46 protein-coding genes and 1 other annotated feature (1 of these 47 running past the window's edge) are annotated in these 57,671 nt (G+C 44.5%); of the genes, 22 read left to right on the forward strand and 24 right to left on the reverse strand.

The window, feature by feature from the left end:
• From AC1DPK_RS14735 to AC1DPK_RS14755, 5 genes are all read right to left on the reverse strand, one after another.
• On the reverse strand, positions 1-968 hold a 968-nt coding region (locus AC1DPK_RS14735; RefSeq protein WP_477510791.1), incomplete at its 3' end, for a class II fumarate hydratase.
• A 139-nt stretch (positions 969-1,107) separates the two neighbouring features.
• Positions 1,108-2,340: a GAF domain-containing sensor histidine kinase gene (locus tag AC1DPK_RS14740; RefSeq protein WP_477510792.1), complete on the reverse strand. Its 1,233-nt coding sequence runs from the start codon at positions 2,338-2,340 to the stop codon at positions 1,108-1,110.
• A gap of 165 nt (positions 2,341-2,505) precedes the next feature.
• Complete coding sequence (locus AC1DPK_RS14745; RefSeq protein ID WP_477510793.1) at positions 2,506-3,381, reverse strand: glycoside hydrolase family 43 protein; 876 nt, start codon at positions 3,379-3,381, stop codon at positions 2,506-2,508.
• A gap of 109 nt (positions 3,382-3,490) precedes the next feature.
• Complete coding sequence (locus AC1DPK_RS14750) at positions 3,491-4,159, reverse strand: bifunctional 2-keto-4-hydroxyglutarate aldolase/2-keto-3-deoxy-6-phosphogluconate aldolase (protein WP_477510794.1); 669 nt, start codon at positions 4,157-4,159, stop codon at positions 3,491-3,493.
• 99 nt (positions 4,160-4,258) lie between these two features.
• Complete coding sequence (locus tag AC1DPK_RS14755; RefSeq protein WP_477510795.1) at positions 4,259-4,570, reverse strand: Dabb family protein; 312 nt, start codon at positions 4,568-4,570, stop codon at positions 4,259-4,261.
• 241 nt (positions 4,571-4,811) lie between these two features.
• Here AC1DPK_RS14755 and AC1DPK_RS14760 point away from each other — a divergent pair, with 241 nt between their 5' ends.
• A complete protein-coding gene (locus AC1DPK_RS14760; protein WP_477510796.1) occupies positions 4,812-8,885 on the forward strand; it encodes a bifunctional 2',3'-cyclic-nucleotide 2'-phosphodiesterase/3'-nucleotidase in 4,074 nt (1,357 codons plus the stop codon).
• Positions 8,886-9,008: 123 nt separating this feature from the next.
• On the forward strand, positions 9,009-10,142 hold the full coding sequence (locus tag AC1DPK_RS14765) for a winged helix DNA-binding domain-containing protein (RefSeq protein ID WP_477510797.1): 1,134 nt from the start codon (positions 9,009-9,011) through the stop codon (positions 10,140-10,142).
• Here the strand turns inward: AC1DPK_RS14765 and AC1DPK_RS14770 are convergent.
• Complete coding sequence (locus AC1DPK_RS14770; protein WP_477510798.1) at positions 10,121-11,350, reverse strand: DUF418 domain-containing protein; 1,230 nt, start codon at positions 11,348-11,350, stop codon at positions 10,121-10,123. The genes AC1DPK_RS14765 and AC1DPK_RS14770 overlap by 22 nt on opposite strands.
• Positions 11,351-11,481: 131 nt before the next feature.
• Here AC1DPK_RS14770 and AC1DPK_RS14775 point away from each other — a divergent pair, with 131 nt between their 5' ends.
• Together AC1DPK_RS14775 and AC1DPK_RS14780 are read left to right on the forward strand one after the other, a co-directional pair.
• Complete coding sequence (locus AC1DPK_RS14775) at positions 11,482-12,231, forward strand: response regulator transcription factor (protein WP_477510799.1); 750 nt, start codon at positions 11,482-11,484, stop codon at positions 12,229-12,231.
• A complete protein-coding gene (locus AC1DPK_RS14780) occupies positions 12,228-13,964 on the forward strand; it encodes a sensor histidine kinase (RefSeq protein WP_477510800.1) in 1,737 nt (578 codons plus the stop codon). Before AC1DPK_RS14775 ends, AC1DPK_RS14780 begins: the two co-directional genes overlap by 4 nt.
• A 44-nt stretch (positions 13,965-14,008) precedes the next feature.
• Here AC1DPK_RS14780 and AC1DPK_RS14785 read toward each other — a convergent pair whose 3' ends face one another.
• The gene (locus AC1DPK_RS14785; protein ID WP_477510801.1) at positions 14,009-15,196 is read right to left on the reverse strand and encodes an aminotransferase class I/II-fold pyridoxal phosphate-dependent enzyme; all 1,188 of its coding nucleotides are present in this window, start codon (positions 15,194-15,196) and stop codon (positions 14,009-14,011) included.
• A 52-nt stretch (positions 15,197-15,248) separates the two neighbouring features.
• Positions 15,249-15,486, reverse strand: a binding site (T-box leader).
• A 244-nt stretch (positions 15,487-15,730) separates the two neighbouring features.
• Here AC1DPK_RS14785 and AC1DPK_RS14790 point away from each other — a divergent pair.
• Both AC1DPK_RS14790 and AC1DPK_RS14795 read left to right on the forward strand, forming a co-directional pair.
• Positions 15,731-16,444: a class I SAM-dependent methyltransferase gene (locus AC1DPK_RS14790; RefSeq protein WP_477510802.1), complete on the forward strand. Its 714-nt coding sequence runs from the start codon at positions 15,731-15,733 to the stop codon at positions 16,442-16,444.
• Positions 16,445-16,523: 79 nt separating this feature from the next.
• Positions 16,524-16,862: a hypothetical protein gene (locus tag AC1DPK_RS14795; protein WP_076268806.1), complete on the forward strand. Its 339-nt coding sequence runs from the start codon at positions 16,524-16,526 to the stop codon at positions 16,860-16,862.
• Between the two features lie 164 nt (positions 16,863-17,026).
• Here AC1DPK_RS14795 and AC1DPK_RS14800 read toward each other — a convergent pair whose 3' ends face one another.
• The 5 genes from AC1DPK_RS14800 to AC1DPK_RS14820 form a co-directional block, all read right to left on the reverse strand.
• Positions 17,027-17,242, reverse strand: coding sequence for a hypothetical protein (locus AC1DPK_RS14800; RefSeq protein WP_076268805.1), 216 nt, complete (start codon positions 17,240-17,242; stop codon positions 17,027-17,029).
• A gap of 243 nt (positions 17,243-17,485) precedes the next feature.
• Positions 17,486-18,166, reverse strand: coding sequence for an S-layer homology domain-containing protein (locus tag AC1DPK_RS14805; RefSeq protein WP_477510803.1), 681 nt, complete (start codon positions 18,164-18,166; stop codon positions 17,486-17,488).
• A 72-nt stretch (positions 18,167-18,238) separates the two neighbouring features.
• Positions 18,239-19,438 carry an MFS transporter gene (locus tag AC1DPK_RS14810; RefSeq protein WP_477510804.1) on the reverse strand — a complete coding sequence of 400 codons (1,200 nt, stop codon included), beginning with the start codon at positions 19,436-19,438 and terminating at the stop codon, positions 18,239-18,241.
• A 39-nt stretch (positions 19,439-19,477) separates the two neighbouring features.
• Positions 19,478-20,605 carry a Gfo/Idh/MocA family protein gene (locus tag AC1DPK_RS14815; RefSeq protein ID WP_477510805.1) on the reverse strand — a complete coding sequence of 376 codons (1,128 nt, stop codon included), beginning with the start codon at positions 20,603-20,605 and terminating at the stop codon, positions 19,478-19,480.
• Entirely contained in the window at positions 20,598-21,431 is an 834-nt protein-coding gene (locus tag AC1DPK_RS14820) for a sugar phosphate isomerase/epimerase family protein (protein ID WP_477510806.1), read from the reverse strand. Before AC1DPK_RS14820 ends, AC1DPK_RS14815 begins: the two co-directional genes overlap by 8 nt.
• A 362-nt stretch (positions 21,432-21,793) precedes the next feature.
• Here AC1DPK_RS14820 and AC1DPK_RS14825 point away from each other — a divergent pair, with 362 nt between their 5' ends.
• From AC1DPK_RS14825 to AC1DPK_RS14855, 7 genes are all read left to right on the forward strand, one after another.
• Positions 21,794-23,194 carry a stalk domain-containing protein gene (locus AC1DPK_RS14825; RefSeq protein WP_477510807.1) on the forward strand — a complete coding sequence of 467 codons (1,401 nt, stop codon included), beginning with the start codon at positions 21,794-21,796 and terminating at the stop codon, positions 23,192-23,194.
• A gap of 19 nt (positions 23,195-23,213) precedes the next feature.
• Positions 23,214-24,077, forward strand: coding sequence for a phosphate ABC transporter substrate-binding protein (locus AC1DPK_RS14830; protein ID WP_076268799.1), 864 nt, complete (start codon positions 23,214-23,216; stop codon positions 24,075-24,077).
• Between the two features lie 164 nt (positions 24,078-24,241).
• The gene (pstC, locus tag AC1DPK_RS14835) at positions 24,242-25,204 is read left to right on the forward strand and encodes a phosphate ABC transporter permease subunit PstC (RefSeq protein ID WP_477510808.1); all 963 of its coding nucleotides are present in this window, start codon (positions 24,242-24,244) and stop codon (positions 25,202-25,204) included.
• Positions 25,205-25,218: 14 nt separating this feature from the next.
• The gene (gene pstA, locus AC1DPK_RS14840; protein ID WP_441878872.1) at positions 25,219-26,109 is read left to right on the forward strand and encodes a phosphate ABC transporter permease PstA; all 891 of its coding nucleotides are present in this window, start codon (positions 25,219-25,221) and stop codon (positions 26,107-26,109) included.
• Positions 26,110-26,380: 271 nt separating this feature from the next.
• On the forward strand, positions 26,381-26,872 hold the full coding sequence (locus tag AC1DPK_RS14845; RefSeq protein WP_477510809.1) for a DUF1648 domain-containing protein: 492 nt from the start codon (positions 26,381-26,383) through the stop codon (positions 26,870-26,872).
• 94 nt (positions 26,873-26,966) lie between these two features.
• On the forward strand, positions 26,967-27,743 hold the full coding sequence (locus AC1DPK_RS14850) for a 3'-5' exonuclease (protein ID WP_076268796.1): 777 nt from the start codon (positions 26,967-26,969) through the stop codon (positions 27,741-27,743).
• Between the two features lie 111 nt (positions 27,744-27,854).
• The gene (locus tag AC1DPK_RS14855) at positions 27,855-28,733 is read left to right on the forward strand and encodes a DMT family transporter (RefSeq protein ID WP_339209500.1); all 879 of its coding nucleotides are present in this window, start codon (positions 27,855-27,857) and stop codon (positions 28,731-28,733) included.
• Positions 28,734-28,946: 213 nt separating this feature from the next.
• Here the strand turns inward: AC1DPK_RS14855 and AC1DPK_RS14860 are convergent, their stop codons facing one another.
• Positions 28,947-29,531, reverse strand: a complete 585-nt coding sequence (locus tag AC1DPK_RS14860; RefSeq protein ID WP_477510810.1) for a LysE family transporter — start codon at positions 29,529-29,531, stop codon at positions 28,947-28,949.
• A 63-nt stretch (positions 29,532-29,594) separates the two neighbouring features.
• Between AC1DPK_RS14860 and AC1DPK_RS14865 the strand changes: the two genes are divergently transcribed.
• Entirely contained in the window at positions 29,595-30,200 is a 606-nt protein-coding gene (locus AC1DPK_RS14865) for a helix-turn-helix domain-containing protein (protein WP_441878874.1), read from the forward strand.
• A gap of 62 nt (positions 30,201-30,262) precedes the next feature.
• Here AC1DPK_RS14865 and AC1DPK_RS14870 read toward each other — a convergent pair whose 3' ends face one another.
• Positions 30,263-31,912: a sigma-70 family RNA polymerase sigma factor gene (locus tag AC1DPK_RS14870; RefSeq protein ID WP_477510811.1), complete on the reverse strand. Its 1,650-nt coding sequence runs from the start codon at positions 31,910-31,912 to the stop codon at positions 30,263-30,265.
• A gap of 192 nt (positions 31,913-32,104) precedes the next feature.
• On the opposite strand from AC1DPK_RS14870, the gene AC1DPK_RS14875 reads away from it, so the two are divergent.
• Entirely contained in the window at positions 32,105-33,673 is a 1,569-nt protein-coding gene (locus tag AC1DPK_RS14875) for a class I adenylate-forming enzyme family protein (RefSeq protein ID WP_477510812.1), read from the forward strand.
• 28 nt (positions 33,674-33,701) lie between these two features.
• Here the strand turns inward: AC1DPK_RS14875 and AC1DPK_RS14880 are convergent, their stop codons facing one another.
• From AC1DPK_RS14880 to AC1DPK_RS14890, 3 genes are all read right to left on the reverse strand, one after another.
• Positions 33,702-34,238, reverse strand: a complete 537-nt coding sequence (locus tag AC1DPK_RS14880; RefSeq protein WP_477510813.1) for a hypothetical protein — start codon at positions 34,236-34,238, stop codon at positions 33,702-33,704.
• Entirely contained in the window at positions 34,238-34,654 is a 417-nt protein-coding gene (locus tag AC1DPK_RS14885; protein ID WP_477510814.1) for a MerR family transcriptional regulator, read from the reverse strand. The genes AC1DPK_RS14880 and AC1DPK_RS14885 overlap by 1 nt, the downstream gene beginning before the upstream one ends.
• Positions 34,655-34,893: 239 nt before the next feature.
• On the reverse strand, positions 34,894-42,459 hold the full coding sequence (locus tag AC1DPK_RS14890; protein WP_477510815.1) for a pullulanase: 7,566 nt from the start codon (positions 42,457-42,459) through the stop codon (positions 34,894-34,896).
• 461 nt (positions 42,460-42,920) lie between these two features.
• Here AC1DPK_RS14890 and AC1DPK_RS14895 point away from each other — a divergent pair, with 461 nt between their 5' ends.
• The 6 genes from AC1DPK_RS14895 to AC1DPK_RS14920 all read left to right on the forward strand — a co-directional run bounded on the left by AC1DPK_RS14895 (position 42,921) and on the right by AC1DPK_RS14920 (position 50,511).
• Entirely contained in the window at positions 42,921-43,616 is a 696-nt protein-coding gene (locus AC1DPK_RS14895) for a response regulator (RefSeq protein WP_477510816.1), read from the forward strand.
• Positions 43,609-44,613, forward strand: coding sequence for an ATP-binding protein (locus AC1DPK_RS14900; RefSeq protein WP_441878619.1), 1,005 nt, complete (start codon positions 43,609-43,611; stop codon positions 44,611-44,613). Before AC1DPK_RS14895 ends, AC1DPK_RS14900 begins: the two co-directional genes overlap by 8 nt.
• 103 nt (positions 44,614-44,716) lie before the next feature.
• Complete coding sequence (locus AC1DPK_RS14905) at positions 44,717-45,478, forward strand: ABC transporter ATP-binding protein (protein ID WP_441908051.1); 762 nt, start codon at positions 44,717-44,719, stop codon at positions 45,476-45,478.
• Positions 45,468-47,420 carry an FtsX-like permease family protein gene (locus AC1DPK_RS14910; RefSeq protein ID WP_441878623.1) on the forward strand — a complete coding sequence of 651 codons (1,953 nt, stop codon included), beginning with the start codon at positions 45,468-45,470 and terminating at the stop codon, positions 47,418-47,420. Before AC1DPK_RS14905 ends, AC1DPK_RS14910 begins: the two co-directional genes overlap by 11 nt.
• A gap of 134 nt (positions 47,421-47,554) precedes the next feature.
• Positions 47,555-48,973 (forward strand): aldehyde dehydrogenase, encoded by a 1,419-nt coding sequence (locus tag AC1DPK_RS14915; protein ID WP_441878625.1) that lies wholly within the window; start codon positions 47,555-47,557, stop codon positions 48,971-48,973.
• A 128-nt stretch (positions 48,974-49,101) separates the two neighbouring features.
• Complete coding sequence (locus AC1DPK_RS14920; RefSeq protein WP_441878627.1) at positions 49,102-50,511, forward strand: HEAT repeat domain-containing protein; 1,410 nt, start codon at positions 49,102-49,104, stop codon at positions 50,509-50,511.
• 379 nt (positions 50,512-50,890) lie between these two features.
• Here the strand turns inward: AC1DPK_RS14920 and AC1DPK_RS14925 are convergent, their stop codons facing one another.
• From AC1DPK_RS14925 to AC1DPK_RS14945, 5 genes are all read right to left on the reverse strand, one after another.
• Positions 50,891-51,988, reverse strand: a complete 1,098-nt coding sequence (locus AC1DPK_RS14925; protein ID WP_477510817.1) for a hypothetical protein — start codon at positions 51,986-51,988, stop codon at positions 50,891-50,893.
• 86 nt (positions 51,989-52,074) lie between these two features.
• Entirely contained in the window at positions 52,075-52,902 is an 828-nt protein-coding gene (locus tag AC1DPK_RS14930; RefSeq protein ID WP_083682118.1) for an AraC family transcriptional regulator, read from the reverse strand.
• A gap of 119 nt (positions 52,903-53,021) precedes the next feature.
• The gene (gene wrbA, locus AC1DPK_RS14935; protein ID WP_076268782.1) at positions 53,022-53,636 is read right to left on the reverse strand and encodes an NAD(P)H:quinone oxidoreductase; all 615 of its coding nucleotides are present in this window, start codon (positions 53,634-53,636) and stop codon (positions 53,022-53,024) included.
• A gap of 26 nt (positions 53,637-53,662) precedes the next feature.
• Positions 53,663-54,115, reverse strand: coding sequence for a MarR family winged helix-turn-helix transcriptional regulator (locus AC1DPK_RS14940; protein ID WP_477510818.1), 453 nt, complete (start codon positions 54,113-54,115; stop codon positions 53,663-53,665).
• A gap of 191 nt (positions 54,116-54,306) precedes the next feature.
• Positions 54,307-55,188: an alpha/beta fold hydrolase gene (locus tag AC1DPK_RS14945; protein WP_477510819.1), complete on the reverse strand. Its 882-nt coding sequence runs from the start codon at positions 55,186-55,188 to the stop codon at positions 54,307-54,309.
• A 296-nt stretch (positions 55,189-55,484) separates the two neighbouring features.
• Here AC1DPK_RS14945 and AC1DPK_RS14950 point away from each other — a divergent pair, with 296 nt between their 5' ends.
• Positions 55,485-56,255 (forward strand): exodeoxyribonuclease III, encoded by a 771-nt coding sequence (locus AC1DPK_RS14950; RefSeq protein ID WP_477510856.1) that lies wholly within the window; start codon positions 55,485-55,487, stop codon positions 56,253-56,255.
• A 59-nt stretch (positions 56,256-56,314) separates the two neighbouring features.
• Here the strand turns inward: AC1DPK_RS14950 and murI are convergent, their stop codons facing one another.
• Together murI and AC1DPK_RS14960 are read right to left on the reverse strand one after the other, a co-directional pair.
• Positions 56,315-57,112, reverse strand: coding sequence for a glutamate racemase (murI, locus tag AC1DPK_RS14955; RefSeq protein WP_076268780.1), 798 nt, complete (start codon positions 57,110-57,112; stop codon positions 56,315-56,317).
• Between the two features lie 152 nt (positions 57,113-57,264).
• Positions 57,265-57,671, reverse strand: the final stretch of a protein-coding gene (locus tag AC1DPK_RS14960) for an LTA synthase family protein (protein WP_477510820.1). 1,480 nt of this gene lie beyond the right edge of the window; 407 of the gene's 1,887 nt are visible here — the last part of the coding sequence; its start codon lies beyond the right edge, outside the window; it ends in the stop codon at positions 57,265-57,267.

Below are 57,671 nucleotides of genomic sequence, written 5' to 3' on the forward strand. Positions count from 1 at the left end.
ACTTTACCTGGCATAATCGAGCTGCCCGGCTCGTTCTCTGGAATCGAAATTTCACCGATGCCGCAGCGTGGACCGCTTGCCAGCCATCTTACATCGTTTGCAATTTTCATCAAATCAGCCGCCAGCGCTTTTACGGCACCATGCGTGTATACGATTTGGTCGTGGCTTGTAAGGGAGTGGAATTTGTTCTCTGCCGTTACAAATGTTTTGCCCGTAAGTGCCGTTACTTCTTGCGCCACTGCGACTGCAAAGTCAGGGTGAGCGTTAAGGCCCGTACCAACTGCCGTACCGCCAAGCGCTAGATCGCGCATCGTTTCTACGCTTTGAACTAACATAGCGCGCGTTCTGTCCAGCATAGAGTACCAGCCGCTGATTTCTTGACCAAGCGTAATTGGTGTAGCATCTTGAAGATGAGTACGCCCGATTTTTACAATATCGTTAAACTTCTCCGCTTTCGCGCGAAGCGTGCCATTCAGTAGATCAAGAGATGGAAGCAAGCGATCCTCGAGCGCAATTACGCCAGCAATATGCATCGCTGCAGGGAATGTATCATTCGAGCTTTGTGAGCGGTTTACGTCATCATTCGGGTGGATGCGCACTTCGCTTCCGCGTTCTGCAAGCAAGTTATTCGCACGGTTAGCAATAACCTCATTCACGTTCATGTTCGTTTGCGTGCCGCTGCCTGTTTGCCATACGACTAATGGAAAATGCTCATCCCATTTGCCTGAAACGATTTCGTCTACCGCTTCACCAATAATCGCTGACTTTGCTGCATCCAAAACGCCAAGCTTCTCGTTGGCTTGCGCGGCTGCTTTTTTAATATAAGCCATCGCATACACCACTTCGATCGGCATGCGCTCACCGCTAATTTTGAAGTTTTGCAAGCTGCGTTGCGTTTGTGCGCCCCATAGCTTATCCGCAGGAACCTGAATCTCGCCCATTGTGTCCTTCTCAATACGATAATCCATTAATTGAACGACTCCTTTAATCAATTGTGTTTTCTCTTTTTTGACCCTGTTTCTGTTATAACGCTATTCCCGATCAGAATCAAGCAAAGCTCCCAAATTGGTTATAAGGACTGCGCTTTTGCTGAGCATACTGCTCACGCTAAACATACGCTTCTTCAGTCATAAGAGGGAGTTCTAAGGCAAAGCATGAGCCGTGCTCATTGGATTCCATCAGCCATATCCGGCCTGCCATTTGCTCAGCAAGTTTCTTACAGATAGATAGCCCGAGCCCTGTACCGCTGTATTCGAAGCTGCGCTCAGGTGTATGCAATTGAGAGAATGGTTTAAAAAGCATGTCCAGCTTCTCCGCACAAATACCGATTCCTGTATCTCTAACCTTTACAAGCATTAAAGGATAACTTGATTCTGAAGACAGCTGCTCCACAGAAAGCGTTACACCGCCAGTATTTGTGAATTTGATTGCATTGCTGATTAGATTAATCATGATTTGCTGAATTTTCGTAGCATCGGTCCTAACCATATCCGGTATAGTAGGACAGACCTCCACATGAAGCTTAATCCCTTTTTTGGCAGCATCCGGACCAAGCAGCTCTTGAACTTGTTTGACGCATGATCGCAGGTCAAGCGGGAGATGAACGAGCTCTGATTGATCGGATTCGATTTTGGCATACGATAAAATATCATTTAGCACAGCGAGCAATGAATCACCGCTGGACTGTGTAATTTTAATATATTTACGCTGCTCCTCGGTCAGCTCAGTGGACTGAAGCAGATCGATCATCCCGATGATACCGTTTAGAGGGGTGCGGATTTCATGACTCATCACGGCCAGCAGGTTGGATTTCTCCTCAGCCAAATCACAAATCTTATGATGGGCTTCCTGCAGTGCCATGGCTGCGTCTTCCAATTCTAGAACATTGGCAAAAAAAGCAGCTAACGATGACATGAAAGCTACTTCCTTCTCGTCGTAAGCATAAAAGTTATGGTCAAAGGCACAAAGGGAGCCGTATACTTCTCCACTTTTTTTGACGATCTGAACTCCCATGAAAGAACAGCCGCCGACCAGCTTCGTTGCATCCATATCCCGCGTGAGCGGATGTGTCAGATTATTATTAATAATTAATGGCCCTTCTGACTTTTCAATGACCAAATGACAATAGGACTCTTCGTTGTCAACGACTAAGCCTTCATCCAAAATCATGTAGTCGCGATTATACGACCTCAAGACGGTTGTTGTCATTCTGTCATTTATAGCGATGCAAAACGTGTTTGCAGGTATCATCGTATAGGCCGTGCTCATTACTTGTGTAGCCGAATTATAAATATTTGCTGAGACTATCGTTAGCATGTCCTCAATAATAGTAGATCTCATACTACCCATCCCATCATGATTATGAATATGACCGTTACACTAAAATTCCATATGTATTGATCATATACTTCTATAGGAAAGAAGTCTAAGCCTTTCGACCTAGCAATGCCTGTGATTAAAGCAAACGTTGCCTCTGAATAGTCACGAGCTGCCTATTTTTCTTCGTTATTCTTTTCGCTGCAGCGTACCGTTTTTCTCTTCGATTTCAATAAATACTGCTCTTTCATCCGGCTCATTGTTGGGTGAGTGCATGGCAAGCATAAGCTGTCCTTCCAATGAGCGGAACAACATGCCATGTCCACCATCCTGCGGGAAAAGCGTCTCCGCATCCTGCGTCCATGGCCCTTCAATCGTTCCGCTGGCTGAACGGGCGATCCCAATAGCGTAGCCATTTTTCGAACCGCTTGACCAAAGCATAAGCAGCTCGCCTACTTGATTACGATATAGATAAGGGCCGTCTGTTATATAGTTGTTATGATCATCGCCAAATGGAATGGCCCAAGCTGCTTCCGATGCGGAGAAAAGCATGATCGGCTCTCCAGCCGCTTCCTTTAAATCTGCGGTCAATGGAATGGCGCACATTTTACCATCATTCACCTGCACCCATTCTTGGCAAAATACCATCCATGGCGTTCCATCTGCTTCGATATGCAGCGTACCGTCAAGACATTCCCACTCCGATGGAGTGACGGGCTTATCTGTAAGTGGGACAAAAGGCCCAAGAGGGCTTTCCGATATTAAAACCTGTGTTGCGCGCCGCTTATCCTCTGACTTAAATGAAGCAAACATATAGTAGCTGTTATCGTAAACATACACTTCTGGCGCCCAAAAATGATGATCCGACCAAAAACCAGGCGCTGGCCTGAAGGCTGGATAAGGCCCATCCCAATTCTCAAGATCAGTGCTTTTGTACGTATCGAACCCCGTCCCTGGAGCTGACCATACATTCTCATCCGTTGTCCCGTATAGGTAATAACATTTCTCTTGCTCATTTACGAGTATGTAAGGATCACGAATTCGAATTTGCTCTCGTTTCAGCATTGGCTGGATTTCCCCCTCTAAACTAGTCACGTAACTATGAGAAAATGATATCCTTTTTTACATTTCAAAAAAAAGAACCTGACAGAGGCAGCCTCCGTCAGGTATTTGATTAAAGTCCTTTTGCTTCGCGGTAAGCTGCGATATAAGCAGCGGCTTTCTTCTCAATGAGCGAGAAGTCGCCCGTTTTTACAGCGTCCTTCGTTAGATCGGATCCGATACCGACCGCTACCGCGCCCGCTTTGATCCAGTCCTTTAGGTTGTCGAGTGATACGCCGCCGGTTGGCATAACGTTAGCCTGCGGCAACGGTCCTTTTATAGAAGGAATCACACTTGGTGAATATAGGTTGCCTGGGAACAGCTTCACGATATCAACGCCCAGCTCCAATGCCGTTTGAATTTCATGAATGGTCATTGTACCCGGCAAAATAGGAACCGCATAGCGATTGCAAAGCTTGATCGTATCCGGATTAAGTGCTGGAGAAACGACATATTCCGCCCCTGCCAATATAGCAGCGCGTGCCGTTTCTGGATCTAGTACTGTGCCGACGCCGATAATAGCAAAGTTGTCAGCATCAGGTGATACGGAGCTTGAATACTCTTTGGATAATTGCTCGATGGCACGCAGTGCAAATGGCACTGTCATCGTAATTTCAATCGCTTTGATACCGCCCTTAATTGCACGGCGTGACATTTCCACAACTTCCTCAGGCGATTCCGCACGCAATACCGCCACGACGCCGGCATCCGTCAACTGCTGAAGCACTCTAAGCTTTTTCATCCCTTAGTCCCTCTTCCCATTATGTTCGTATTTGTTCGAAAATGTGTAGTCTATACCGCTCATTATATGTCGTATCAGCTAAATCTTCAATGGAATGTCCTACTTCGCGTAATCGATTTCAAGAAACTTTTCTACTTCTGTCACCCAACGTTCATTTACAAACTGCACATGCAGCGGATGCTCGTTATAAGCATCGTAATCAGCCTGATTTGCAAATTCCATGGCGAAGCCATGGCGGTAGTCATTTTTCCCGCTTACTTGCTTATATACTTGAAAGTTCTTTACAGACGGAATCGAAGTAAGAATCCGCTCTCCATCCTCCAAAAACTGCTGTTCCTCCGCAGAGCCTTGTTCATGCTTCAAGCTAAAAATGACGGAGTGCAAAATCCAGTCTTTTGTTTGCGTTGTCATACGTTTCACTCCTTCTTCTCTATGAAATGGTTTTGTTCCTATAAAAATAACATAAACAAGCTGCTAAGTGGAACGCTTTTCGTTACAAAGCTTTCCATTTTTTGTTCTTGTTCTTTTTTCAAAATATACATTATTATTACCTTGGTTCTATTAAATTTCGAAAATATAGTATTGGAATTTAGTAGCTTCTGCTCTATTATGTTTATGTTAACATTTATGACATGAGAGGAAGATTGGTAGAATGCAAGAAGGTCAGCTTAAGGGGAAAAAGGGTTTACGAAAGCTCGCTGTCTCGTCATTGACTTTATTCGTACTGTCGATGCCGTTTAACGGTATGTTCGCAGCAGCAGCGGATGCAGGGTCCAGCGTGAAACTCAGAATTATGGAAACAACAGACATTCACACCAATCTTGTGCCGTACGATTATTACAAAGATGCCGTTTCCAATACGGTCGGATTTGCTAGAACTTCAAATCTGATTAAAGCGGCTAGAGCAGAATCAAAGAACACATTCCTTGTTGACAACGGTGACCTTATCCAAGGCACGCCGCTTGGCACTTACAAGGCTGTCGTAGCTCCAATTAAAGACAAAGAGATTCATCCCGTTTATAAGGCCATGAATCAACTTGACTACGACGTTGCTACCCTTGGCAACCATGAATTCAACTATGGATTAGATTATTTGGACAACGCTCTTAAAGGCGCCAATTTCCCTTATGTGAGCGCAAACGTATATATCGATGATAAGGACTCGAATCCGGATAACGATGTGAACCGCTTTGAGCCTTACAAAATTATTACGAAAAAAGTCGTTGATGAATCCGGTCAGGAGCAGACGCTGAAAATCGGTGTTATCGGCTTTGTACCTCCGCAAATTACACAGTGGGACAAAACTTGGCTTGAAGGCAAAGTCATTACGAAGGATATTGCCGCAACTGCTGAGAAATTTGTACCTAAAATGAGAGCGGAAGGCGCAGACATTATTATTGCTATGGCGCACACGGGCTTTAATGCCAACTCTCAAGCAAATACTAACGCGGAGGATGCTGTACTGCTTCTAAGCAAGGTGTCTGGTATTGATGCAATTACATTCTCTCATACTCATAAAGTATTCCCTGCAGTTGACGAGAAATCGCTCGACGCTTTATTTAAGGATGCTTCTGGCAAAGTATATGCAAGCGTTGACAATGCGAAGGGCRCGATTAATGGAGTGCCAGCCGTGCAAGCTGGATACGGCGGAAGCAATCTAGGAATTATTGATTTGTCGCTAGAGAAACAGGATGGCAAATGGAAAGTTGCTGGCTCCCAGTCTTCCACGAAAGCGATTTACGATAGCGCAGCGAAGAAACCGCTTGTTGAAATCGATCAAGCGATCATCGACGCCGTGAATGGTGACCACGAAGCAACGATTAAATACGCAAACAACCCTATCGGAACAACAACAGCGCCGATTCACAGCTATTTTGCGCTCGTACAAGACGACCCTTCTGTTCAGATCGTAACGAACGCACAGAAATGGTATGTTGAAAACTATATTAAGAAAAACCTGCCCGAATACAAGGACACGCCAATCTTGTCCGTAGGCGCTCCATTCAAGGCGGGACGCAATGGCGTTGAGGAATTCACAGAAATTAAAGCCGGCCCGCTCGCGATTAAGAGTGCAGGCGATCTCTATCTCTACGACAACACGCTTAAAGCGATCATGGTTAAGGGTTCTGTTGTGAAAGAATGGCTGGAAATGTCTGCTGGCAAATTCAATCAAATCGATCCAAGCAAATCGGAAGAGCAAGAACTGCTTAATCCTTCATTCCAAGTGTATAACTTTGATGTGATCGATGGCGTAACTTACCAAGTTGACGTTACCAAACCAGCTAAATATAAAGTTGATGGTACGATTAATGATGCAGCTTCCAGCCGGATCATTAAGTTAAACTACAAAGGCAAGCCGGTAGATCCAAATCAAGATTTCATCGTTATTACTAACAATTACCGTGCTGGCGGCGGCGGCAACTTCCCAGGCGTTAAAGGAAGTAAATATATTATTGACGCACCGGACGAAAACCGCCAAATCTTAATGGATTACATTAGCACCAATAAGCAAATCAACCCATCGATCGATAACAACTGGTCGATTGCTCCAGTTATGGGCGATGTAAAGGTTACATTCACTTCATCTCCAAAAGCGGCGGAGTATGCTAAAACGACGAACAACATCCGTTACTTGGATAAAGTCGATGAAAAGGGCTTCGGCATCTTCTCCCTCGACCTAAACAAGCTATTTACTGATGTACCAGCTTCTCACTGGGCTTCCCCTGCTATTAATGAGCTGGTTGCAAAACAAATCGTTACAGGCAAAACCGATACCACTTTTGAGCCAAACACGAACGTTACCCGCGCGGAATTCGCGACACTGCTCGTGAAAGCTTTGAAATTGACTGCGAAAAGCAAAAGCTCGTTCACCGATGTTCCAGCGACTGCATGGTATGCGGAATCCGTTGCAGCGGCAAGCGAGAACGGCTTGGTTAACGGAGTTTCCAAAGGCAAATTTGCTCCGAACGACAAAATTACGCGTGAGCAAATGGCAGTAATGGCAAGCAACGCATTGAAACTCAAAGCAGGCAAAGAGACGATCGTAGCGGAAAGCAAAAAAATGGCCGACGATGCTCAAATTAGTGCTTGGGCAAAAGCTGGCGTGAATATCGTAGTTGACCGCGGGGTTATGAACGGACGCGGCGAAGGCAAGTTTGTCCCTAAAGCGTCATCGACTCGTGCGGAAGCGGCGAAAGTCGTTCATACGCTGATCAGCGATATTTCGGTACAATTGCTGGGCATTAACGATTTCCACGGACAATTGGATTACAAAAAAGATGTAAAAGATGCAGCGGGCAAAGTCGTGTCGACACTCGGAGGCGCGGATTATTTGGCCACATATTTGAAACAACGCGAAGCTTCGAATCCGAACACGCTGCTTGTGCATGCTGGCGATGCGGTTGGTGCTAGCGCACCGGTATCCGCGATGCTGCAGGATGAGCCGACGATCGATTTCTTGAACCGTCTCGGCTTCGATATCGGCACACTCGGCAACCATGAGTTTGACGCTGGCGCAGCTGAAGCACTCCGCTTAATCAACGGAGGCAAAAACCCGAAAACGGGCAAGGATTTCGCCGGTGCAAACTTCCCTTATGTCGCTGCAAACGTAGTGGATGCAAACGGCAAACCGCTGCTTGACGCCTACAAAGTACTTGAAGTTGGCGGAGTTAAAGTCGGTTTTATCGGGGTCGTAACGAATATTACGCCTTCTATCGTAAAAGCTGAAAGCATTAAAGGCCTTAACTTTATCGAGCAAGCTCCAGCGGTTAACAAAGCAGTGAAAGAACTGCAAGCGAAAGGCGTGCACACCATCGTTATTTTGGCGCATGATCCATTCGATGGCAAAGCCGACGCTCCAACTGGCGAAGTTGTCGATCTGGCTAACAACGTTGATGATGATGTAGACGTCATCTTCGCAGGCCACAACCATGGCGGCCTGAACAAAATGATCGACGGCAAACTTGTCATTGAAGCCTTTTCTTATGGTACGGCATTCTCTGATGTGGATCTAGTTATCGATCGTGCAACGCATAATGTTATTTCCGCTAAAGGCGAAGTCGTTGAAGTGAAACGCGAAGGCGTTACGCCGGATGCAGAAATTGCACAAATGATCAAATCGTACCAAGAGCTGAACGCTCCAGTTATGAACGCACCGGTTACTAAAACGGATGCTGCCATTACACGTACAACTAGCGCTTCCGGCGAATCAGCGCTAGGAAACCTAATTGCCGATGGCATGCGCGAAGTAATGAAAGCGGACTTTGCATTCATGAATTCAGGCGGAATTCGTAATGATCTTCCACAAGGAAATGTCACTTACGGAAACATGTTCTCCGTACAGCCTTTCGGCAATGTGCTCATTAAGATGACGCTGACTGGCGCGCAAATGAAAGAGCTGATGAATCAGCAATGGGCAGGAACAAGCCCGAAGATTGGCCAAATTTCCGGTTTCACATATAAGTATGACGATAGCAAGCCAGACGGCCAAAAGATTGTTGAAATCAAGAAAGCCGATGGCACTGTTCTAGATGACGCAGCAGCCTATACGATTGTCGTGAACGATTTTATGGCAACAGGCGGTGACGGCTACACGGTGCTCTTGAAAGGAACAAACCGTGAGGCTGGTCCTGTAGATCTTGACGCTACGATCACATATATTAATGCGAAATCCACAGCCGGTACTATCTCGGCAAAAATTGAAGGCCGCTTTACTAAAGTGAACTAATCACCTGTTAAAAGAAAATCCCCCTCGCCGAGGCTTCATTCGCACCGGTCGAGGGGGATTTTTTGTATAATAAAGTGAACAATGAAAAATAACCGAATCGTAAATAGAGAGGGGATTCATTGCATGGCTTCATCTAAGCGAGCAAAGAATGCAGCAGCACCTATTTTAGGAACGCGCCAATTAAATAGAGCTTTGCTTGAGCGGCAAATGCTGCTGCGAAGATCCAATATATCCGTGCTGGAGACGATCCAGCATTTGGTTGCCATTCAGTCACAAGCGCCTAACCCGCCCTATTTTGCGTTATGGACACGGCTTGAAAACTTCCGACAAGAGCAGCTCTCTAGGCTCATCACGGAGCGTCAAGTCGTGCGCATTGCTCTCATGCGCTCTACGATTCATCTGGTCAGTGCGCGTGACAGTTTGGAATTGCGGCCCTTGCTTCAACCTGCTTTAGAAAAAGGCATGTTTAGTACATACGGAAAGATGCTGCAAAACGTAGACCTCGAAGCTATCCGTGAAGCTGGTCGCGCTTTAGTGGAGGAGCAGCCTCGCACATTCAACGAACTCGGCAATCTACTCGCGTTAGAGTGGCCTAATGTTGACCCCTCTGCCCTTAGCGCTGCTATTCGTACTCTCGTCCCGCTCGTCCAAATCCCGCCTCGCGGTGTATGGGGACTTAGTGGTCAAGCAACACATACATCTGCGGAAGCTTGGCTTAGTCAATCGCTTGCGAACTCTCCTTCCCTCGAGACGATGCTGCTGCGTTACCTTGGCGCCTTTGGCCCCGCAACCATTAAGGATATGCAAGTTTGGTCTGGGCTAAGCAAGCTCCGCGAGACTATTGAACAGCTGCGTCCAAGCCTGCGTACCTTCTCCGACGAGAAGGGCAATGAGCTGTTTGATTTGCCGGATGCTCCCTTGCCGCCCGGCGACACGATAGCACCGCCGCGCTTTCTATCCGAGTTCGATAATATGCTGCTCTCCTACTCTGACCGCAGCCGCATTTTGGATGAAAAGTATAAACCGCTCGTGTTCACGATTAACGGCATTATTCGCTCTACATTTTTAATAGACGGATTCGTACGCGGCACGTGGAAGATAGAACAAAACAACGAAACTGCAGCACTCATCATTCAATCATTTGAGAAGTTAAGCGCAGCTGATCATGATGCTTTAGTGGAAGAAGGCCAAAAGCTGCTCACATTCGCTGCAGGCAGCTCCCTCTCGCATGATATTCAGTTCATAGCACTAAAATAAGCATGATCCGCAGCCTGTGCATCTGCTGCTTTTTTCGAAACCTGAGCTTTCCCGCTAAATGACCAATATGTTGCAATGCGAAGCAGTCGCTCAAATGGACCATTTTTGAACCAGAACAGGATGAAGCTGGACACAACGGCTTGAACGGCATAAATGGCTATGCCAAGCAGTACGCCGTTAAGCACACCGATTTCTCCAAACCAGCCCAACGCATATCCATAAAATATAGTGGTACAAATCACCGTCTGCATTAAATAGTTGGTCATAGACATTCGTCCAACCGATTCAAATGCCATGATGATATAGGATCGTTTAGATAAAAACGACATGACGACCGCAAGGCCAAAAATATACCCAAAGGCCAGCAATTGCCCGCCTAACGACAATAATACGCTGCTCCATGCCCAATCCGGCTTTAATACAGCTATCGCTTTCAATAGAAGACCTAGTGGCAGCAGTATGCCGCTGAGCCAAGCAAATTTACGTCTCTCCCGCTTGGGATTATGAAACCACTGCTTATTGGCAGCCGCTATGCCGAACAAAAACATCGGCATCATCAGCATCGGCATCAAAGCCATAAGCACTGCCATGACGGCCACAGGCAGGTCTAGCGGGTCCTCTTCTTGACGAAAATTCATAATTTCCTGATAGGTTCCTTCACCATATACGGTAATAGACTCTTCTACGTAATCATGCATGCGAGCTTTCTCTTTTGGCGTATCCTCCTTCAAGTCGTAGCCGAGTCCAGACATTAATATGCTTAATATGACTCCCCATATAATAAGCGTTTTTGGCTTTCTTTTTACAAACAGTAATAAGAAAAACCCAGTTATTCCATAGGCCAATAGGATATCGCCCTCCCAAAGGAGCATGCTATGCAAAAGCCCAAGTCCTATTAGCATAAAAAAGCGTCGTACCATATACCTCGCCGGCTTGAGCCCCTTGGCGACTAGTCCTTCGCGCAGCTTAAAGAGGCTGTAGCCGAATAAAAACATAAAGATAGGCATAAAGCTGCCTTCCACCGCTACCTTGAGAACTTGATGCGTCACTTCATCTGTAGGAGTAGGATGAAATAGCTGCATTTCCTCTTTCCCATAAATACCATATTGAAAAATAAGCATGTTCGCCAGCAGTATGCCAAGCAAGCAGAACCCTCTAATCGCATCAATAACGCGAATTCGCTGTCCCGTTTCATTTTGATTTATCATTCCTATCACCTCTTACCCAATCATAAAGATTCCAATTGAACAGCGAACAAACGGAATCATAACAGCAGCTTAATTTTTTTCTGTTTTGTTCAACAGATGTTAAGGTTTGTGTGCTAGCATAAAACGGGGTGATGAACATGAACAAAATTGTCATAGTGGAAGATGAACCTTCTATTGTAAAAATGCTGCAGCTGGTGCTCCAAAAGGAAGGCTTCCAGCATATCTATACGGCAGGAACCTGCCAAGAAGCTCTCGATACGATCGCTCGCCACGGAGCCGATATCGTGCTGCTGGATGTGATGCTGCCCGACGGCAGCGGATTTGAGCTTTGCTCAAAAATTAGACAGCTGGGCAATCCGCATATCTTATTTTTAACCGCCAAAGCATCCGATCTCGATATACTGACCGGATTTGCGATGGGCGGCGATGACTATATCACAAAACCATTTAATCCATTGGAGATTGCAGCTCGCATTAAAGCAAGGCTGCGCCGCATGGAAGAGGCGGAGTCACCTCCACCGCATTCCACATTTGCTACGTCAATATCCGCTGCCTCTGCCCCTCATCTAACCTACCGTTATGGCCGTTTTCAGTTAAATGAAGCAGCTGGGGAATTATTAGTAGATAATCAGCCGGTATCATGCCCTGCACAGGTTTTTCAGCTGCTGCTGTATTTCTGCAAAAACCCCGGCATCGTCTTCTCGAAAGGTCAGCTTTATGAAGCGGTATGGGGCATTGACGGATTAGGGGACGACAACACGGTTATGGTTCACATCAGGCGAATTCGCGAGAGAATTGAATATGATCCCAGTATGCCGACGCATCTGCTTACCGTTCGTGGTCTCGGCTACAAATTAGTTAAGGAGCCTGTAAGCCTATGAAGGTTCAACGCCGAATGGCCTTTCATTTTACATATCAGCTCGTCGTGTATTCGATTCTCATATTCGTTGCGATGATCGTGCTGTTTCTTGTCCTTATTAATAAAATTACGAACGAGGATCTCAAACGGAACTTTCCCGCCGGCGCGCTTAGCTCCATTGTCGCGGAAACCGACTATTCGAAAAAAGAGATTAAGATGTCGACGCACTGGAAGGAGCTCATTGAAGATCGTGATATGTGGCTGCAAGTCGTGGACTCCAAAGGGCAGGTTATTTATTCCGTCCATTCGCCGAAAGAGCAGCCGACTTCTTATTCGATTACGCAGCTTTTAGCCATCCAGCAATCCGAAAAATCCGGCATCTATACCGTCGATAACGAGCTCGATCTGACGTACTCTACTCCGCTGCTCTTTCTTCTTGGCTACAAAAATCCGCAGCAAGAGAAGCTGACTGCATGGTATATGGCATATCAGCAGAATGGTCTAGTAAATGAGGCATATAAGAATGACCTGCTCACCGAGTTAAGGAAAACGAAGAGCTATTTGCTAATCGTAGACCAAGCTGGCAAAAGTGTTCAAACGATTGGAGATCAGACTTCTGCTATCGATGTATATGAGCCGCTGGAAGTGCTGACTATGCAGCAAAAGCCTGGTGATTATGATACGAACATCTTTGTGTACCAGCCTGAAAATAGTGATTTGACTTGGATTTTGCACACGCCAAACGAACAAATAACGTATACGAAGCAGCCCATCCTATCGGAAGCTATACGTATCTTCATTTGGATAGGCGGCTCGCTGCTCTTACTCTCCCTTGCTATCTCCATTTGGCATGGCTATCGCTATGGTCAGCCACTCATCCTATTCGCCGGTTGGTTCGAGCGGATGGGCAATGGACGGTATGATGAGGTGCTTACGCCAAAGGATCGCAAAAAGGTATTCCGCCGCAGCGGCAAGCTGCGTATTCGCTACCGCCTTTACCGGGAAGTGATTGCGGCTTTCTACCAAATGGCCGAGCGGCTGGCGCAAACGGAGAAGGATCGGCGCCAGCTTGAGAAAACGAGAGAGGAATGGATGACTGGGATTTCGCATGATTTGCGCACGCCGCTCTCTACCATTCAAGGCTACGGCTATATATTGGAAAGCTCCCCTGCGCAGTGGAGTGATGAAGAGCTTCAGGACATGGGCAAAATGATTCGTGAAAAAAGCAGCTATATGCTGGAGCTTATGAATGACTTCTCGCATATTTATCAAATAAAGCATGGAACCGTCCATATGGATCGACATGAATTCGAGCTCGGCGAGCTGGTTAGACGCTCAGTACTCAAATATGTGAACGATGCTACGCTTTCCGAGGTAGCCTTCCTTTATGAGGGAGACGAGCTGCCTGTCAGCCTTTATGGCAATCCGAAGTGGATGCAGCGGCTAATGGATAATCTGCTTTCGAACGCCGTGAAACATAATCCTGCAGGCATAACCGTTACGGTAACCTGCGGCATGCTGAATGATGATGCCTACATCCGCGTCTCCGACAACGGGAGAGGCATGGATGAGGCCACTGTCAACAAGCTGTTCGAAAGATATTACCGCGGGACGAATACAGAAGAATCAAGCAGTGGTACTGGCCTTGGCATGAGTATCGCCAAAATGATCGTAGAAGCACATCAAGGCCGAATCGAGGTGCGTTCTGCGATTGGTGAAGGCACCTCGATCAGTATTTATTTTCCAAGCGATTGATCCACTCGTTTGGGCCGTGAGGGAGCCTCTGCTGGCTCCCTTCTTTATTTCCCAGACATACCGTGTGTCCTCAAGCAGCGATCCATACGCTCAAGCGCTTCGTTAAGCCTTGATACAGAGGATGCGTAGGAGCAGCGAATAAAGCCCTCTCCTCCTTGACCGAACACATGCCCAGGCACTGTAGCAACACTGGCATCAAACAATAGCTTTTGCGCAAATGCATCGGAAGTAAGTCCCGTATGCGCAATAGAAGGGAAAGCATAAAACGCGCCCAGCGGCTCATGGCAGGGCAGACCAATTTCCCTTAGGCCCTTAACAAACATCCGTCTGCGCTGCGCATAAGCCTCAATCATCCTATCCTTTTCATCTAAACCATTGCGAAGTGATTCTATCGCCGCAACCTGCCCAATAATTGGTGCGCACATGACGGTATACTGATGAATTTTGAGCATCGCTGCAATAAGCTCCGGATGACCGCAAGCATAACCGATTCTCCACCCTGTCATTGCAAAAGCTTTGGAGAAGCCGCTTATAAGCAGCGTTCTGTCCCGCATGCCTGGCAGTGAAGCAAAGCTTACATGTTTCGCATCGTAGGTCAGCTCCGCATAAATTTCATCGGATATAACGATTAGATTATTTTCTTCCACGACCTTAGCAACAGGAAGCCACTCTTCATAGGTCATGATCGCCCCTGTCGGGTTGTTCGGATAGTTTAAAATAAGCACCTTCGAGTGCGGAGTAATGACGGCTTTCAAGGCTTCTGCCGTTAGTTTGAAATGATCCTCAGCGAACGTTTCAACCTCAATGACCTTGCCGCCATTTAATTGCGCAATCGGCGCGTAGGCAATATAACTAGGAACAGGAACAATAATTTCATCCTCTGGCGCTATTAACGCCCGCAGTGCAAGATCAATGGCTTCACTGCCTCCAACGGTAACAAGCACTTCATTCAATGGTTCGTATTTCACTTGGAACCCATTGTATAAATAGTTGGCGATTTCTTCTCTAAGCTCAATAAGCCCTGCATTTGAAGTGTAGGAGGTTTTGCCCTGCTCTAGCGCACGGACGCAAGCCGCTCTTACATGCTCAGGCGTAACGAAGTCAGGCTCTCCAACGCCAAGCGAAATAATATCCTTATTGCCTTCAGCCAAGCTAAAAAATTTACGAATGCCCGAAGGCGGAATTTGCTGCACCATTGGTGAAATCATTTTGCTCATTGACCATGTCTCCATTACTTTTCCTCCTAAAATATGGATAAAAAACAAAAAAAGAGACCCATCCCTATAAAGGGACGAGTCTCTACCCGTGTTACCACCCTAGTTTCACGCCAAAAGCGCGACACTCTGCTCATGTATCTAGCAATACATGTTCCCGTTAACGCTGGAAATGCGGCAGAGCTTACTCTCGTTCAGCCTGCTTCTCGGAGATGGCTTTCTGCTACTACCCGAACGTTGGTTTTCAGCTGCCCCAACTCTCTGTTCGATCAGGCCCATAACGTACTCTTTCTCGTCATCGAATGTAAAAGCTATTTAACTTGCCATATGTGTTCATCAGTGATCTTAAAATTTTACCAATCGTACCATCAAAAACTCGGATACGCAATACCCATTTTTTAACGGATTAAAATCGATTCATTCATAGTTTAAAACTATAAAGTATATTTATATTATATATTTCCATTATGAAACAATCATCTATAATATACTGTTTAACTCAAGTGAAAATGACAAATCAGCACGCAGCCCACTATTCGAGGAGGCATTATTGTGAATGAAAATGTGAAAAAACAGTTTGATGCTGTCGCGCCTGAATATGGTCGTCAGCGCCGCCAACTGATCCCCTGCTTTGATGATTTTTACAGCATAGCAACTGACTTGGTTCACTGTGATAGCGATGCCCCGCGTATACTCGACTTAGGTGCCGGAACAGGACTTTTCTCATCTATGATTCGCAACAAATACCCAAATGCCAATCTTACTCTTATCGATTTGAGCGAAGAAATGCTAAAGGAGGCGCAATCTCGCTTCGGAGCTGACCCATCAGTCAGCTATATAGCTGCTGATTACTCAAGCTATCCTTACACAGAAAATTACGATGCCATCATCTCCTCCTTGTCCATCCATCACTTATCGCATCCAGCAAAACGCGACTTATTTCATACCGTTCATCAGCTTTTAAAAGAAGGCGGTAGCTTCGTTAATGCTGATCAAGCAGCCGGTACAACCGCTTATTGGGATCAATATTATATGTCGCAATGGACAACAGCCATCCGGCAAAGCGGGTTAACCACAGGTGCAATCGAAGCGGCCATCCAGCGCCGAAGCGTCGACATTAATGCCACTGTAGAGGATCAGCTTAGATGGCTGAGTGAGGCTGGTTTTGTTCATTCCGACTGCGTATATAAAAATAATGGCTTCGCTGTTTTTGCAGCATTTAAACGTAAATCCCATTTCGGACTGAATGGGACAAAAACACAATAATTACAAATTGCTTGCAATCCCTTTAATTCCTAGTATAATACTAGGTATATAAACAAAACGGAGATTGGAGCTGACCAGCATGACTTATTCCGAGAAACAAATTGCAGCAAAATGGGTTGATGATTATTTAGATCTTTATAACTTTGCTGTAATGATCGGAGATGCAGAGTGGCAGCAACAAATCCTTCAAAACCTGCGCGCCAAAGATAACCATATCCGCCTTGAAATCGAGCATGGCATTCGTGTCGATCTATGGCTTCGCTTCGATCAAATCAATCGTAAAATGCTTGATATTTACGAGCAGCTTCGGAATGCACATAATTCGGAGCAGCAGATTCAGCTAAGAGAAAAGGTTTGGGAGTTTAAGCTTCAACGGGTTATGATTGCCAGCAAGCTGAAAGCCCACTATGCGTTATAAGGCGAAGGTTCGAGGCGCAATGGTGAAGGTCTAGAAATAAAAAAAAGCCTGCATGCAGTTGGCTGCTCTGCTTAGCTATGTAGGAAAAAACGATATACGACGGCATGCCGCGAACAGCTCTGCCGATTATACTAACCGCTATGAATGGTCAGATTCATAGATGATTACATCGATACTTGCTCCATGTCACGCATCATTTGCATCATCATCGTGGACATTTCGTCACATTCCTGCATCTTCATCATCATCATGTTCATATCCATGTTGTCCATCATTTTCATTTCCATCATCATGTCCATCATCATCTTCATGGATTTCATCTTGCACATCATTTCATCCATGCACATGTTCATCATCATTTGCATTGCCATCTTTTCCATTACCGTTCACCTCCCAAAAGTTTCCTATACAGAAGATACTACAGCCTTGAATTAATTTCAAGGTTTTTTTACATTTTTTATTGATTTTTCAAAATAAAATGTGATATAAATAAAGTTTACCCTTTTATATCTTATTACTCCGCTTGGAATTATCGCGTTGCTAGGAAAAATAATTTTAAAATAAAAAGGCAGTTAAGGAGGCTAAAATAACCCTCCATTAACTGCCTTTCCCTATTTCATTTTTTATTCAGCTGCTCCCTGCTCGGGTTCCGCCTTTTCCTTATGCGCCTCAATAAAGCTTTGTGTATCATACAGCATTCCTGCCGCTTCAGCACGGGTTAAAACATGCGCTGGATCAAAGTTGCCCTTCTCATCTAGAGACGCAATCTTATATAGCAGTGAACGCTGAATGGTTCCTTGATACGCCGTCGTAATATCCTTTTCGTCCTGGATATTAATAAACATCTTGATCGTCGGATATTGACCGGTAAGCTCTAATGCTTGAACTAGATAATGCGTGAACTGCTCTTTAGTAAGTGGCGCTTGCGGATCAATATCAGCCGGGATGTCCAAACCGTTGTAGTGTGCAATGATGAAATCCTCCGCGTACCACGCATCGTTTTTCACCTTTGTATAGAAACCATCAGCGGTAGGCGCACTAGAAAAATCAATGGCTGCTAGGCTAATTTGCGTCGTTCTCACGATCAAAGAAATGCCTTGTGCTGCCGTCAAATTATCCTCTGGATGGAATGCCGTATCGCTCACTCCTTTAATAATTCCTTGCTGCTGCAAAGCTTCAATCTTTGCTTTACTGCCAATGTTTGCGATATCGCCAAATGGAGCCGCCGCGAAGGCTTGTGCTGCAATAGATGTAGAAAGCATGACCGCGATTGCTGTTATGGCTAAACTCCGTCGTTTCCTCATGGTCGTTCACCTCTCCTATAACATGATGTCCATTCTCTTATTCGAACGACCATAAGATAAGAAAGGTTGCAGTTATCCAGTATGAGAGCTTATTTTGCTGCTCGTGCCCACTTCTCTGCGCAGCCGCGCAAACAACAAGAAGAAGCCAACAATCCCGAGCGCAGCCATGACGCTGCATAATTGATACATCGCCTGCGGACCCATTTGCTCAAACACCCAGCCTCCGAGAAACCCCGCCGCAATGCCTGACAAGCCTCCCCAAGTCAGGGCATAAAGCGCTTGTCCCGATGCTCTGAATTCAGCAGGCACAAGCTGAACGGCCAGCTGCGTGCCAATATAATAGTAGCCGCCAAATGTTAAGCAGTGCAGCACTTGGATATAAATAATTTGCTGAGCAGTGTCTGCGTTTGACATCAGAAACCAGCGCAAGGCGAACAGGATGCTGATGACAACGAGGCATAATACCATCGTTTTTGTATTTTTTTTCAAATACCGATCAAGCAGCAAGAAGACTGGAATTTCAAATATGGATGACCAGAAGGCAGACCAACCGATTAAGGAAGCCTCTCCGCCCAATTCCTTAATATACAGCGGGATAAATGTCGTATTCATAGAGTTAGGAATGGAGATCACTAAACCTATGATTAAGAACAACAAGAAGGAACGGTTTACGAACATCGAACGGTAATTCACTTTGCCGGCAGGGGCTGCACCCTTCGCCTCGCCCTTTGGCAGCGTAAACGCAAAAGCAAGCGAGATAAGCATCATGACCGAATAAATAATCCAGAGACGCTCAATGCCAATTTGCCCGATCACAGGTCCAGCCACCAAAGCGATAAACGCCCAGCCGAGCGAGCCGAACAAGCGAAAAGCGCCGAATTTATGGTTCGTTCCTTCAATGCTGTTAAGAATGAGACTGTTGCTCTGTGAAAATAAAGGCATTTGAAAAAAGAAAAAGAACAGCATACAGGCGTAAATGATCGTATACGATTGATATAAAAAGACGAGCTGCATGACAAGCATGCTGCCAATAAGCATCACGATCAGAATTAGCCTGACATTGCGGAATCGATCGCTCAAATAACCCCATAGCGGGTTCGCGATGATGGAAACAATCGGGCCGCCGGCCATTAACGCACCAATCTCAAGCGTGGACATTCCAATGGATTGCAAATAAACGACAAAAAACGTACTGTACACAGCAATCGCGCCATATACAAAAAAGTTAAACGCTTTAATTAAATGAAATGTACGATTCTGATTCTGATTCATATCCAAGTCCCTCGTCTTGCTCTTTAGCTTAGCACTTCTTTAAAGCTCTACAGCAGAAGTACGTGCGCGTACAATAACTTCGTCCGCGCTAACCTCACGTCCAAGCTCCTCTGACATATAAATGCCTTCGCTAATGAGCATCGTATTCAGCGCGATTTCCGCTGTTGGCAGTAGTGGCACTCTGCCTTGCAGAGCTGCGATCCAGTGATGCTGAGATGAGCTGTAGGCATCCTCATTCTCATATAAGCGATTCCTGCGCAGGTCCATCATATCAAGGTCCAGCGTACTGTCCATATCCATATCACAAACCGTGTTATGGAAGCTGAAGGACTGAGCCCCCGCTCCAGTCTGCTCGTTCGGCAAGCGTACGCCACCCTTGGAACCGGCGATACTGCTGCCCTCGAAGCCGCCAAGATGAACAGCCCACGCCTCTACGATATCAAGCGTCAAACCACCGCTGAACCGAATCAAGCCTGTAGCTAGCTCCTCTACATCAAAGCCGCTTTGTTCCCTTCTCTCTTGCAGCATATCCGTCTCTTGATAAACTTTCCCTGAAATTCTTTCAACCTGCGGGTTGCCTAATAAATAGAGCAGCTGTGCAATGTGATAGACGCCCATGTCGAGCAGCGCGCCGCCTGCCGCTGTTTCCTTGCGTGTAAAATAAGGCGTGCCATAACCATCAACAAACGGTCGATTTCTTCGGCGAAAGCCTGACGAGCGGGCATGGTACAGCTTGCCCAGCATGCCGCCATCAATTAATGTTTTGGCAGCTTTCGTATCTTTACCATATAACGTGTAGAGCTGCACATGCAATTGTTTTCCACATAACTTCGCAGCATCGACCATAGCCTTGCCATCTGAATAGGTTCCTGCAATCGGCTTCTCACAATAGACATGCAAGCCCGCCTGCAGCGCTGCGATCGTTACCGGTGCATGGAAATTGTTGTGCAGGCACACGTCGACCGCGTCCAAATCATCACGCTTCAGCAGCTCTCTAAAATCAGAGTAGGCATGAGGGATATCATAATGCTCGGCAACTCGTTTTGCTTCTGCTTCATTTAAGTCGCATACTGCAACAAGCTCAGCGCCAGCGATATTTTTATATTTTTCGATATGCATTTTTCCAATTTGTCCTACGCCTATAATGCCAATTCGTATTTTATTCATAGTGCTGAGCCCCTCTGCCTGATTGTTGATCTGCCTCGATCAGAAGCTTCTTCACCTTCGTAATAAGCAGCTCCGTTTCTACGTATTGATTTTTTGGCGCATTATATTCTACTCCCCAATATCCCTTGTACCCTGATTCTTGCAGCATATGGATCGTCTCCAAAGCATGAGTACCGTCAGCAGTTTCTTCGTCAAAATGGGTATGGTACGCCCAAGGCGCAACGATGCTGTCTCCTTCTGCTTGATTCTCCTTCCAACGGCCTAAATGAACAAGAAAACCAAAGGCTGGATGATCAACTGCCTCTGCGAGACGTTTCATCTCATTCGGATTTAGTGACGCACCCATATGGTTCTCTGGTCCAATTAGAAAGCCATGGTCAGCCGCATATTGGGAAAACTCCTGGTATCTTTTTACCGTATATTCAAATTGCTCGTCGCTCATTGCTTCCCAATCCTCGTAGCTGCCTCCCGTATCAATACGGACGGTTTCTGCACCTAAAATAACGGAAGCTTTCAAATGAAGGAGAGCATTATCATACAAATGCTGTCTCATTTCCTTGTCTGGGTCCCACAAATGAGCACCGTCGATCGCAAAATTAACGACCCGCATTTCTTTTTCATCGAGCGCCTCACGTATTTTGCGAATATAGCTTTCATCGGCCAGCTTCATAATAGGCTTGCTGCTGCGATCTATAAAAAAGCCATTCCACAAATCGACCACATCCATCCGATACCGGTATTTTACCGTTTCCAAATATCCGAAAATATCCATTTTTCCTTCTAAATTCGTGTTGTTGAATGAATAACCTCCGATTGAAATGTTCATTGATTGGTCCTCCTATAAGTGAATAGATTTGCGAGCATACCCCCATTATAAACCTCGTTCAAAAAAGACCATGGTGCACTTTCTTCTTATAGTGGGGTAAATTTCTACTATTTCCTTCTTAAAAGAAGGAAAATTGGATTTAGGTGGTAATTTTCCTATCTTTACAAATTCGATACAATTTCTAAATATTGGGATGATAATTGATTGTTATGATCAGGTAGAAATAAACGATTCGTTACAAAATGTATTGATCTAGCGCTGCCTGGGAGGGATCAAGCCAACCGTATATACTGACCGAGTATGCCTTGGATTGTATTAATAAAAAAAAAAAAATACCCATTTGAGAAAGGTGACCCAATTCCATGCAAATGAAAAAAGCAATGGCAATCTCGATGATCGCAGCAGCAATTAGCGCATCAGCAGTTACTCCGGTATTCGCACAAACCGCTTCAGTAAAGCAAGCTGCACAAATCAGCACAGCAAGCTTTCTAGTAAATGCTAATCCAGTAACTGTTCGTACCGTTGTAGACGGCGGCGTTACACTCGCTTCTGTTCGGGACATGACAAACGCGATCGGCGCGACTCTTCACATCAACAGCGATCATACGGTAGTTGTAAAGTTTGGCGACAAAACGCTGAAGCTAAAAATCGCTGCAAAAACAATGAACATAAACGGTGTTGCAACTGCACTTCAACATCCAGCTATTGAAGTGGCTTACTCCACTTTCATCGAGCCTACAGCATTCGTTGAGGCACTTGGCGGCACTTACGAAGACAACAACATACATACGGTTCAATTGCTTGATAGCGCTGAGCATGCAATCTGGGTTAACTCCAAACAGCTTATCGTATCGAACACGGCTGGCGAAGGCCGCGAAGATTTCTTAGTTGATGCTGTTACTGGAAAATATGAGCTGCTTCTAGCATCCTCTGACACTTCCGATCTTATTTTGTCTCCTGATGGCAAAAGTGTAGCTTACTCCGATGCAAACGGTGCAGTATTCACAATCGATCTGAGCACAAAACAAGCGAAACAAGTAAGTACGGACAACTCGATCAAAAATGAGCTTCAATGGTCAAAAGACGGTTCTTCCATCTTCTTCTTACAAGGCGACAAAAGCTCTGTCATCGCAAAGCTTGCTATAGCTGACGGCAAAGTATCCAAAGTATTGGAAGATAAAGTAGATTACAAGGCAAACCTTGAAGTATCTGCAGACGGCACTAAATTCGCTTTCTACGTCTTCAAGCAGCCGAAAGTAACGGCAGACAGCAGCAAAGACGTTGAGCTTGATGATGTTGCTATTGATGCAACAGGCACTGAGCCGCAAATCTACTTCTATAATTCTACAGTTGGTGATAATAAACCTGTACAGCTGACAAAAGAAGCAACGGATAAAGTTTTCCTTAAGCTGGCAGCAGACGGCTCCAAAGTAAGCTATGTTAGCGTAAGCTCAGACGAAGCAAGCGTTGGTCAGCTCGTAACGGTGGACAATACAGGCAAAGCAAGCACGCCTCTCTTCGCTGACAAAGACGTTTACCAATTAGTTCAAGGCGGAAGCAAGCTCTATCTGCTTACAGCTGACGGAAACAGCACTAACGCAATCTACGAGATTGACAGTGCTACAGGTACGAACAAACTTGTGCAAACCGTATCGGACAGCGCAACAGAATTAGTCGTATCGGGCAGCTCCGATTTCGCAGCACTTATTGATGGTCAATTGGCAGTATCCGTTCAAGGCAAATGGAAAAACATCACAAACTAATTAATGGAGGTCATTCCTAATGAAATGGTTTAAACAATTAACAATCGCAGCGCTTATCGCTGTTATCGGCTTCAGTTCCGTTCCTGCATCAACACCTACGGCTACCGCAGCTAGCAAGCTTAGCGGCAAAATTGTCATCAACGGCTCCTCTGCTCTTCTGCCGTTGACACTTCAAGCATCAAGCGAGTTCAAAAAATTGAATCCAAAAGTAAAAATCTCAGCTTCCGCTGCTGGATCGATTACTGGACCGCAAGCTGTACGCAAAGGCATCGCAGACATCGGAGCAGTTGACTGGGACGCATCCAAAGATGTTCCAGGCTTCAAAAAATTCGAAGGCCAAGTTGCACATAAAGTAGCTATCATTCCTTTCGCAGCTGTTGTTAACAAAAACGTAACTGCAACAAACCTAACGACTAAAGACTTGCAAGGCATCTTCTCCGGTAAAATCAAGAACTGGAAAGAAGTTGGCGGCAAGGATGCTGATATCATCGTTGTAAACCGTACTTTCGGTTCCGGTACTCGTGTTAACTTCCAAGACAAAGCGCTTGATGGAACAGATTTCATGAGCAAAGGCGACAACTACAAAGAAGTAAAAACAAGCGGCGACATGAAGTCCGCAATTGAAACAACACCAAACGCTATTGGTTACATGGACCTTGCTTATGTAACAGACAAAATGACTGCTGTAAAAATCAACAACATCGAACCAACTGAAGCTAACGTTATTAACGGGAAATACAATGTATGGGGCTATGGCTACTATATGACAAAAGGCGAGCCAACTGGCGCTACAAAGGAATTTATTAAATACGTACAAAGCACAAAATTCCAAAATGGTTCGCTTAAAAAGCTTAAATTCATTCCGATCTCAGCTATTAAATAGTTAAAAACAAGAGGAGCGGTCGGCTTGCGCACAAGAGCGCTTAAGTCGATCGTTCTTTTCTTTCATCGCATGAATCATTATCCCCATTTATATTTTATTGCGAAACAAGCTTAGCTGCTCTAGAAACAGCTAGGGCGGGTTTCGCACAGAGGAGCCTATAATTTATGTTGGAGTCCACTCATGCTGCAAGGCAGCCGCGTCTCTCTTCTGAGCTCGGCAGCGCGATCTTGACTGGCAGCAGCAAGCCGTTTGACCGGAGATCGCGCTTGTTTTTCACGAATCGTATGTTTCGTTACTTGTGCATAGCAGCAGCCGGTTTTGTTTGCCTCATCCTCTTACTCATATTGCTGCTTATGTTCCGTACCGGCGTTTTGACATTCGGCAACATTTCACTAGCAGATTTCTTCTTTTCCACGGAATGGAATCCCGAAAATGAGCAATACGGCGCGCTTATTTTCATATTCGGCRCCTTCGCCCTGACAGCTTTGACGCTATTAATCTGCGTCCCTATTTCCTTAATCATTGCAGTATTTCTGTCTGTCTTTGTACCGCCGTGGCTTAAAAACATGCTGCGTCCGGTTCTTGACCTGCTCGTCGGAATTCCGTCCGTCGTTTATGGCTATTTAGGCTTGACCGTTCTTATTCCTCTGATTCGAAATGTTACCGGAAGCGGAATGGGCGATGGGCTGCTTGCGGCAGCGCTCGTGCTTACAATTATGGTTCTGCCTACTGTAAGCCGTATAAGTGATGACGCGATTAGCGCTGTACCAGCCAAATTCAGCGACGCTTCCTATGCATTAGGCGCTACTCGTTTTCAAACCGTATGGAGAGTATTGCTTCCTTCAGCCAAAAGCGGAATCATGTATGCCGTCATTCTCGGCATGGCGCGTGCAGTCGGCGAGACGATGGCTGTCGTTATGGTTATTGGCAATACGCCTCAACTGGCAGACAGCTTGCTCAAGCCTACCTCCGTTCTTACGAGCAACATCGTTATGCAAATTTCGAATGTTCCTTTTGATTCCACTTGGAACTATGCACTCTACTTAATGGGCTTCTTGCTCCTTGTTATTTCGCTGCTTATGATCGTTGCCATTCGCTGGCTTCAAAGAAAGGGGTCGCAAGTATGAAACAAGCTTTAGATATGAACCCATTAGCAAACCCCTTTAGCAGCAAAAAAGGACTTAACCGCTTTAAAGACCGTCTGTTTACAGGTGTTGTTTGGTCGTTAGGCATTTTAATCATCGCTTTTATATTTGGCCTTCTTTTTCTAATTCTTCAGGACGGTCTTCCAAAAATAACATGGGATTTCATATTCGGCTTGCCAAGCGAAATTGAAGAAGGCGGAGGTATCGGCCCTACTCTTCTTAACTCCTTCTACATCTTATTTATCTCTTTGCTCATCTCTATTCCGCTCGGAATGGCAGCTGGCATTTATTTGGCCGAATTTGCGCCTGACAATAAGCTAATCGGCTTCGTACGCATTTGCGTGGAAGGACTCGCTTCCGTGCCTTCTATCATTTTCGGCTTGTTCGGTATCGCTCTATTCGTTGAATACTTCGAGATTGGCTTGACCATCCTTGGCGGTGCAGTCAGTCTAGCTTTTCTTAACTTGCCTGTACTAACCCGCGTAACAGAGGAGTCCATTCGCGCTGTACCGAAAGAGCTGAAGAGCGCTTCCTTTGCACTTGGCGGTACGCATTTGCAGACTATTACTCGTGCACTTATTCCAGCTGCGCTTAACGGCATCATCACAGGGATCTGCCTTGTTGCCGGTCGCGCATTCGGCGAAAGCGCCGTAATCATCCTAACTGCTGGTGTTACGACATCCGGTGAAATGTGGGATTTCAGTCTCTTCTCGCCTGGTGCTACACTTGCCGTTCATCTGTGGTATGTACAATCCGAAGCCATTGTTGGCGACGCTCAGGAGATTGCTCAAAAAGCGGCAGCCGTGCTCGTATTCGTTGTCCTGCTGATCAACTTAGTGTTCCGTATCCCGCTTTGGCTGAATTCCCGCCGTATGAAACGCTCTTAAAAACTAAGCAGCTCAAGCTAAAACGCCTTCGGCGTCCTTTGGAAGCTGAAGCAGCTTTGACGGAGAAATATAAGCCTTCTATAAATATCAAACTTATAAATTCTTATATTTAAACAAATAAGTGATCGAGCAACTCCAGTCTTAGCCCTCCCCCGGCCTAGGCTGGAGTTTCTTATTTGGAAAATTACTGTAAAAAAGGTTACTATCCGCAACGCCATACGCTATAATTAATGAGTATGCACATGATTAGAGATAAGGCGGTGCTGCCACAATGGCGAATTTACCTAAGCTTACTATTGCAAAATCAAATCTTGAAAGATGGCATGATGGAATATCGGTTCTACTCCTGCTCTCGTCCGTCATCTATTTAATTGTAAAATGGCCTGATCTTCCGCAAACGATTGCCATTCACTTTAACGGGAGCGGCGAGGCTGACGGATGGGGAAGCAAAGCAGCACTCGTCATTTTACCGATAATCTCATTCCTTTTATTTGCTGGGCTTGCGCATTTACGCAAAATTCCACATGAATTCAATTACATGACCACCATTACAGAGCAAAATGCTCCATACCAATACAAAACCTCCATCCTTCTGCTAAGCTGGATCAAGCTTGAGATTGTAGCCTTATTCGCTTATGTGCAATGGGCTGCCATTCAAGTAGCTTCCGGAGGCGCCTCTAAGCTTGGCATATGGCTGCTTCCTGTGATCCTCGTCATTCTTATTGGCACKATTGTCTTTTATGTGATGAAATCAAAAAAATAAACCTGCTGCGGCGTTCTACCATATTGTAGTTTCCATCTGGATAACTTTTTCTGATAGAATGAATAACACAGGCTATCTATCGGAGGTTAAGATTTTGGACTACATTATATTGGATATTGAATTTAACGGACGAAAATTCGCAAGCGAATTACCTATGGAGGTTATTGAAATTGGCGCGGTTCGTCTCAATAGTTCACTTGAACAGGTAGATGAATTTTCCGCATTGATTAAACCGATTTATTTCTCCAAGCTGAACAGCTTCATTAAGAAAAAAACAGGCATTCCACAGGAAGACATCGACGTAGCAAGCCGTTTCCCGAAAGTAATCGGGGATTTCACCGCATGGCTCAAAAAAAGCGACTCCTTCCTGTTGTTCACTTGGGGCGGCGAAGATTTGAAGAGGATCGTCTATGATACGCGCATGCATAAGCTCGATGACAGCTTCTGGATGGCTGCCGATTATTTCGACCTTTTGAAGGGTTACATTCGATATAAGAACGTAACGAACGATGTCAGCGTCGAAGCTGCGCTCATTGATCTTGAAATCACAGCTGAAGGCTCGGCGCACCGGGCACTCGATGATGCTCGTATGACGGCTGAGGTATTCCGCAAAATTTTTGGCGAGCTGGATTTCGAGCTTAAGCAGCAGTTCAAGGATATGTACACGAATGCAAAGGAACGCAGAATGGTTAAAAACGCGATTCGCTCAATGAACGCGCAAAAGATCGTTCCTCAATGGGAAGTTTTCGCGGAACGTTATTTAGCAGGCAAAGCCTCATTCGAGGATGTAAGAAAAGTGACGGAGCTTCAGCAGTATTTTGACGCAGAACTCGAGAAGGCTGGGAAAACTTCAGCTGGACAAGCCGGATAGCCGTAAGAGCTGTTATGTTTGATCATAAATATAATAAAGCCCCCTGATCCTTCCATTGCAGATGCTGCAAATGGACTCAGGGGGTTTATAAGTATGGGAGAAATTACAACGATGAACCGCAGCACCAAGTCTTTAGCTACTTATGAATTGTTATACATTATTGGTATTATCGCTATATCCTTTTCTTCCATTTTCGTTCGTTGGTCAAATGCTGACGTTGCCGTCATCGCCATGTACAGGCTCTATCTAACTAACCTGATCATGCTGCCGCTCGTCTTTAAATACCGCACGGAAATGTTCCAGCTCAGTGCCAAGCAGTGGAGACTGCTCACCCTCTCCGGCGTCATGCTCGGGCTGCACTTCTTGTTATGGATGGCTTCTCTGCGGCTGACCACGGTCGCAAGCTCTACCGTTATTTTGACATTGGAGCCTGTTATGGTTATGCTCGGCTCCTACTGGCTGTTCCGTATTAAAGCAAATCGCATGATGCTGTGGGGGATGGGGATCGCGCTGATCGGCTCCATCGTTATTGCATCGGGAGACTTTTCCCTCTCAAGGGATGCGTTGATCGGCGACGTTTTGTCCTTTCTAGGCGCAGCTGCTGTTGCTGTTCATATGATGATCGGCAAGGAATTGCGTAAGGATATGAGCGCATTTACTTATAATTTCTGGGTATTCGCACTTGCTGCGACTTCACTCGCCGTCTACAATCTCGTTCGCGGCAATTCCTTTACAGGCTACAGTCCGCAGGAATGGGGCATTTTCTTGCTGCTTGCGATCGTACCGACGCTGTTCGGGCATTACTTGTTCAATTGGCTGCTGAAGCATATGAGCGCAGCAGCCGTTTCCATGGCTGTACTGGGTGAACCCGTCATCGCCTCCTTGCTCGCTTGGGCTCTATTAAAGGAAGCATTAACGGCTTATCAAATGGCAGCCGGCGTACTCATCTTGTTCGGCGTGTGGCTATTCATACGTCATGGCAAGGAGTAGAAGCTAAGAGCTGCAGCAATTATCGAATTTTTAAAATGGATTAGATCCTCATAATACAAACAGCGGCAGATCTGGACGAGAAAATAAGTCCTGACTGCCGCTGTTTTATTAAGCTGTAGTGCTCCGTTAACTTAACCATAAGAAAGCTTGCTGCCAAAGCCAAACAGCTCCCTTTTCAGCTCAATTATCCTGCCCTTCTGTCTGAACAATCCCCTACAAATGCATGGTAATTGCACTATAAATCAATAATAATCCCATGAATATATTGAACTTTTTCTCATGTGCAGCGAGAAATTTTTGAAATAATGCACCAAAAACAGCCCAGCAGGATGTGGCTACCAGTCCTACAAAGGCAAGGAACATCGAAAACAATAATAAGCCTATATTTGATTTGTAAAATGGCATGATGAACGTCGAAATCGCTGTGATCCCGTATAATATCACCTTAAAATTAACGAACTGCAGCAGCATGCCCGATAAGAATGAATTCAGCTGCCCATGATTATCTCCATCACTACGGTGTGGTTTACTCTTCATTATTTTAAATGCAAGATAAGTCATATACAGGCTTCCTAATATATTCATGAAAAATTTCATTTTAGGAACGAAGCTATATAATAGCAGATTGAAATAACAACATAAGAGCATTAATAGTAAGAAACCAGTTGCTACACCAAACAGAAAACGAATAGACTTCTTCATTCCATATCGGCTCGCATTAGACATCGCCATGATATTATTTGGCCCTGGCGTAAATGTATTCACAATAACATAAATCAAAAAAGGAGCTAAAGCCATTATTTAAATCCGCCTCTCGTGTGCTATACTTGAACAAGATGTACTCTTTAACGCATGTACGTTATGATTATACAATACGAACGCTATATAGCACAATCGAGGAGGCTAATTATTTTGGAAGACATCAATTATGTACTTGCCAATAACCTAAAACACCTGCGGGAGCTACAAAAGCTTAGTCTTGATAAGGTAGCAGAAATGACAGGGGTCAGCAAAACGATGTTAGGACAAATCGAACGCGGCGAATCCAACCCTACTATTGGAACCGTTTGGAAAATAGCTAATGGTTTAAAAGTTTCATTCACTTCCCTCATTAACGAGCCGCAATCCGATACAGTCATCGTTCGCAAAAATGAAATACAAACACTAACGGAAGATAACGGTAGATTTCTGCTTTATCCGTTTTTCCCCTTTGAAGAAGGCAGACGATTTGAAATGTATTCCGTTGATATGGAAATAGGCGCTTATTTGAGTTCTGAATCACATAGAGAAGGTACACAGGAGTTTTTAACCGTGTTTGAGGGTGAGCTTACCGTTCGTGTAAATAATGAAGAATATACAGTGAAAACGGGCGATTCCATACGTTTTACAGCCGATACTCCCCATGTCTATCACAATTCAGGTGATTGTATTGTGAGAATCAGTATGGTCATTTATTATCCGTCTTAACAAGAGGCTGTTCCATAAGTAGAATACTCTACTTTTGGAACAGCCTCTTTTGTTTTAATCAACTACTGATTGCTGGAAGGAAATTGCCAAACCATTGTAGTAAGTCGTTTTTTCTCGGTATCGGCAGGAACTGCCAAAAAATGTTTGCGCTCCAAATACTCCATTACCGCAAAAACAAGCGTCATCCCATCATTCATTGCTTTGTACACAATCTCTTTATCCGATATAAATGATGGCGCATCCTTTCTGCATACGGATATCATATCCTCATAGATTTGATCTACTTTCTTTTTGAAGTTGTTCTCATGAAATGCTTGATCCAATATACGTTTCAGCGCTTTATGCTGGGAGGCATTAAAGTATGGAACCAAACATTCAAGCTTGCCGCTCTCCATGGATACAAAACCCTTTTCGACGAGTCTGCTAATTATGATCCGATCATATTCCGAGTGTGAAGCTCCGCTCTCTATAAGCTCTACGACCCTTGATAAGTCATCCAGATCGGGCGCGTTAAAGTCTCTCCACGTCATACCCGACCACCACGATTCCATCTGAAGCCCGCCATGGTAATGGCTGTTGCGCGTTTTAATGCCGTTCGTTGCATATTTGCGAACAATCTCATGGTTAGGCAAACTGCTCCGATACTCCTCATCGCTATAATGAATAGAAGCAGTCACAATATATTTCCCACCATCTTTTTTTTCATCCGGCTGATATTGCACATAATAGGCTTCTTCTTTCACTTGATAATACTGCGTCCAAATAGCATAAGGGATGAAAGCCCATAGAAGGAACGTTTCGTTCAAATGCGTCCCATGAAAATCTAAAGTGCGTATTTCTTCCAGTTTTCCCGCTACACATGCGTAAATTTCTTCCGCCAGCTCTTCGGCTTTCGATTTAAAATAACTCGTTTCCGCAGACAAGCTTCTCATCGTCTCAATAATAAAGTTCGTCTGGTACTTCCCTTTGCCTACTTGCCGCACTAAATCCGATTTCTCCAGCTTCTGAAGCTCATCTTCGACATAGGCACTGGCAGCCCCAATTTTGCGCGCGATCTCTTCAATGGTCAAAGGTTTTTCATAAATTGCAACACAGATATTCGATGTTAGCATGGCATTGAAATAACAATTGGGCTCATTATTTGGACCTGGAGTTCCACAGTGGCCAACCATCATCCTCACCGGTTTATAACTTAATCGATCAGCAGCTTGCTCCATTTTTATTGCCTCCTTCAGCTTTTTACGCACTTCAAAGAGATGCCACTTCACCGTCCCTGCCGCAATCTGCAAATGCTTCGCGATTTGCTCGATACTCTGCCTCTCATAATAATATTGAATCGTAATGTCACGATGGAGACGAGACAAATAAGCGATTTCAATGCGCATATTTTCCAGCAGCTCTTCCATATCCGCCGTAAAAAGCTCACTGTTTCCGTTCTCTAGGGATGATATATAATCGATATTTGCATGGTTCCAATGCCGTTTTTCCTTCGCCAAATAATTGCTCCATGTGAAGCAGCAGATCGTGTGAACCCATGCGTCCATGTTGTCCACCTGCTTGCCTGTCTGAAGCGAGCGATAGAGCGCTAACCATATTTCTTGGGACAAATCCTTTGCATTTTGTTCATGTCCCGTTTTCGAGAGAGCAAAGCCGAATATCTTTCTCGAATAGCTTTGCAGAAGCGATTCATCGATCAGGATATTTGCTGTCATGCGGCACCTCCTTTGGCAGTCGTATGGTATATAAGTAGCTGCACCAATCAATCGGTTGGTCATTTTATAAAAAAAACATTATTTTTCCATAAGGAAAATCAATTTGCTGCCCCAGCTTCTTCCTGTTACGGTTGAATAGTACAGTAAATTCATAGGTTTTATTGCTCTTATTTTAATTAGGGAGGTTATGATATGCTGCTTTCCAAAATATTGCCGAAGACTGCTCAGATGCACCCAACAAAAAAAGCAATGAAGGATAAGAATGAAACCCTTACTTATGAACAGTTATTTAATAAGGTTAACCGTGTCGCTCAAGGATTTCATAATCTCGCAATCAAGCCAGGTGAACGAATCGCAATGATTAGTTCTCCATCACCGCAGCTTGCTATCGCCGAACTTGCTGCGGTTGCCATTGGTGCCATTCCTGTAACGATTTTTCCCGGGTTAGCCGCAAATGAAATCAAAAATATTGTTCAAGATGCTGCTCCCACTGCGCTAGTCTACAGCTCCGAACAATCTCAGCTATTAGAAGCCTTATCTTCACTGCCAATTGCGCATTTCATTTCATGCACCTTAGATCAGTCCCCCCTATCATTGCAGTCCTTTATGGTTCATTGTCCCGCTCTCATGGAATGGCATGAAGCTGAACCAGATGATGTGGCGCTTATTATTTATACAGGCGGTACGACGGGACGATCCAAAGGTGTCATGCATTCTCACCGCCATATTCGCAATTGGTCCTTTATGAACCTAGAGAGGGGCGGCGGGCATAACGCTTCTAAAAAATCGATCGTGATGAATCAAGCCCATTTAACCGGCCAGTTTGTTTTGTGGACGACCTTATTTGAAGGCGGCTGCCTCATCTATCTGAATGAATATCCCGTTCGAGCTGAAGAAATTGTTGATATCATAGAACGGGGTCAAATTAAGTTTTTGGGTACTGTGGGGCTATTATTTCGAGATATTGTCCTTATGGAAAATATCAAATCCCGCAGCCTGCAATCCATCGAAGGCATCTCTTGCGGCGGCGCGCCCATCAGCGAAAATGTATTTCATCAAGCGTTAACTATTTTTCCGAATGCACAAATTACTGAAGTATATTCTCAAACAGAAAGCGGACAATTTATTAGTTTTTTAAACATAAACCAATGTTTCCATGAAGGAAAGCTAAATCGATTAATATCCGTTGGCAGTCCAGCCAACATGCCGTATTGGGGGCAAAAAGCATTTCAAATTCGTATTATTGACGAGCTCGGCCAAGATGTTAAACAAGGAGAAACTGGCGAAATTTTATGCAAAGGAGAGCAAATCATGCTTGGCTACTGGAATAATCCAGTGGAAACAAACCATGCCCTGAAGGATGGGTGGCTCTATACGGGTGACTTAGGCAGGTTTGATGAGGATGGTTATTTGTATCTCATGGATCGAAAAAAAGATATCATTATTGTTGACGGTGCAAATGTTTACTGCTCAGAAGTAGAGGAGGCACTTAGCAAGCATCCTTCTATTCGTGAGGTTGCTGTAATTGGAACGCCCTTATTAGTGGATGGCGAAGAAGTAACTGCGGTGGTGTCCCTTAAGGGCGATGCAGAGCTGACTTTAACTGATCTAAAAATATTTTGCCATGAGCAGATTGCTCCATTTAAAATTCCAACGCGATTGGAAATCGTTGCCTCTCTCCCAAGAACGTCCGTCGGGAAGCTGAACAAGGCGGAGCTGAAGAAACCGTATTGGCTCGGCAGAACACGTATGATTAATTAATGTTTATCTCATTAATTATTTTGGATGCCTAACGTGGTGCAAGCCCTTCAATTCGGTATTTTTTCTCCCAATCGGCATATTCACTCGATTCAATCCTAATGATTTTTGTTTGGGAATGATCAATAAATTCATATTCAGATGGCTCATTAGATTTCTTCAGAGACAGATGTTCTTTCATAAACGCTGCGGCTTCTTCATCAACGACCAAGCCGTCCATTTCATCCTCAGATACGATCCTTAATGGCACTTCATGTTCAATTCGAATAGGTTTTTCTTTTTCATTATAAGTGATCGCAACAATGATAGTCTTCACTCCGCACGATACTGGGCTTGTCGTAAATAGCTCAACGATCATGTTATTTATTATCATCGGATTAGATACGACGATCTCCTGAATATCCGTCTCCTCATATCCGCTCAAATTGTGTAGCCGATGAATGCCGCTTGGCAGCGTAAGCTGAACACGAACATCATCCGCATCACGGATTGGAGAAAGCTGAAGCCAAAGATGTTTCATGCCTTCTTCATTTTCCATAATTGATTTGGTGAACCTAGTTTGAATCATCACTTCACTTCTCCCTTCAGCATTTGAGAGATCGTCTCTACCATTTTCACTCGGAGTTCCGCCGAAATTCGTGGGCTCATCGAAAGAATGACATCATCATTAATGACATGGGTATCGTTGGTTAGCATTTTTTTGGAGCGATAAAGCTGAAGATTCTCGCCTATTTTGGAAATCTCATCTATAGAGAGCTCCTTCAGCTTTTCTTGGATAGCAGCCAGCGTATCTCCGCTATGGATTAACGTCAGAATCGCACGAAAGTAACTAATGTGGCTGCTCGTATAAACTCTTTTGTTCCCAACAAGCTCTAACGGGGGAACGATCCCGATCTGGGTATAATACCTGACGGTTCTCAAATTCATCTCAGGATCTTCCTGCTGGAGAATTTCCGAAACTTGTTTCGCTGTGAATGTGTCCATCTTTTCACCTCATTTCAAATTATCGACGATCAATTTAGTTACAGTTGACTGTATTAGTTACAGTATACTGTAATACAAGTCACGATGTAAAGATATTGATTGCTTAACTCGGCAATACAACAACGCCAACAAAAGCCGGGTCTCCAGAAGGAGAAGCCCGGCTTTTGTCTGTTTCAGCAACTACATCATGTTAGACATAATGATTTGCCAACTTTCTAACCCTTACATTAAAGAAATGCTTATTTCCCTAAAAGCTTATAGATGACCTGTGCACTTTCTGCACGTGTCATTTTCCCTTTCGGCGCAAATGTTTCGTTTGCTCTGCCTTGAACGAGCCCTAGCTTAGCAGCAGCCGCAACCGATGCTTCCGCCCATTTGCTAATTTGGCTGCTGTCAGTGAATGTTGTTTCCTCTGCCGCCGAAGCTGCAGCCGCTCCCTTTCTAACCTCATACGCTCGCATGATCATGACAGCCATTTCCTCGCGGCTTATCGTTTCATTTGGTGCAAACGCCGAGTTGCTGCGGCCTTTTATAATGCCTAGCTTGCTAGCTGTCGCCACATAAGCGGAATACCATTTGCCCACTTCTACATCGCTATAGCTTGCCGTGCCTTCAGCTTTCACTCCAAGAGCACGGATAAGCATAGCTGCAAATTCTGCTCTCGTTACGTTAGCTTGCGGTGCAAACTGCTTCTCATTAATGCCCGAAACAATGTGCTTCGCAGCCAGTGATTTAATCGCTGCGTTAGCCCAGTGACTAGCTGGCACATCCGTAAATGATTTATCGTACTCAAGAACTGCATATTTACTGAAATGGAATACCTCAGCCGTAATCATCTCAACCTTAAGCGTGCCACCGATGTATTCCAGCTTGCCAGCATCACTCACATAATAGATACCAACGATGTCTTGGTTTGCGTTCGGGTTAAGCTGGAAGCTGAGTAGGATTGGCTTCTCAAACTTCGTAACCGGAATCACTTTTCCAGCCTTCGTTACGATGCTTAAGTTGAAATCATAAACCAGAGAGCCCGCTTTCAGCTTAGCTTGAACATCCTGAGTTCGGTCAACCAAAGCGTCCGCATCTGCAGTATTCAACGGTTTTGCCTCGAATACGATACGAGCCCCGTCCGCTTCACTCACAGACACAAGTCCTTTAATAGAAGCCAATAGTTCATTTGACAGCGTCATTGTAATGCCAGCTGCCTTCAGCTCCAAGTTATTGCCTGCCAGTACTGCTGCTGCATCAAGCGGCAATTGTACCGAATGTTTTCCATCGACAAATTGTACCGACACTTTACCATCCTTGCCGCTGCGCAAGATGTCATTATCAATCACTTGGACATCAGCTGGCTGTGGTGTAATCGGCGTCGTAGGTGTTGGAACATTATCCGCTACCTCACTCAAAATAACCGTTCCGCCTTCGTTTCTGCCCGGCACTTCAACCGTCACCTGTCCATTATCCTTCACCGTGTAAACCGTTCCGCTGTACTCATCCTTTGCCTTAGCTCCAACTGCGAAAGGAACTTCCAGCGTAACCGACTTGCTCTCCACGGCTGTGTTAATGATCGTTACAATATTTACGCCGTTAAATTGTTTATTAAATGCTAAATAGGCTAGTGTATCCGATCCAGCAAGCTTGGTACGCAAGCCTTTCGAATAAACCTTCGAGAACTTCGCCCGAATATTGAGCAGCTTCTCGTAATGATCATGCAGTGCTTGTTCTGCCGTCAATTGATCCCATGGCATATCTGAACGGTTTTCGCTTAACAAGCCTGCTTTCAAGTCACGAGCATTAGGACCTGAGCGGCCAAGCTCCTCGCCGTAATAAATGACGGGCTGGCCTTTCGCCGTGATTTGAAGGGCTGCTGCGATTTTCAGCTTGCCTTTGTCTCCTTTCACAAACTCAGACAGGAAACCATCCTCATCGTGGCTGCTTAGGAACTGCCCCATCATTGCTGTGTTATCCAGCTTCGTTTCCCGGTCTGCTAGATAAGCATCGACAGCATCAATCTTCCCATCTGTAAAATCTTTGGCTCTGTCATTAAAGCTAAAATCGAGCAAGCTGTCCATTTGGCCGCTGCGCAGCATGCCGCCGTCACCGTCGATTGAAGCGCCAAAATTTTCACCGATCAGCTTGAAGCTTGGATCGATAGTCGTCAACGCATTTTTGAACGCTTTCCACGTTGTGCTCTCTACATGCTTCACTGTATCCACGCGGAAGAAATCAATCGTGTCGCCGCGATCCGTTCTAGCACGCTCCAGCCAGCCTGCTTGCCATTCAATCATTTTCTCACGAACGGCAGGGTCCTCTGTCTTGAAGTCCGGCAAACCATCCAGTTCTCCTTCAATTGGATTGGTGCTGGCTTGAACGCTATTTGTTCTGAGCATCCCTTCAAAGCGAGCTTTGTCCTCCGGCGTAATGCCTGGACGGTTATCCTCAGCTTTTAAGCCGTAGCCGGTATGGTTAAGCACCACGTCGACCATAATTTTGATGCCCTTGTCGTGAGCTTTGTTAATTAGTTCCTTAAACGTATCCATATCACCCAGATGCTCATCAAGCTTCGTGAAATCTTTAGCCCAGTAGCCATGATAGCCGTACTGCTTGGTGTTAAAATCTACGCCTTTGTTGAAATCGATATTATCGACAATCGGAGTGATCCACAGCGTATTAATGCCCAGCTCCTGCAAATAATCCAGCTTGTCGATCATGCCTTGGAAATCACCGCCGTGGTAGGCTTCAAGGTGATCTTTATCTACATCCGCATTATTGGCCCAATCCCCATCCGCAAACCGATCAGTTAGCGCGAAATAGATACGCGCCTCATCCCAATCAAAGTCGAGATTGCCAGCAAAGGTTCTAGCTTTTACCGTTATTGTGGCTGTATGCGTGTGCTTGTTGCCGTACTCATCGATGAGTGTAACGGGTATTTCTTTTACTCCCGCTGTAACTGTGTCTTTCACGGCAATCGTTTGTGCAAACAGCTTGGTGTCGAAAGGCACTTTAGCTAATCCACCTACTGCCGTTAAATCCATATACCCTTCAGTAAATACGACTTCTTCTGATGCTGATGCCTGTAATTTGAGCACCGCGCTTTCATTATACGAAATCGCAGCTGGATGAACCGATGTCGTCATCGTTACGACAGGCTTCCGATACGTAATGACTGATTTGCCATTGGTCGTATTTTTGGGATCGGTTATTTCAACGGTTGCTTCGTCTTTCTTCTTCACAAGGAAGGTATATTCGTTTGTGCCGCCTTCTACATTTGCAAGTGAATAAGTAAACCACTCCTTCGCAGCATCATAAACCATTTCATGCTCTGCACCATTCACCTTTACCTTAACCCCGGTCAAATCACTTGAGCGTCCTTTTTCAAATAGAGCATCATCCCGGTACAGGAAGGTAATGCCACCATCTTTTAGAACTGGTCCGGTGATAGTTGGCAAAATACCCAGCTGATTTACCATACTCGTTATATTTACTTTCGTAAAAGCAGCCCCTGGCGAGATCGGAATCACGCGATCGTCTGGTATATCCTGCTTCGCCGTGTTCCAGTCTGTTCCTTTACGAAGCACGAAGCCCACATTGGTCGCATCCTGCGAAATTTCAAGCATGACTGTTGCAATGCCATTTTCGATTTTATCAAAGTTGATTTGATCATTTTTCACACCGGTGTTCCATATCCACATATTCCAGTCCTGATAGTTTTTATCCGGACGAATGTAGTTGATTTGGACATACCGTTTGATTGATTCCGTTTTTACAGCAACTACAGCGCTCACGGATATTCCGTTATACGTAGCTGTGATCGTTGCATTTCCTAAGCTGTTTGCCTTAACAAGGCCTCCTGTTGTTACAGAAGCAATATCGGGCTTATTCGAAGAATATACAACACCGCTCGTTACTTTTCTTTTGCTGCCGTCGCTGTATTTCGCATAAACTACCGTTTGATGGGTCGTTCCAACCTGCAAAGGATAGTTAGCGTTATCCAGCTCAAGCGCGTTCAGCACAGGCGCTGCCGCTTCCATCTTAATAATGACTGCGGTCAACGGCTCAAGCATAATCGAGCTCGCTGTCAGCTCAAAGCCGGATGGCACAGAAACCGCCGAAATCCCCGCTTCATCATTATCTACTAGCACTGTGCCTGTAGTTAAATCCTCTGATAACGTTAGCGTTCTTGCTGTACGATCAGCATTCATAAATACATAATAATTGCCGGTGCCGTCTGTTGCTTTATTTTTGTAGCCAATCACAAGATCGTTATCTTTCATTTCCTTCGCAGGAATGAGCGTGACATTGGAATCAACGAGGTCCTTTTCGCCTAAACGGAAGGCATCCGTATGTTTCCGAAGTTCAATTAGTCCTGCTGTGTACTCCTTCGTTACATGATTGACTGGATATTGCTCAGCATTCGTCGCCTTCTGCCAGTCAAATTTATTGATTGCATCGGAGGAATCATAGGAATCATGAATGAAATAACCAAATGAGGTTCCGGCTGCATCTTTCAGCTCGTGGTATTTCTGCTCCGGCACTCCTGCCCCAAGCCACTGCTTCGTTCTGCCATATTCTTGACCAGCATGAAGGAAAGCCGTACCTTGAGAGGTTAGAATGAGCAAATTGCCCAGACGTATCCGTTTATGAATTTCCAGATCATTAGCCGCTATAGCCGGGTCTTTCTTAATCGACTGGGCAATAACATCATACAGCGGCAAGTTGTCATGGGCTTCAATATACTGCACCATGTCTCCCGGGTCATCAGCAGGCGTGTTGCTTGGCTGCCCCTTGATATTATTCAGGATCGTCGCCACGCTTCTTGCTCCACCTGTTATAAATCTTGGCTCGCCCTCCGAGCCGAAACCGGATTTCAATTCATTACGAATCTCATCGGAGAAAACGCCTACGCTGTCTGTTTTATCCATCCATTTTTGGTCTGCGCCTTTGCCCTTCAAAGCAGGATCAGAAGCATCGCCCCCGAACGTTACCCAGCCTTCACCGATAAACAAGGCATTCGGATTAATACTCGCTGCTGCATCGTAAGCATTCTGCACGGAATCATAGGTAGCGTCGCCCATCATATCCCAGCGCATGCCGTCGATTTTATATTCATCAAACCAGTACTTAACCGAATCAACCATTAGCTTCTCCGCCATTTTGTGAGAGGTAGCAAGGTTGTTGCCGAATCCGCCGATGTTGTTACCATTTGCATCTTGGAATGCGTAGTAATTAGGTACGATATCGTTTAAGAAGCTTGCTTTGGCCATATGGGTGTAGACGACATCAAGGACAACCCCCATACCTTCATCATGAATCGCATCAATGAGTCCTTTTAATTCCTTTACTCTCAGCTCGGGATCTGCCGCATCCTCCGAATAAGCGCCATCCGGTGAGAAGTAGCTATGCGGATCATAACCCCAGTTGTATTCGTTGTTTTGTGCAGAGTATTCCAGTTCTCTTGTTCCCATCTGAGCTTCGTCGCCATAATACCAAGCCATAACTGGAAGCAGCTGAATATGAGTAACGCCTAATGATTTAATATAAGACAGCTTATCCTTGAACGCGTTATAAGAGCCCCATCTCGCATTAAGATCATCAGCTACGGATGGATCGGACGTAAAGTCTCTAATATGCGCCTCCCAAATAATCGCGTCCTCTCGTTTYTCATAGCCGTCAATTTTGGCAAAATCATAGTCTGCGGCAGGATCAGTCGCACCTAGATCAACGATTGCCGCTTTGCCAACTGCATCGCCATCTGGACCGGTTTCACCTTTCGTATTCACTCTAAACTCCGCCATCGATTTCGCGTACGGGTCGAGTACTTGTTTCGTAACCCCATCATTCGTCACTTCATATTGATAAAAATACCCCTTCAGATCGGTTATGTCTTGACCTGTGAGATCAGTTGGCGCGATAGCTGCCGTCCAAACGCCTTTGTCGCCTTTCGTCAAACTAGCACTGCCAACTAGCTTAGTGGAATCGGCTTTATCATAGACATTGGCTACGACTGAGCTTGCTTTTGGCGCCCACAGCTTCAGAACGACGCTGCCAGAATGATAGCTAGCCCCAAGATCATTTCCTTCGTAGTTGTAAAGCTCATCAAGCATTCTCCAGCCTGCAGCTGCGGATACGGTTCTCCCTTGATAAGTTACGTTCAGAGGCGTTTGATCCAGCTGAATGTTGGCCGAGACCATAGCTGTTTTTTTATCAGCATTCAACACCACTTGATTAATCGATACAGCTGTACCGTTCTTATCCGTAATAGTGATCGCATTTTTCAATTCCTCTGCTGCGAGACCGTCGGTCATCGTGAATCCGAGAAGGAGTTTGCTCTCGGATAAGATCTCTGCGGACTCAAGGGCTGTAGGCAGTTCCCAGTAAGGGGACACGTATACATTATTATCTCCCTTCTTGATCCAGAGCTGATTGTAACGATTTACAAGACTGAAGGAGCGATTGCCTCCATCCTTATCCGCATCGCCCAAGGTGCGATTAACGACAATAAAACTAATTTTTTGCGCGTTCTCTTGAAGTGGAATATCGACATAGCTGCCATAACGGTCAACCTGTTCCTCTGTAAAAGCGGATGCGCCCGTTGGCCAGCCTGTCGAAGGAGTTGCCACCTGATCCCACAGCCATAAACCGTAAGCACTCTGTTTTTTATCGTCTCTTACATAGTGAATACGAACGGTATTAGCTGGGAGCTCTACCGGCTCGAAATAAGATACTTTATCGGAGTTCTCCTTAATCCAAATTTCATTTACTGCAGGGGAGCTTATCGCTACCGCTTTATCGCCGCCATCCTTAGCTCCATCTAATCGATTAACGATAAGGAAGCCCACTTTTTTGGCATTCACAGCTATCGGAATATCAACATAAGCACCATAGCTGTCTATCTTATCTGCTGGAAAAGCTGTTGCGCCACCCGGCCAGCCTGTTGAAGGAGCGGCAACCTGCTCCCATGTCCATATTCCTTGATTCTCATAAAGAGCATCTGCCCGATTGTAATGAATGCGCAGGTGGTTAGCCGGAATCGGATCGAGGTTCGGGTCAACCGGATCTGGACTCGGACTCGGTTCAACTGGCGCTTTGAAATCTGCTGATACTACTTCTGTATTCGCATTATATTTAAACGTTACTGGAAGATCGGCAGGAAGACTAAGCAATTGATCATCCTTTGGATACGTCTGGTCATCCCAAGTCGATCCAAGCACGATTTTGAATTTGTAATCCCCTTTGGGTACATCTTTCGTTATCGTGTAGACGCCATCCAGATCGGTATCAGTCAAAACAGATAGCGCCGATTCTGGTGCCCAGTTACTTGGTTCCCCTAGCGGAACCTGCAAAGTCCCAACAATCCGAGGCAGCTTGTCGCTGGCTACCTGGGTGTAATAGGTAGAATCCGCAATTTTATGTGTATCGTGGTTATAATAAAAAGTCACTTCTTTCTCTTCGGAGAGTGTCAGCTTAATATTGCCGCCGCTATCCACACCGCTTGGATTCGTGTAATTACCAAAGCCATAGCTTTCCAACCAGCCTCCATTTAGAGCAACTTTATATTCATATGTGCCTGCTGGCAGCGTAGCCTTAAACGTATAATAACCGCTGCCGCTATCGCTCATCTTGGTTACCTCGGCTTTCGGGTCCCAATTCTCGCTGTTACCGAGCCCCTTCTGCAAGTCGCCGACAAGAACAACCTGAGTTGGTGCCGCGGCGTTCGTATGTAGCGGTATTGCGCCCACTATCGACCAGATCATAGCTGCAATAAGCATGATAGACATCATTTTCTTTCGTTTTAAAGCAAAGCCCATTTGGATGAACCTCCTCAAATTATGATCATTGCACCTTTCAATCATCAACTCGCACCTTCTGACTACACCAAAGTTCGTTAAAACAACACCCCCTGACTTCTGTCTAAACAGCTATAGATTTTATGCAAGCGTTTGCACAAATAACATAATTAATGCAAACTTTTTAACCGCTTCTTCTACAACAGCTGTTCCAGTCATAAAAGCGCAATGAAAGCGTTTGCTGATTCCCATATTAATACTCAAAATAAAGCGCTGTCAATTGTTTTTCTCACCTTTTACCTATTTCGACACGGAAATTCACCTTTTTCTCCTGAAATGACAACGTTTGCACAAAATGTTGCACAACCTTCTTTTCTCATCCCCTCTCTCTATTCAGCACTTTGTTCCGTGCCATTTATGGCATACATAGGGATTTTCCTATACAATTCATAGTAATAAACTTTTAAAAAAGCGGTGACTCTATGTTTAAACTATTGTTAATTGAAGATGACACAACGTTATTTAACGAGATAAAAGACCGATTATCCCAGTGGTCATATGAGGTACATGGCATATCGGACTTTGAGAAAGTGATTCAGCAATTTACCGCGATTAAGCCGGACCTCGTGATCATCGATATTCAGCTTCCAAAATTCGATGGATTTCATTGGTGCAGAATGATACGTTCCCACTCCAACGTCCCGATCATCTTCCTATCCTCGCGAGACCACCCGACGGACATCGTCATGTCTATGCAGCTTGGAGCGGATGATTATATACAAAAGCCCTTTCACTTCGATGTGCTCATCGTCAAAATACAAGCTATTCTTCGGCGGGTATACAATTACAATACCGAACATATCGAGCTTAAAACCTGGTGCGACGCAACGGTTGATTATGAGAAAAATCTGGTCTCCAATCATAAAGGCTCCATTGAGCTTACCAAAAATGAGATCTTTATTTTAAAAATGCTCATTGACCGTAAAAATAAGATTGTTAGCCGAGAAGAATTGATTAATAGCTTATGGGATGATAAAAGGTTTGTCAGTGACAACACGCTTACTGTGAATGTGAACCGGCTGCGCAAAAGGCTCGATGAAATTGAACTGGGCCGTTTTGTTGAAACGAAAATTGGACAAGGCTATATGGCTGTTGAAGAGGCGCATGATTATGATTAGAAAATATATAGTGGAACGGCGCAGCTGGATTCTGTTGTTTATTATTTTGCAGCTGCTGATTCTTGTTTGTGCTTATGTAGATTCAACGATTCCCCTGCAATCGATGATCTATCTCTTTTATTTATCTTCGATTATTTTTATCATCCATTTCGTCATCCGGTATCATAAAGAAACAAGGTTCATCAGAAGCTTAGAGGAGCGAGACATCAGCCTGGATACTACGAGCATGGCTGAGCCGGAGAGCCCGTTTGAGAAAGTGATCGAAAAAAGCATGACGAATCAAGCGGAACTGCTGAAGCACGCTGCAATGAACAATCGGATGATTTTGGAGCATGAGAAGGATGAGCTGTTATCTTGGATACACGAGGTAAAAACGCCGCTAACCGCGATGCGTCTCATGATAGACCGTATACAGGATGAAGGAATGAAAACGCATTTGACGTATGAATGGCTGCGAATTCACCTCCTGCTCGACCAGCAGCTCCATCAGAGACGCATACCGTTTATTGAAAATGATATCTATATCGAAAACACCGATTTGGAAACGATCATCTTCGATGAAATCAAGACGCTGCAATCATGGTGTATCCAGAAGGGGATAGGCTTTGATATTCAATTGGATGAACCGAAAGCGCTGAGCGATGCGAAATGGCTTTCCTTTATCATCAGACAGATTTTAACCAACGCTGTAAAATATAGCCCGCCATCTGATATCGTGATCAAGAGCTATCAGCGGAATCAGCAGACTATCCTCGAAATTATTGATAATGGACGCGGCATCGACCCGAAGGATCTGCCTCGCATTTTCGATAAAGGCTTTACATCGACGACGATGCACCAAGACAGCGCCGCAACAGGCATGGGATTGTATTTAGCTCAAAAAGCAGCTCAATCGCTGTTGATCCGTGTCCATGTCAAATCTGAGCTTGGAGCAGGAACAGCGTTCACCTTAACTTTCCCGCAACGAAATGAATTCGTTCGTATCACAAGCATGTGACAACATTGTCACATGCTTCTATTATTTGTTCGGTCATTCGAAGGAACTAATCGGACATTCGATTTACAATACAAGTAATAGACCTAGGGAGAGTGTTAATCACATGTTCATTCTGGAAGCAACCAAAATTCATAAAATTTATGGAAATAAATTCAATAAGCAGGAAGTATTATGCGGGCTTGATATTAGCATTGAAAAAGGGGAATTCGTCAGCATCATGGGCGCATCCGGCTCAGGAAAAACAACCTTGCTTAACGTGCTTTCATCGATTGACCACATTAGCAGCGGCTCGATTAAAATCGAAGGGAAAGTTATTTCTGGGTTAAAAGAAAAACAATTGGCTGAATTTCGTAAAAATCGTTTAGGCTTTATTTTTCAGGAATACAATTTGTTAGACACGCTAACGGTCAAAGAAAACATTTTATTGCCGCTGTCAATTACGAAGACGCCAAAAAAAGAAGCCGAGCGTAAATTTCAGGCGGTAGCGACCGAGCTTGGCATTTATGAGCTCCGCAATAAGTATCCCAATGAAATATCTGGCGGTCAAAAGCAACGTACATCCGCTGCAAGAGCCTTCATTCATGAGCCAAGCATTATTTTCGCTGACGAACCGACAGGTGCCCTTGATTCCAAATCCGCCTCTGATTTACTGAACAAGCTGAGTGGTTTAAATCAAAAAAGACAAGCTACAATCGCCATGGTCACTCACGATCCGGTAGCTGCCAGCTATTGCAGCAGAGTCATCTTCATCAAGGATGGACAAATCTATTCTCAGCTTTATAAGGGAGAACAAACGCGGCAAAAATTCTTCAACGATATTATGGCAACACAAAGTGTACTAAGCGGGGTGCACCATGAGCATTAATCAACTCATTTTCCGCAATCTAAAAAAGAATCTAAAAAATTATTATCTCTATGTGTTTGCTCTCGTGTTTAGCGCTGCTCTTTATTTCGCCTTTGTCACCCTGCAGTTTGATCCTGCCATGGATGAGGCGAAAGGCTCTGTTAAAGGGGCTGCCGCCATTAAGACTGCTTCTTATTTGCTTGTTGGAATCGTTTCTATTTTTCTGCTGTACGCCAATACCATCTTTATTAAAAGGCGCAGCAAGGAAATCGGCTTATTTCAGCTTATCGGAATGACCAAAAACAAAATTTTCCGCATTCTGACGCTGGAAAACTTTTTTCTTTATTTCGGCTCCATCCTGCTGGGGGTTCTGGTCGGTTTCTCTGTGTCCAAATTAATTATTATGATTTTATTTAAAACGATCGGTGTTGAGGTGGCCGCAGAGCTCCATTTCTCCACCCAAGCATTCAAGCAAACTATAATTATTTTTTTAGTTATTTATCTTCTGATTATGTTGATGAATTATTTATTTATAAAAAAACAAACGATATTATCGCTGTTTAGAGTGAATTCCGTCACAGAAGGCAAAGCAAGAAGAGTGTCTATTCTGGAAATGCTAATCGGCATTGCCGGACTGCTGCTCATTTCCCTTGGCTATTATATTTCTTCCGAACTGTTCGGAGGTAAATTTGTGACGATGACCGCGCTCTTTGCTGCCATGATCGGCATACTCGGCTCGGTTATCCTTGGAACTTTCCTTTTCTATAAAGGATCGGTCAGCTTTATTTTCAACGTGATCCGAAAGCAGAAAAACGGTTACCTTAACATAAATGAAACCTTATCTCTCTCGTCTATTATGTTCCGGATGAAATCAAATGCGCTGCTGCTCACCATCATTACGACCGTGTCGGCGCTTGCTATCGGCTTATTGTCCTTAAGCTATATCTCTTATTACTCTGCCGAAAAAACAGCCAAAAACAATGTTCCCGAACATTTTGCATTTATGAACGTTCAGGACGCGGAGCAGTTTAAAGAAGCGCTAAACAAAAACAAGCTGGCGCATACCGAAAAAATGATTCCTGTCATTCAGGTAGACGTCAATTTGAAGAGTATTATGAATAACAATCTTGAAGTGGTAAGCGTGAATGGGGCTACGGGTATTATGACCTTGCCCGTTGTCAGCGAAAAATCTGTTGACGGTATTAAACTGTCTCAAGACGAGGTCTATCTCTCTGGTTACAGCAGCATGCTCAAACAATTCATGTCTTTGAAGGACTCAGGGCCTGTACAGCTAGTGAATCCTACTCAAAGTATTCCACAACAATATATCGGACTTAAGGAGCAGCCCATCGTCTCTTGGTGGTTTAAAAGCGGCGGATTGCCTGTAGTTATCGTCGATGATTCTGTTTTTGAGCGCTTAAATAATCATCTTGATCCGGCTATTCAGAAACACTCTACCCTGCATATCGGAATTAATATGAAAGATCGTTCTGATCTAAAAGAAGCGACTCAGCTATTCAATGAGATGAAGTTCTCTGAGCACAACAGAAATGATTCTCAGCTTAATACAAGCAACCAGCAAAAACAAACGATGGGCTTGATTATGTTTATCGTTGCTTTCCTTGGATTAACCTTTCTTATCACATCCGGCAATATTCTCTATTTTAAGCAGATGGGAGAAAGCGAAGAGGAAAAGCCGAACTATACCATCCTTCGAAAGCTCGGCTTCACAAGGGCTGATTTGTTAAGGGGCATAAAAATAAAACAAATGTTCAACTTTGGYATTCCCTTAGTGGTTGGGCTGCTTCACAGCTACTTTGCAGTCAAATCCGGATGGTTTTTCTTTGGAACAGAGCTTTTAACTCCGATGATTATAGTCATGCTGCTATATACCATCCTTTACTCCATATTCGGAATTCTTTCCGTCTCTTATTACAAAAAGATCATTAAAGAAGCACTTTAATACCATCTAAACAGGATATCCCTCTTTGATTTTCAGAGGACGGGTACCCTGTTTTTCTTTGTGTGTTAATATGCAAAAAAAATGAGATCGCTAACTCAATATCCAAGTGGAAGTTCGTTTCATTACCTGTTAATATGTGGATAGGTAAGGAGGGTTGCGGAATGAGTTCATTAAGAGCAGAAGATATTGAACAGATTGTGCTAGAGCAAAAAACATTTTTCGAACAAGGCCAGACCAAGGAGCTGCGCTTTAAGCTGAATCAATTGCAACGATTGCTGCAAGCCATACAGCGTCATGAGCAGGAAATCGTCGAGGCGCTTTACCAAGACCTTCGCAAAAGCGAACTAGAGACCCATATGACAGAAATTATAATCGTAACCAATAGCATTCGACATGTCATTAAGCATCTCAAAAAGTGGATGAAGCCGCAGAAGGTGAAAACACCGATTTATCTGTTTCCATCTTCCAGCCGTATTATGAAGGAGCCCTACGGCACAGCTTTAATAATTGGTCCCTTCAACTATCCATTCCAGCTTGTCATCGAGCCGCTTATCGGAGCCATTGCCGCAGGCAATTGTGCCATTCTCAAACCATCCGAAAGCTCGCCTCATGTTTCAGCTTTAATAAGTAAAATCATAAATGAAACCTTTGATCCCACCTACATTAAAGTCATGGAGGGGGAGAAGGAAACGACCTCATTGCTCATCCACGCGCCGGTTGATTATATTTTTTTCACAGGCAGCATCGCGGTGGGCAAAATCGTTATGGAGGCGGCTGCCAAAAACCTTGTGCCTGTCACGCTTGAGCTCGGAGGAAAAAGCCCTGTCATTGTAGATTCTACCGCTAATCTCGAGATCGCTGCCAAGCGGATTATCTGGGGCAAATTAATGAATACCGGCCAAACCTGTATTTCACCCGATTATGTGCTGGCTCATCAGGATATTAAAGAAAAGCTGGTCGCAAAAATGAAGGAAGTCATCCAATCCTTCTATGGATCTTCTATACAAAGCAACAAAGATTATGGTCGAATCATTAATCAACGTCAATTTGACAGGCTTGCTTCCATTCTGGAGCAAGACAAAGCCAGCATCGTTTATGGAGGAGACACAGACCGCGCAGACCTCTTTATCGAACCGACAATACTGGATGGTGTTTCATGGGATAGCGCGGCGATGTCAGAAGAATTATTTGGCCCTATTTTGCCTGTCATGGAGTACCGAGATAACCATGAGGCCATTCGAATGATTAACGCCCATCCAAAGCCGCTTTCCCTTTACTTATTTACAGAGAATAAAGCGCTGGAGGATGAGGTTATGAGCCGTGTTTCCTTCGGCGGCGGCTGTATTAACGATACGATTATGCACGTCTCTAATCCCTATTTGCCATTTGGCGGTGTTGGCAGCTCAGGTGTAGGAGCCTATCATGGCAAATACAGCTTTGATCTGTTCTCGCATCAGAAGAGTATATTGAAGAAAAGCACCAAGTTTGAGCTTGGACTCGTCTTCCCTCCTTATGCAGGAAAATTAAAAAATATTAAAAAGCTGCTCAAATGAGCAGCTTTTTTGGCTGACAAACAGGAAGTTAGTTTTATGCAAGCTTCACTTAGTTTCGTGTATGTAGCATTGGTCCGACTTCTCATATAATCGGTTTATCACCACAACATTAGGAGGTCATCCATTATATGAATCAATCACCGCTTCTACTCACTGACGAACAAATGCAAAAGTTTATAACTGAAGGCTTTCTTATTCTAAAAACAGATTTCCCTGAATCCTTCCATCAAGCCATGACAGCTGAACTTGGAAAAGTATATGACGAGGAAGGCAATCCCGGCAACAACCTGCTGCCGCGAATCCGAGAAATACAACAGGCTTTCGACAGCCCCGTTATTACAGGCGCATTAACAAGCGTACTGGGTCCAAATTACATGCTGCATGCCCATCGCCATGGCCACTTTAATGCACAGCCGGTTGCTGGTGGTTGGCATAAGGACAGCTACTGGGGCTACTCCCGTATGCGCAACCACCACCCATGGTGGGCTATGATTATGTACTTCCCGCAAAACACGCCAATTGAGCTTGGGCCTACTAGCGTTGTGCCTGGCACCCAAAACTATGAATCACGCACCTTTGCTTCTGACGAGGTGCAAGGAGAAGCTTACGCTAGCGGTGAAGCAGGTACATTTGCACTCATCCACTATGATATCTGGCACCGTTCAACACCAAATGTATTAGGCAATGCTCGTTACATGCTTAAATTTGAATTTATGCGTACAGCTGTTCCAACTAAGCCTTCATGGAATAATCTGATTTCCGAGTGGAAAGAGCCTGCTGACCTTGCCCTGCCAATCGCAAACCACGAAGACATGTGGGAAGAAACATGGAACTGGATGTCAGGTAAGCTAGGCAGTCTAGCAAACACTGCGGAAGCAAACGAAGAGAAATTAGCCGCACTGGCAACGGCTTTGGAAGATAGCTTCGAACCAAATGCCTTGAATGCTGCCTATGAGCTTGCTAAATATGGCGCTCCAGGCGTGAAAGTACTGCTGGCTGGTCTTCATCATGAGAGATTAGACGTATCACGCACGTCTGCTTATGGACTGTCCATCGCAGGCTCAGATGCAGTAAGCGGATTGATCGACGCACTAGAGAGCGATCGCTCAGAGACTGTACAACATGCTATATTCGCACTTGGCGAGCTTCGCAGCTATGCTGAATCCGCGCTTCCAAAGCTTGTTGAACTTCTGTCCCACTCCGATGCGACAGTAAGAATTGCAGTCGTTGAAGCACTTGGCATTTTGTCTAATTCTTCAGAAATTGCAGTGAAGGGTCTTATTACAGCCTTGTCCGATGAGGATGTTCAAGTACGATTTACAGCTGGGCTGTCCTTGTCCCGCATGGGTGCTACAGCGGCAGCAGCCGTTCCCGCTTTGGCGGCAGTACTCGATGATGAGAACCGTTATGTAAGAGCTCATGCTCTAGAAGCACTGCGCTATATCGGCACGGATGAAGCGAAGGATATTTTGATCAGATCACTATTCAATTCCCGCTGGTGTTCGACAACTACGCCTGCAAACAGCTTTTATCCTTGATTCCATCGGAGTTCTTATACTTGCAGCATAAAGGTTGTCCCAAAAGAACTAGTTGTGCAGAACAATCCTAATCATGGGAAAAAGTTCGGAATAACAAAGGAGCTAAGCGATTTGAATCCGCTTAGCTCCTTTGTTTTTGGCGTACGCTGCACCGCTGTTACGAACTCAGCAGCTCTTATTTAAACCATTCGCAAGCAATTATTATGGCAACGAACTCCAGCATCGCTATTTCGAGAAAAACAGCTCGTATCATCCTGTAGAGCATGATATAACGATAATCAGGTTCGTTAGCGTTTGAAAAAGATCATTTTTTGCTTAATAAGCATGATACAGTTCGTTAGAGAAAATATGAATCCGAAAGCATAACAGGGCAAGCGAACTATTCGCTGTCCTTTTTGCTTGCCTCCATCAACTGATGGCATTTCGTTTGAAATTCAAGAGGTTTATCTACAAATAAATAGATTTGGTCAACTTGTTCTCGAATCCCAAACGCCGTAATAACCGTGATTTCTTCTTTTAATATCATATGCACATTAGGTTCTGTGTCCAGAATCTTTATCGTTTTTTTCATTTTATCCTTAGCTAATTTCTCGAATGTAATGGCCGAAATGGATGCAACCGTATTGATATTCATATCCGAATACATCTGAATGCCATACTGAAACCTTATTTGTTGATCTGATACCAAAATAGGATTTAAGCACATCGCTCGGTAATCAGCAACTAGCAGCATAATAATATATACATTTCCTAATGAGAGTAACCATGCAGCGGTATGCGACCATTGCGCAAGCAGAATGTGCATGCATACCCCTTCAATAATCAATATTTTCGAAAATACGAGTAAGGTTATCAGTTTGTTAGAGTTTTTATGATAACTAAACGAGGCAGACCCCGTTCGAATGAAAGGTGTTTCTCTCCATGCGAACAAGGTGTAATAAAAAACAGATAATTCATGAGTGAGTAAAGCTGCAATTTTGGGATGGCGAATGGTCTCTTCTAGACTTTTCCGAAGTGTTTCTATAGGATGATTATCCACTTTTTTATAACGCTTATAGGCAGCCGCAATATCATAGATTTTTAAAGCTAAAATAAAAGGCGGCAGCGGAATAAGAAAATATTTTATAGCGTTCATCGTTTCTTGATCGGTGTTTGGTACAAATAACGCTAATGCTAAATAACCCAGAAGAGCAAAAGGTATGATGGATGCGATCTTGAAATTCAGCTTGCGAAACCATAGAAAGTACAGCAATAAAGGAATAACAACGACAAAATCTAATGCAATGCCAAGCGTCAGCAGCTGATCGTTCTCTTTAATTAGAACAGAATTAGCAAATAGAAGATCCAGCAATATGATAATGAAGCTTGAAGCAATAAAGAAACTAATATTCTTTTTATAAAGTTTGTTAATGGCATAACACTCCCTTCCATTTACCTTTTCATTATCTAATATATGGGTAAAATTAGCGCCTTTCAATTCCCTCCTGTGAAGAAAATGGAAACATTTTGTTTGTACTCACAAAAAAAAGCCGTCGCCTTAAATAGCGACGGTTTATTAATTAATCATTTCAGTGAAAGCTCCCTATATTCGCTCGGTGACAAAGCCATATACTCTTTGAATAAACGAGAGAAATAAGTGGCGTCCATACCTAGAGATTCAGCTATTGCCGAGATGCTAAGTGAAGTAAAGGATAGCAGCTGCCGTCCTTTGTCCATACGCTTGCGATTCACATATTGAATAGGTGAGAGCCCTGTCGTATTTTTGAACATGCGTATAAAATAATTAGGGTGAAAATGTACAAGCTGAGCAAGAGTATCTACTGTAATATTTTCCGATAAATGCTCTTCAATATAGGTCAGCACGACATTCAGCTTCTCAAATGAGCTGGTTGCCGGTGTTTTGATTGTCACATCCTCAGCCTGCTCCAGCATCATGGCCATAATCTCAAGAAACGCCGACTGCAGCTGCAGCTCGGATGTCCAGTCTTCACTCTTATGATGGTGTACCAGCCTTTCAAATTTACCCTTCAAGCCTTCGTGATCGGATATCGATATCATGACGGGCATTTCGAGCAGTTGAAACAGGTTGAAATTATCTATTTTTGCAGTGAAGTGGCACCAATATTTCCCGTAAGTATTCGTATTAATCGTTCCATAGGATTGTACGACATCTGCGGGCAGCAGACACAGATCACCGGGCTTTGGATAATAAATTTGATTCCCGGCCTTAATGTACCCTTCGCCCTCTTGGATATAATATAGCTTATTCACATCCGTCGTATAATTATCGTCCTTCCACGAAAGCGGCACCTTCGTATAGTCGGCTATGGCAACATGCAATTTTAAACCGCTCATATAGGACTTCCAAAATGTACTTTTGCTTGCGTTCACCGTAATTCCCGCCTTTCAAGGCTGTCATACCCATTGTTCATCGAAGATCGCTGCGATTACCATACCATAATAGCACAAAAAAAAGAGGCAGTATCCCTCTGCCTCTTCTTATTTTCTGCTTAAGCTTGAGCGAGCCCTTGCTTGACCCACTGCGCAACATTGACTGTACGCTTAGCTTGATATTCCACTGCTGCTTTTACATCCTCAACCATTTTCCCGCCTTGCACTGTCACGCTTGTCCCATATGGATTGCCGCCAGCTTCAAAGGTAACTGGACTCGAATAACCCGGTGCAGCTACTATCGCTCCCCAATGGTACATCGAAGTGTACAGTCCAAGGATGGTTTGCTCTTGACCGCCATGAGCATTCTGAGCCGAAGTCATTCCGCTGACTACTTTATTGACTAACTTGCCGTTAAACCAAAGTGAGCCTGTCGAATCAAGAAACTGCTTAACAGGACCAGGCATACCGCCAAAGCGTGATGGAATACTAAATATAATAGCGTCCGCCCATTCCAGATCCTTATAGGTAACCTCAGGTATATCTTGCGTCTCTGCAACATGAGTTCTCCAGATGGGGTTAGCTTGTATTGCTTCTTCTGAGGCAAGCTCAGGCGTCTTCAATATTTTCACCTCAGCTCCAGCTGCTTTCGCACCCTCTGCTGCCCACTGCGCCATTTGATAATTTGTTCCCGTTACACTGTAATATATAATAGCAAGATTAATCGTTGTCATCTGATACATCCCCTTAAACTTTTATGTTATTCGCTCAGTTGTTCTGCATTAATGCCGATCGTTTTTAATAGCTCAATCAGCTTCTCTTTATCCTCGTTGCTTACAGAACTGAAATTGCGTGTAATGACATCCGCATGCTTCGGAAAAATATCATCAAACAGCATTTGTCCCGCTTCGGTAAGAATGACGTTTGAGCCTCTACGGTCGGTAGCGCTTGGCTCTCGTCTCACATATCCTTTTTTCTCAAGCTTATCAACAACATAGGTAATGCTGCCGCTTGGAATGCAGAACTTTTCACTTATTTTCTGTATCGGATGAGGCCCCTTGCTATACAAAAGCTCCAATATCATAAAATGTTCCTGACTAATGCCATGGCTTTCAATATCCTTGCGCACATTGTCGCCAACTGCCTTAGATGCTTTGAACCATATACGAAATAACCGAAGATCAAGCTGGCTCTGTTCACTATGTTGATTCATGCCCATGCCTCCTTGCTGCATTTATCTTAAAATCATATTTCCTAGTTTTAGTATACTTTTATCCTATCATTAGGGTAAAGACATGTCAACCAACTTTTACCACACGCAAAAAAGGACCGAGCTCTTTCTCCATATAGAGAGTGTGTCGGCCTAGTCGCTTCGTATGATCTCTTACTCCGAACAAAACAAGTTCAATGAAGTAAAAATGGGATTAGTTCATTATGTACAGCATCAGGCTGTTCATGATTAACACCGTGTCCTGCATGAGGGATTATTTTGTAACGAAATTGTCCTGCGTTTAATACCTGCAAAAAATCCTTCTTATGGGATAGCTTGTACTCACCCATCAGAAAATACAGCTTATCCTTTATCGCAGCTGCTGACGCTTGATCATATTTCTGCAGCTTATGTGCAAACATCGCTTGTTGATTGTGATTTTTCATGGCAAGAACAAGATGCTCCGCTAATTCGGGATGCTGTTCATAAACGCGGGATTGGGGCGAGCTTAGCTTTTTTATAATTTTAAGCATATTATTGCGGGTTGGAATCAGCATTTCCGGCATCATCATCATTAAGGTGCTCACCATCKTTTTAATTGGTGTTGTAACGATACCTCCCTCCATGCAAACGACTCTGTTCACTCTACTTGCCTCGTTAACCGTATAATTAAAAGCCATATAAGCTCCATTCGACACACCAGCGATATGAAATTGATTCAGTCCCATTTGATCAACGATTTCATTGATCCAATCCACCTGATCAAACGTCTTTTTCTGAAAGTTTTCGTTAGGCACACTTTTTCCTGGTCCACCCATCGTATCTACTGCAATGCAATAAAAATGGTTGGATAATTCCTTTATGTTCAGCATCCACATCACCGCCGAATTATCTCCAACGCCATGAAGCAGCAGCAGCGGCGGATTCGATTTATGACCAGAAATAAGACAATGCGTGACGCCGTATTTGGTGTTAATGTCCAGCTCCTCAAATTCCGTTGGCCACAGCTCCAGAAGCGCATTATAGGAACGCAGAACCTGTTCTTTCCCTGATTCACTCTTATATATTTTTATCATGACAGCCTCCTTCTTCTTCAAACGTTTACGGTTCTTATAAGCAATCTCATCTATCGCAGAAATGCTGCTTAAGTCTATATTATCGTCACTATCAATTTTTACATTAAAATACTTAACTGTATATAACGTTTGCAAATGATATTTTATATATATTAACTAATGTGTTTGTCTAGCAGGTGTCTAATCGCTTGGCACAGCCTTTTTTTATCCACAGAGCATGATGTTTCCAACAGTCCTTTGAAGAAAATATGATAAACTAGTACGTAATGATAGAAAACGTAAGGAGATAGATCATGATTAAGCTAGTATCTTGGAACGTAAATGGTTTACGGGCATGCGTAACGAAAGGCTTTAACGATTATTTCAAGGAAACGGATGCAGATATTTTTTGCCTGCAAGAAACGAAGCTGCAGGATGGRCAAATCAGCATGGAGCTTGGTGAGGAGTACTCGCAATATTGGAATTACGCGATTAAGAAAGGTTACTCAGGCACTGCGGTGTTCACCCGCATAAAACCTCTCTCCGTGCACTATGGTATTGAGGAAAACTCGGAGCCAGAGGGACGAGTCATTACGCTGGAGTTTGAAGGATTCTATCTAGTTACGGTATATACGCCTAACGCCAAACGTGACTTATCGCGATTGGATTACCGAATGGAATGGGAAGATCGCTTCCGCGGTTATCTTCAGCAGCTTGATGCCTTAAAGCCTGTCATTGTTTGCGGTGATTTGAACGTAGCCCATCAGGAGATTGATCTTAAGCATCCGAAACCTAATTTAGGCAACTCCGGTTTTACAATTGAAGAGCGCGGCAAAATGACGGAGCTGCTAGCAACTGGCTTCCTCGATACATTTAGACATTTTTACCCGGATCGTACAGATGTGTACAGCTGGTGGTCGTACATGATGAAGGTGCGCGAGCGGAACGTGGGATGGCGGATCGATTATTTCTTAGCCTCTTCAAGACTGAGCCCACTGCTCATCGATGCGTCCATTGACACTCATATTTTGGGCAGCGATCATTGTCCTGTTTTGCTTACTTTGGAAGAACCGCCGGCAATCATATAATCGTCATAAAAAAAGGCGGGCAGCACTCATGATGAGCGCTGCCCGCCTTTTGCTTCGAATTAGCTTTGAAGTGACTGTGTTAAAACATTTTTTTCACGTAAAATCGAAAGTGCCTTTTGCATCTTGTCCATGTAGGCAGGCTCTTGGCCCGAGCACATAAAGCGTACGTTACCGTTGCCTCCGCCTCCGGGAATGCCATAGCGGCTTAATAATGCGGATAAGCGTTTCACCGTTCCCACATTCCCATCCACAATCTCGATATGAGCAGGAAGCAGCTCCCTCAATATATCCTTGTAGAAAGGATAATGTGTACAGCCGAGTACGATAATTCCGTAATTGTCTAAATCATAGTTTGCGAGCTTTGCCCGGAAATATTCGTTGATAATCTGTTTATCGAATTGCAGCGCCTCACAATAACGCACAAGCTCCGGCAGAGGCAGTGAATCCACGATTCCCATCTCATCCACGCGTGACACGAGTGCGTAATATTTTGGCAATTGTAGCGTTAACTGCGTTGCGAAGACGAGTACCCTTTTGCCTGTTGCTCGATTCATTTCTACTGCTGGCTTAACAGCAGGCTCCATGCCGACAATGGGCAGGGAATAACGCTCTCTTAACTCGTTAATTGCAATACTGGTCGCTGTATTGCAAGCGACGACCAATGCATCTATGCCCTCTTCCATCATTAAACCAACCGTTTCAAAAATGTACGCTTTCACGTCTTCCTCTGACTTCGTCCCATAGGGAACATGGAGCGTGTCCGCCATATAAAGAAAATCCTTATCAGGTAGTCTTTGAAGTGCCTCCGCTAATACGGTAAGCCCGCCAAGCCCTGAATCAAAAAAACCAATTCGCATGTCTCATCGATTCCTTACGTTTATTGGAATAGAGTACCTTCTGTAGCTATATCCATCTTACCTCATTGCCTGCCTCCATAAAAGCTTATAATTGCATTTGCGAAGAAAAAAATGCCTCAAGTCCGGATAGACAAGAGGCATTTCATCTGTTTCTATGGTGCCCGCTTCGGCAGCAGACGTACATAATCATCCGAAAGCTTCATGAGTTCCAGTATATAATCATAATCTCCACGATATTTGCTGAAGTCGGCTACTGGCTTTTTCGTTCTAATATCGACGGCAGTTCCGTCCTCAAAGCCTTTGCCAGGTATAAATAAGATGTCATTATTAAAAAATGATCCTGTCGGCAAATAATACCGCATACCGATTACATTTTGAGAAATATTAAGCAAATCATGACCAAATGCCGTAAATGTTTGATCATCAAGCGATATGCCTAGTAAATTTGCAATGGTAGGCATAATATCAACCTGACCGCCAACCTGATTAACGGTTTTTCCCTCTATGCCAGGTACATGAACAATAAGCGGGATGTTTAAGCGGCTAATTTGCTCATCAT

This window comes from Paenibacillus sp. 01T424 (assembly GCF_056398745.1).

Excerpts from the sequence above, each read along its gene's own strand:
- AC1DPK_RS14750 (WP_477510794.1), bottom strand. The coding sequence starts at position 4,159 with ATGAAAAAGCTTAGAGTGCTTCAGCAGTTGACGGATGCCGGCGTCGTG.
- AC1DPK_RS14905 (WP_441908051.1), top strand. The coding sequence starts at position 44,717 with ATGTTCATTCTGGAAGCAACCAAAATTCATAAAATTTATGGAAATAAA.
- AC1DPK_RS14900 (WP_441878619.1), top strand. The coding sequence starts at position 43,609 with ATGATTAGAAAATATATAGTGGAACGGCGCAGCTGGATTCTGTTGTTT.
- AC1DPK_RS14820 (WP_477510806.1), bottom strand. The coding sequence starts at position 21,431 with ATGAACATTTCAATCGGAGGTTATTCATTCAACAACACGAATTTAGAA.
- AC1DPK_RS14825 (WP_477510807.1), top strand. The coding sequence starts at position 21,794 with ATGCAAATGAAAAAAGCAATGGCAATCTCGATGATCGCAGCAGCAATT.
- AC1DPK_RS14920 (WP_441878627.1), top strand. The coding sequence starts at position 49,102 with ATGAATCAATCACCGCTTCTACTCACTGACGAACAAATGCAAAAGTTT.
- AC1DPK_RS14745 (WP_477510793.1), bottom strand. The coding sequence starts at position 3,381 with ATGCTGAAACGAGAGCAAATTCGAATTCGTGATCCTTACATACTCGTA.
- AC1DPK_RS14780 (WP_477510800.1), top strand. The coding sequence starts at position 12,228 with ATGAAGGTTCAACGCCGAATGGCCTTTCATTTTACATATCAGCTCGTC.
- murI (WP_076268780.1), bottom strand. The coding sequence starts at position 57,112 with ATGCGAATTGGTTTTTTTGATTCAGGGCTTGGCGGGCTTACCGTATTA.
- AC1DPK_RS14805 (WP_477510803.1), bottom strand. The coding sequence starts at position 18,166 with ATGAGGAAACGACGGAGTTTAGCCATAACAGCAATCGCGGTCATGCTT.
- AC1DPK_RS14940 (WP_477510818.1), bottom strand. The coding sequence starts at position 54,115 with ATGAATCAACATAGTGAACAGAGCCAGCTTGATCTTCGGTTATTTCGT.
- AC1DPK_RS14770 (WP_477510798.1), bottom strand. The coding sequence starts at position 11,350 with ATGATAAATCAAAATGAAACGGGACAGCGAATTCGCGTTATTGATGCG.
- AC1DPK_RS14830 (WP_076268799.1), top strand. The coding sequence starts at position 23,214 with ATGAAATGGTTTAAACAATTAACAATCGCAGCGCTTATCGCTGTTATC.
- AC1DPK_RS14810 (WP_477510804.1), bottom strand. The coding sequence starts at position 19,438 with ATGAATCAGAATCAGAATCGTACATTTCATTTAATTAAAGCGTTTAAC.
- AC1DPK_RS14785 (WP_477510801.1), bottom strand. The coding sequence starts at position 15,196 with ATGGAGACATGGTCAATGAGCAAAATGATTTCACCAATGGTGCAGCAA.
- AC1DPK_RS14765 (WP_477510797.1), top strand. The coding sequence starts at position 9,009 with ATGGCTTCATCTAAGCGAGCAAAGAATGCAGCAGCACCTATTTTAGGA.
- AC1DPK_RS14860 (WP_477510810.1), bottom strand. The coding sequence starts at position 29,531 with ATGGCTTTAGCTCCTTTTTTGATTTATGTTATTGTGAATACATTTACG.
- AC1DPK_RS14885 (WP_477510814.1), bottom strand. The coding sequence starts at position 34,654 with ATGGACACATTCACAGCGAAACAAGTTTCGGAAATTCTCCAGCAGGAA.
- wrbA (WP_076268782.1), bottom strand. The coding sequence starts at position 53,636 with ATGACAACGATTAATCTTGCTATTATATATTACAGTGTAACGGGAACA.
- AC1DPK_RS14755 (WP_477510795.1), bottom strand. The coding sequence starts at position 4,570 with ATGACAACGCAAACAAAAGACTGGATTTTGCACTCCGTCATTTTTAGC.
- AC1DPK_RS14870 (WP_477510811.1), bottom strand. The coding sequence starts at position 31,912 with ATGACAGCAAATATCCTGATCGATGAATCGCTTCTGCAAAGCTATTCG.
- AC1DPK_RS14915 (WP_441878625.1), top strand. The coding sequence starts at position 47,555 with ATGTGGATAGGTAAGGAGGGTTGCGGAATGAGTTCATTAAGAGCAGAA.
- AC1DPK_RS14855 (WP_339209500.1), top strand. The coding sequence starts at position 27,855 with ATGAACCGCAGCACCAAGTCTTTAGCTACTTATGAATTGTTATACATT.
- AC1DPK_RS14895 (WP_477510816.1), top strand. The coding sequence starts at position 42,921 with ATGTTTAAACTATTGTTAATTGAAGATGACACAACGTTATTTAACGAG.
- AC1DPK_RS14795 (WP_076268806.1), top strand. The coding sequence starts at position 16,524 with ATGACTTATTCCGAGAAACAAATTGCAGCAAAATGGGTTGATGATTAT.
- AC1DPK_RS14775 (WP_477510799.1), top strand. The coding sequence starts at position 11,482 with ATGAACATGAACAAAATTGTCATAGTGGAAGATGAACCTTCTATTGTA.
- AC1DPK_RS14815 (WP_477510805.1), bottom strand. The coding sequence starts at position 20,605 with ATGAATAAAATACGAATTGGCATTATAGGCGTAGGACAAATTGGAAAA.
- AC1DPK_RS14740 (WP_477510792.1), bottom strand. The coding sequence starts at position 2,340 with ATGAGATCTACTATTATTGAGGACATGCTAACGATAGTCTCAGCAAAT.
- pstA (WP_441878872.1), top strand. The coding sequence starts at position 25,219 with ATGAACCCATTAGCAAACCCCTTTAGCAGCAAAAAAGGACTTAACCGC.
- AC1DPK_RS14800 (WP_076268805.1), bottom strand. The coding sequence starts at position 17,242 with ATGGAAAAGATGGCAATGCAAATGATGATGAACATGTGCATGGATGAA.
- AC1DPK_RS14875 (WP_477510812.1), top strand. The coding sequence starts at position 32,105 with ATGCTGCTTTCCAAAATATTGCCGAAGACTGCTCAGATGCACCCAACA.
- AC1DPK_RS14880 (WP_477510813.1), bottom strand. The coding sequence starts at position 34,238 with ATGATTCAAACTAGGTTCACCAAATCAATTATGGAAAATGAAGAAGGC.
- AC1DPK_RS14865 (WP_441878874.1), top strand. The coding sequence starts at position 29,595 with ATGATTATACAATACGAACGCTATATAGCACAATCGAGGAGGCTAATT.